The 57,671-nt window shown below is 72.8% G+C and carries 39 protein-coding genes (1 of these 39 cut by a window edge); 18 read left to right on the plus strand and 21 right to left on the minus strand.

Annotated features, from left to right (window positions below; all coding sequences use genetic code 11):
• Positions 1 to 236 carry the beginning of a cell division ATP-binding protein FtsE gene (gene ftsE / locus AB0898_RS26810; protein WP_018549716.1) on the minus strand. Its footprint begins 454 nt before the window's first position, so 236 of the gene's 690 nt are visible here — the first part of the coding sequence; it begins with the start codon at positions 234 to 236; the stop codon falls past the left edge of the window.
• A 233-nt stretch (positions 237 to 469) separates the two neighbouring features.
• Here ftsE and AB0898_RS26815 point away from each other — a divergent pair, with 233 nt between their 5' ends.
• The gene (locus tag AB0898_RS26815; RefSeq protein WP_366805553.1) at positions 470 to 664 is read left to right on the plus strand and encodes a hypothetical protein; all 195 of its coding nucleotides are present in this window, start codon (positions 470 to 472) and stop codon (positions 662 to 664) included.
• Positions 665 to 777: 113 nt separating this feature from the next.
• On the opposite strand, the gene AB0898_RS26820 is transcribed toward AB0898_RS26815, so the two are convergent.
• The 4 genes from AB0898_RS26820 to AB0898_RS26835 all read right to left on the minus strand — a co-directional run bounded on the left by AB0898_RS26820 (position 778) and on the right by AB0898_RS26835 (position 6,864).
• Positions 778 to 1,581 (minus strand): hypothetical protein, encoded by an 804-nt coding sequence (locus AB0898_RS26820; protein WP_366805554.1) that lies wholly within the window; start codon positions 1,579 to 1,581, stop codon positions 778 to 780.
• A gap of 324 nt (positions 1,582 to 1,905) precedes the next feature.
• Positions 1,906 to 3,012, minus strand: a complete 1,107-nt coding sequence (prfB, locus tag AB0898_RS26825; RefSeq protein WP_366805555.1) for a peptide chain release factor 2 — start codon at positions 3,010 to 3,012, stop codon at positions 1,906 to 1,908.
• Between the two features lie 682 nt (positions 3,013 to 3,694).
• Entirely contained in the window at positions 3,695 to 4,915 is a 1,221-nt protein-coding gene (locus AB0898_RS26830) for a serine/threonine-protein kinase (RefSeq protein ID WP_366805556.1), read from the minus strand.
• A 242-nt stretch (positions 4,916 to 5,157) separates the two neighbouring features.
• Complete coding sequence (locus AB0898_RS26835; protein WP_366805557.1) at positions 5,158 to 6,864, minus strand: serine/threonine-protein kinase; 1,707 nt, start codon at positions 6,862 to 6,864, stop codon at positions 5,158 to 5,160.
• A gap of 378 nt (positions 6,865 to 7,242) precedes the next feature.
• On the opposite strand from AB0898_RS26835, the gene AB0898_RS26840 reads away from it, so the two are divergent.
• From AB0898_RS26840 to AB0898_RS26870, 7 genes are all read left to right on the plus strand, one after another.
• Positions 7,243 to 10,488 carry an FtsK/SpoIIIE domain-containing protein gene (locus AB0898_RS26840; RefSeq protein ID WP_366805558.1) on the plus strand — a complete coding sequence of 1,082 codons (3,246 nt, stop codon included), beginning with the start codon at positions 7,243 to 7,245 and terminating at the stop codon, positions 10,486 to 10,488.
• A gap of 182 nt (positions 10,489 to 10,670) precedes the next feature.
• Positions 10,671 to 12,107 carry an ABC transporter substrate-binding protein gene (locus AB0898_RS26845; RefSeq protein ID WP_366805559.1) on the plus strand — a complete coding sequence of 479 codons (1,437 nt, stop codon included), beginning with the start codon at positions 10,671 to 10,673 and terminating at the stop codon, positions 12,105 to 12,107.
• A 6-nt stretch (positions 12,108 to 12,113) separates the two neighbouring features.
• Positions 12,114 to 13,487 (plus strand): sugar ABC transporter permease, encoded by a 1,374-nt coding sequence (locus tag AB0898_RS26850; protein ID WP_366805560.1) that lies wholly within the window; start codon positions 12,114 to 12,116, stop codon positions 13,485 to 13,487.
• Positions 13,484 to 14,383 (plus strand): carbohydrate ABC transporter permease, encoded by a 900-nt coding sequence (locus AB0898_RS26855; RefSeq protein ID WP_366805561.1) that lies wholly within the window; start codon positions 13,484 to 13,486, stop codon positions 14,381 to 14,383. Before AB0898_RS26850 ends, AB0898_RS26855 begins: the two co-directional genes overlap by 4 nt.
• A 150-nt stretch (positions 14,384 to 14,533) precedes the next feature.
• Positions 14,534 to 16,741, plus strand: a complete 2,208-nt coding sequence (locus AB0898_RS26860) for a CDP-glycerol glycerophosphotransferase family protein (RefSeq protein ID WP_366805562.1) — start codon at positions 14,534 to 14,536, stop codon at positions 16,739 to 16,741.
• Positions 16,742 to 16,866: 125 nt separating this feature from the next.
• On the plus strand, positions 16,867 to 19,068 hold the full coding sequence (locus AB0898_RS26865) for a CDP-glycerol glycerophosphotransferase family protein (protein WP_366805563.1): 2,202 nt from the start codon (positions 16,867 to 16,869) through the stop codon (positions 19,066 to 19,068).
• A 6-nt stretch (positions 19,069 to 19,074) separates the two neighbouring features.
• Positions 19,075 to 21,294, plus strand: coding sequence for a bifunctional glycosyltransferase family 2 protein/CDP-glycerol:glycerophosphate glycerophosphotransferase (locus AB0898_RS26870; RefSeq protein ID WP_366805564.1), 2,220 nt, complete (start codon positions 19,075 to 19,077; stop codon positions 21,292 to 21,294).
• Between the two features lie 9 nt (positions 21,295 to 21,303).
• On the opposite strand, the gene AB0898_RS26875 is transcribed toward AB0898_RS26870, so the two are convergent.
• A complete protein-coding gene (locus AB0898_RS26875) occupies positions 21,304 to 21,717 on the minus strand; it encodes an organic hydroperoxide resistance protein (RefSeq protein ID WP_366805565.1) in 414 nt (137 codons plus the stop codon).
• A gap of 119 nt (positions 21,718 to 21,836) precedes the next feature.
• Here AB0898_RS26875 and AB0898_RS26880 point away from each other — a divergent pair, with 119 nt between their 5' ends.
• Positions 21,837 to 22,367, plus strand: a complete 531-nt coding sequence (locus AB0898_RS26880; RefSeq protein WP_366805566.1) for a MarR family transcriptional regulator — start codon at positions 21,837 to 21,839, stop codon at positions 22,365 to 22,367.
• Here AB0898_RS26880 and AB0898_RS26885 read toward each other — a convergent pair.
• Positions 22,309 to 23,949, minus strand: coding sequence for a glycosyltransferase family 39 protein (locus AB0898_RS26885; protein ID WP_366805567.1), 1,641 nt, complete (start codon positions 23,947 to 23,949; stop codon positions 22,309 to 22,311). The two genes, AB0898_RS26880 and AB0898_RS26885, sit on opposite strands and share 59 nt — an antisense overlap.
• A 92-nt stretch (positions 23,950 to 24,041) precedes the next feature.
• On the opposite strand from AB0898_RS26885, the gene AB0898_RS26890 reads away from it, so the two are divergent.
• Together AB0898_RS26890 and AB0898_RS26895 are read left to right on the plus strand one after the other, a co-directional pair.
• Positions 24,042 to 25,340 carry a glycosyltransferase family 87 protein gene (locus AB0898_RS26890; protein ID WP_366805568.1) on the plus strand — a complete coding sequence of 433 codons (1,299 nt, stop codon included), beginning with the start codon at positions 24,042 to 24,044 and terminating at the stop codon, positions 25,338 to 25,340.
• 46 nt (positions 25,341 to 25,386) lie between these two features.
• Positions 25,387 to 27,006 (plus strand): glycosyltransferase, encoded by a 1,620-nt coding sequence (locus tag AB0898_RS26895; RefSeq protein WP_366805569.1) that lies wholly within the window; start codon positions 25,387 to 25,389, stop codon positions 27,004 to 27,006.
• A 100-nt stretch (positions 27,007 to 27,106) separates the two neighbouring features.
• Here the strand turns inward: AB0898_RS26895 and AB0898_RS26900 are convergent, their stop codons facing one another.
• Positions 27,107 to 27,733, minus strand: a complete 627-nt coding sequence (locus AB0898_RS26900; protein WP_366805571.1) for a TetR/AcrR family transcriptional regulator — start codon at positions 27,731 to 27,733, stop codon at positions 27,107 to 27,109.
• A 192-nt stretch (positions 27,734 to 27,925) separates the two neighbouring features.
• On the opposite strand from AB0898_RS26900, the gene AB0898_RS26905 reads away from it, so the two are divergent.
• The 4 genes from AB0898_RS26905 to AB0898_RS26920 all read left to right on the plus strand — a co-directional run bounded on the left by AB0898_RS26905 (position 27,926) and on the right by AB0898_RS26920 (position 33,709).
• Complete coding sequence (locus AB0898_RS26905) at positions 27,926 to 28,843, plus strand: ABC transporter permease (RefSeq protein ID WP_366805572.1); 918 nt, start codon at positions 27,926 to 27,928, stop codon at positions 28,841 to 28,843.
• Positions 28,836 to 29,699 (plus strand): ABC transporter ATP-binding protein, encoded by an 864-nt coding sequence (locus AB0898_RS26910; protein ID WP_366805573.1) that lies wholly within the window; start codon positions 28,836 to 28,838, stop codon positions 29,697 to 29,699. The genes AB0898_RS26905 and AB0898_RS26910 overlap by 8 nt, the downstream gene beginning before the upstream one ends.
• Positions 29,700 to 29,849: 150 nt before the next feature.
• Positions 29,850 to 32,054 carry a CDP-glycerol glycerophosphotransferase family protein gene (locus AB0898_RS26915; protein WP_366805574.1) on the plus strand — a complete coding sequence of 735 codons (2,205 nt, stop codon included), beginning with the start codon at positions 29,850 to 29,852 and terminating at the stop codon, positions 32,052 to 32,054.
• Positions 32,051 to 33,709, plus strand: coding sequence for a glycosyltransferase family 2 protein (locus tag AB0898_RS26920; protein ID WP_366805575.1), 1,659 nt, complete (start codon positions 32,051 to 32,053; stop codon positions 33,707 to 33,709). Before AB0898_RS26915 ends, AB0898_RS26920 begins: the two co-directional genes overlap by 4 nt.
• Before the next feature lie 125 nt (positions 33,710 to 33,834).
• Here AB0898_RS26920 and AB0898_RS26925 read toward each other — a convergent pair whose 3' ends face one another.
• From AB0898_RS26925 to AB0898_RS26940, 4 genes are all read right to left on the minus strand, one after another.
• On the minus strand, positions 33,835 to 35,310 hold the full coding sequence (locus AB0898_RS26925) for a hypothetical protein (protein WP_366805576.1): 1,476 nt from the start codon (positions 35,308 to 35,310) through the stop codon (positions 33,835 to 33,837).
• 192 nt (positions 35,311 to 35,502) lie between these two features.
• Positions 35,503 to 40,443 (minus strand): NAD-glutamate dehydrogenase, encoded by a 4,941-nt coding sequence (locus tag AB0898_RS26930; RefSeq protein ID WP_366805577.1) that lies wholly within the window; start codon positions 40,441 to 40,443, stop codon positions 35,503 to 35,505.
• A 448-nt stretch (positions 40,444 to 40,891) separates the two neighbouring features.
• Positions 40,892 to 41,560: an HAD family hydrolase gene (locus AB0898_RS26935; protein ID WP_366805578.1), complete on the minus strand. Its 669-nt coding sequence runs from the start codon at positions 41,558 to 41,560 to the stop codon at positions 40,892 to 40,894.
• A 246-nt stretch (positions 41,561 to 41,806) separates the two neighbouring features.
• A complete protein-coding gene (locus tag AB0898_RS26940; protein ID WP_366805579.1) occupies positions 41,807 to 42,319 on the minus strand; it encodes a DUF6912 family protein in 513 nt (170 codons plus the stop codon).
• A gap of 840 nt (positions 42,320 to 43,159) precedes the next feature.
• Between AB0898_RS26940 and AB0898_RS26945 the strand changes: the two genes are divergently transcribed.
• Entirely contained in the window at positions 43,160 to 43,570 is a 411-nt protein-coding gene (locus tag AB0898_RS26945) for an Rv3235 family protein (RefSeq protein WP_366805580.1), read from the plus strand.
• Between the two features lie 101 nt (positions 43,571 to 43,671).
• Here the strand turns inward: AB0898_RS26945 and secA are convergent, their stop codons facing one another.
• A complete protein-coding gene (secA, locus tag AB0898_RS26950) occupies positions 43,672 to 46,485 on the minus strand; it encodes a preprotein translocase subunit SecA (RefSeq protein WP_366805581.1) in 2,814 nt (937 codons plus the stop codon).
• Positions 46,486 to 46,740: 255 nt separating this feature from the next.
• On the opposite strand from secA, the gene AB0898_RS26955 reads away from it, so the two are divergent.
• Both AB0898_RS26955 and AB0898_RS26960 read left to right on the plus strand, forming a co-directional pair.
• The gene (locus AB0898_RS26955) at positions 46,741 to 47,325 is read left to right on the plus strand and encodes a GNAT family N-acetyltransferase (protein ID WP_366805582.1); all 585 of its coding nucleotides are present in this window, start codon (positions 46,741 to 46,743) and stop codon (positions 47,323 to 47,325) included.
• Positions 47,326 to 47,384: 59 nt separating this feature from the next.
• Entirely contained in the window at positions 47,385 to 48,560 is a 1,176-nt protein-coding gene (locus AB0898_RS26960; RefSeq protein WP_366805583.1) for a DNA glycosylase AlkZ-like family protein, read from the plus strand.
• 24 nt (positions 48,561 to 48,584) lie between these two features.
• On the opposite strand, the gene AB0898_RS26965 is transcribed toward AB0898_RS26960, so the two are convergent.
• From AB0898_RS26965 to AB0898_RS27000, 8 genes are all read right to left on the minus strand, one after another.
• A complete protein-coding gene (locus AB0898_RS26965) occupies positions 48,585 to 49,331 on the minus strand; it encodes a response regulator transcription factor (protein WP_366805584.1) in 747 nt (248 codons plus the stop codon).
• Between the two features lie 200 nt (positions 49,332 to 49,531).
• A complete protein-coding gene (hpf, locus tag AB0898_RS26970) occupies positions 49,532 to 50,227 on the minus strand; it encodes a ribosome hibernation-promoting factor, HPF/YfiA family (RefSeq protein ID WP_366805601.1) in 696 nt (231 codons plus the stop codon).
• A gap of 315 nt (positions 50,228 to 50,542) precedes the next feature.
• The gene (locus tag AB0898_RS31920) at positions 50,543 to 51,478 is read right to left on the minus strand and encodes a ComF family protein (RefSeq protein WP_407078413.1); all 936 of its coding nucleotides are present in this window, start codon (positions 51,476 to 51,478) and stop codon (positions 50,543 to 50,545) included.
• A gap of 193 nt (positions 51,479 to 51,671) precedes the next feature.
• Positions 51,672 to 53,507 carry an LpqB family beta-propeller domain-containing protein gene (locus AB0898_RS26980; RefSeq protein ID WP_366805586.1) on the minus strand — a complete coding sequence of 612 codons (1,836 nt, stop codon included), beginning with the start codon at positions 53,505 to 53,507 and terminating at the stop codon, positions 51,672 to 51,674.
• Entirely contained in the window at positions 53,497 to 55,545 is a 2,049-nt protein-coding gene (gene mtrB / locus AB0898_RS26985; RefSeq protein ID WP_366805587.1) for an MtrAB system histidine kinase MtrB, read from the minus strand. Before mtrB ends, AB0898_RS26980 begins: the two co-directional genes overlap by 11 nt.
• Position 55,546: 1 nt before the next feature.
• Positions 55,547 to 56,236, minus strand: coding sequence for a two-component system response regulator MtrA (gene mtrA / locus AB0898_RS26990; protein ID WP_199210776.1), 690 nt, complete (start codon positions 56,234 to 56,236; stop codon positions 55,547 to 55,549).
• 104 nt (positions 56,237 to 56,340) lie between these two features.
• Positions 56,341 to 56,868, minus strand: coding sequence for a hypothetical protein (locus AB0898_RS26995; RefSeq protein ID WP_366805588.1), 528 nt, complete (start codon positions 56,866 to 56,868; stop codon positions 56,341 to 56,343).
• Positions 56,865 to 57,587, minus strand: coding sequence for a hypothetical protein (locus AB0898_RS27000; RefSeq protein WP_366805589.1), 723 nt, complete (start codon positions 57,585 to 57,587; stop codon positions 56,865 to 56,867). The genes AB0898_RS26995 and AB0898_RS27000 overlap by 4 nt, the downstream gene beginning before the upstream one ends.
• Positions 57,588 to 57,671 lie beyond the last annotated feature (84 nt).

Below are 57,671 nucleotides of genomic sequence, written 5' to 3' on the forward strand. Positions count from 1 at the left end.
CGCATCTGCGGCACCTTCCAGTTGGACAGCCGGGCGAGGTCCTTGCCCAGGACGTGCACCTGGCCGTGGCTGCACCGCTCCTCGCGCAGCAGCAGCCGCAGGAAGGTGGACTTGCCGGAGCCGGAGGACCCCACGAGGAAGACGAACTCGCCCTTCTCCACTTCCAGGGAGACGTCCCTGAGGGCCGGCCGGGTCTGCTTGGGGTAGACCTTGGAGACACTGTCGAATCGGATCACGGATGCACCACGGGTCGCCGGGGGTAGATGAGCGTGACCATACGCGAACCGGCCGCGCCTACGCAGGGCCCGGTCGCGTTGGGCGACACTTGTGCGTTTTTGTACGGGCCGCCGGGCAGGCTTTCCCGGGCGCACGCGCTCTTTCGGGGGGAACCTGGCAGAGTGGAGGGGGGAACGTTCTGGTTCCCCATGACGTTGTACGGGGTGAGGGCCTGCACGAGGAGGGCGAGCGCATGACGTACGACCGGTTGGTGTGCGCGAACTGCGCGGCTCCCGTGAGCGAGGGCCGGTGCCCGGTGTGCCGGGCCAGCCGGGAGCGGCTCCAGCAGCAGAACTTCCTCGCGGGGCTGAACCCGGTGGCGCTGATCGCGCTGCTCGCGGTGCTGATCGCCGCGGTGGCACTGCTGGCGCACCAGACGGGGCTGTAGCGGGCGGCGCGGGAGCGCGCGGCCCGGCGGCCGCACAGGACGCCGGAAGGGCCCGGAGCATGTGGATCATGCTCCGGGCCCTTCGCGTCATGTCAGGGGGCTGCCGTGACCGCTCAGGCGGCCGTGCCGCCCCGGCCGCCCGCGAGGCGCGGCAGGAAGCGGAAGGCGACGCCGCCCGCGATCATCGTGGCCGCGCCGGCCAGCAGGAACATGGTCTCGCCCGCACCGGTCTCGGCCAGCTCCTTGTCGTCGCCGCCCTGCGGGGCGGCGTCGGAGCCGGTGTCGGTGAGCGCGGAGGTGCCCGCCTCCTGGGCGGCGTTGTCGTTGCCGCCGCCGTCGGGGGTGTTGTCGTTGCCGCCGGTGGCGGAACCGCCGCCGGTGGAGCCGCCGTTGCCGCCGGTGCCGCCACCGTTGCCGCCGGAGGTGTCGCCGCCCGTGGAGGAGGTGCCGCCGGTGGTCGTGGTGGAGCCGCCGCCGTTGCCGCCGGTGGTCGTGGAACCGCCGTCGGTGCCGCCGGTCGTGGTGGTGGAGCCGCCGTCGGTGCCACCCGTGGTGGTCGTGGAGCCACCGTCGGTGCCGCCGGTCGTGGTGGTCGTGCCACCGTCGGTGCCGCCGTCGCCGCCGCCGATGATGCCGCCGAGGACACCGCCGTCGGTGGTGGCGCCGCCGTCCGTCGTCTCGCCGGTGGTGCCACCGTCGGTGGTCTCACCGGTGGTGCCGCCGTCGGTCGTCTCGCCGGTCGTGCCGCCGCTCGTGCCCGGGTCCGGGCAGTTCGGGTCGACGCCGACGGTGCAGGTCGGGTCCGGGGTCGGACCGGGGTCGGCCGTCGCCACACCCGTGATCATCAGGGACGCCCCGGCCGCCACCACGGCACCGGCGGCGATCCGCGCGACGCGTATCCGCGTCTTCTTCGTCATTGGTTGCTACCCCCAGTAGCTGAATCGTCCATGAGGCCGCGCGTGGGACTGGCCGTGCTCGACGGAGGCAGCGGAAGGCCCCGGAACCGACGTACGCGTACGTGCCGTTCCCGGGCCATCTCATTCCCCCGGTTCACATGCGCCCCAACGGATGCGCATACCGCGATTCACCATTCCCATTTTTCAAAGCAACGTCAAGGCCGTTGCGAGCGCAATGTCCGATGGGGGGGTGTATGCCGGGAGTTGAGGGACTCAACTGTGACGTAAAACGCCGGACATAAGACAACTGCCGCCCTCAGGACGGCAGTTGTCTTATCGACAAACTTACTTCTCCTGCTGCTTGCGCCAGCGAATTCCGGCCTCCAGGAAGCCGTCGATCTCGCCGTCGAGCACGGACTGCGGGTTGCCGACCTCGAACTCGGTGCGCAGGTCCTTGACCATCTGGTACGGGTGCAGGACGTACGAACGCATCTGGTTGCCCCACGAGCTGCCGCCGTCGCCCTTGAGGGCGTCCATCCTGGCGCGCTCCTCCTGGCGCTGGCGCTCAAGGAGCTTGGCCTGGAGGACGTTCATGGCCGTGGCCTTGTTCTGGATCTGCGAGCGCTCGTTCTGGCAGGAGACGACGATGCCGGTGGGGAGGTGGGTCAGACGGACGGCGGAGTCCGTCGTGTTCACGCCCTGGCCGCCGGGGCCCGAGGAACGGTAGACGTCGACGCGCAGGTCCGACTCGTCGATCTCGACGTGGTCGGTCTGCTCCACCACCGGGAGCACCTCGACGCCCGCGAAGGACGTCTGGCGGCGGCCCTGGTTGTCGAACGGCGAGATGCGCACCAGGCGGTGCGTGCCCTGCTCGACGGAGAGCGTGCCGTAGGCGTACGGGACCTGGACGGCGAAGGTGGTCGACTTGATGCCGGCCTCTTCGGCGTACGACGTCTCGTAGATCTCGGTCTTGTAGCCGTGGCGCTCGGCCCAGCGCAGGTACATGCGCTGCAGCTGCTCGGCGAAGTCGGCGGCGTCGACGCCGCCGGCCTCGGCGCGGATGTTGACCAGCGCCTCACGGGCGTCGTACTCGCCGGACAGGAGGGTACGGACCTCCATCTCGTCCAGCGCCTTCTTCACCGCGGTCAGCTCGGACTCGGCCTCGGCGCGGGTGTCCGGGTCGTCCTCCTCCTCCGCCATCTCGAAGAGGACGGAGAGATCGTCGATCCGGCCGCGCAGCGCTTCCGCCTTCCGCACCTCGGCCTGGAGGTGGGAGAGCTTGCTGGTGATCTTCTGCGCCTCGTCCGGGTTGTCCCAGAGGGACGGCGCCGCCGCCTGCTCCTCTAGCACGGCGATGTCTGCCCTCAGCTTGTCGAGGTCCAGGACGGCCTCGATCGACTCCATGGTCGAGGAGAGGGACTTCAGCTCTTCGGATACATCGACGACTGCCACGCTCCCAGCGTAACGGCTCCGCCGGGTGCGGAGGTCCGGTGGCTGAGGGTGCGCTCTTGGTGCGGGGTGTCGCGGCGACCGTCCTGGGGGCTGCCGCCCCCAGCCCCCCGCTTCGGCCCTGAAGGGGCCTCGTCCTCAAACGCCGGACGGGCTGGGTGGTGCCGAGCTTGGCTGGGAAGCGAGGGCAGGACGGCGCGCCGGTCGCCGTGCCAGCCGCTCGCCCGGCCACTCGAAAGCCCGCCTGGCGCCTGGGCGGCACCGGCCACCCGACACCTTGAGCGGCCGCCTCCCCACCCACCGAGACAGACCAGGCGATGCGAGCCCCCTCCCCCGCCTTGAGCAGTCACCACTCCACCCGCCAAAACGGCCACGCGCCACCGGACACCCACGCCTTGGCAGTCACCACCCGACCTTGAGCCGTCACCCGCCCGCCCACCGAGACAGCCGGGCGGCACCAGACGCCCCACCACCTTGAGCAACCGCCTCCCCGCCGGAACGGCCGTTCGTCCGCCGCGCCCTCCTCGCCCGCCTCCGCCGCGACCGCCTGGCGCCGGGTGCGCCACAGCTGCCCACACAGAGACGACCGGCACTGCCAAGCGCCCCACGCCTGATGCCTCGCGTTTCTGCCGACCGAGACGGGTGGGTGGGTGGGAAACGGGGTCTGGGGCGGAGCCCCAGGGGGTCAGGGGGTCGACGTCGTCTGGGTGTCCTGGGGTGGGGTGTCGGCCGTGGAGGTGGACCAGATTCCGTAGCCGACCGCGGCGACGAGGAGCGTGCCCGCGATCGTCAGAGTCAACTTGCGGCGGCGGGCGGCGGCGCGGTGGCGGGCTGAGCCGGGGCGGGGGGCGCCGGAGGGGCGGGGGGCCCGGGCGGTGCCGTGGGCGCCGCCGGCCAGTTCGTCGGGGGCGGGGACGCGCATGGAGGTGTGGGTGTCGCGGTTGGAGTCGGGGCGGGAGCCGGGGACGAGGGAGACGGCGCCGCGGCGGCGGGCCGGGGTGCCCGGGGCCGTGGGGAGCGGGTCGTCCGCGAGGGCCTCCGCCGTCTCCGAGTCCGGCTCGTCCACCTCCAGCGGGGGCAGGCCCGCCAGGGAGGGGAGCTGTTCACGCAGGCGGGTGGCCAGTTCCGAGGCGCGCAGGCGGGAGGCGGGGCCCTTGGCGAGGCACTGGACGATCAGCTGCCACAGCTCCTCGGGGATGCCGGGCAGCGGGACGACCGTCTCGGTGACATGGCGCCGCAGGACCGCGCCGGGGTGGCCGCCGCCGAACGGGGTGAAGCCCGCGAGGAGTTCGTACAGGACGGTCGCCAGGGCGTAGATGTCCACGGCGGCGCGGGGCGGGAGGCCCTCGACGATCTCGGGGGCGAGATAGTCCGGCGTGCCGATGATCTTCGTGGCGCGGGTCCGCTTCGGGGTGTCGATGAGCTTGGCCACGCCGAAGTCGGTGAGCAGCGCGGGGTGGGCGCCGCCGGGGCCGAGGGGGCCGCGCATGTCGAGGAGGATGTTCTCCGGCTTGACGTCGCGGTGGACGACGCCGGCGGCGTGCGCGGCCGCGAGGCCGTCCGCCACGTCGGCGACGATCGCGACGGCGGCCTCGGGCGAGAGGCGCCGCTCGCGCTCCAGACGGGTGCGCAGGTCGGTGCCCCGGACGAGGTCCATGACCAGGGCGAGGTCGTTGCCGTCGACCACCAGGTCGCGCACGGTGACGATGTGCGGGTGCTCCAGGCCGAGCAGTGCCGTGCGCTCCTGGACGAAGCGTCCGACCAGCTCCTGGTCGGACGCGAGGTCCTCGCGCAGCAGCTTGACCGCGACGGGTCCGTCCGGCCCCTCGCCCAGCCACACCGTTCCTGCGCTGCCCCGCCCCAGGATCTGGTTCGCGGTGTACCGGCTGCCGATCTTCCGTGCCAAGACTGCTCCTACAGACGCGCGTTGCCGCCGCCGCGGCATGCCGGGACGCGGGGCACGCCGCGGCCCCGCCCCGGGCCCCCGGACGACACACGAGGACTCCAGGGCGACAAAACTACGCGTCCGGCGGGGTCACCTTCACCGTGGAGCCGGAAATCACCCGCTGGATGTCGACAAGTCCCCAGAGCCGCGTGGCCGGAGTCACGCGGCCGGGGTCATGTGAACGGGGGCCACGTACGGACGGCTCAGCCGCCCGACGAACCGTCCGAGGAGCTCCCGAGGCCGCTCACCCAGTCGTACGCCTTGCCCACCCAGTCGCTCAGCTGGTGCCAGTAGCCCTGGCCCTGTCCGACCCAGGTGTGCAGCGGGGTCAGGTCCCAGATGAGCCAGCCGGCGACGAAGAGGATCACCAGCGTGAACAGGCACCCCTTCAGACAGCCGAGGCCGGGGATCTTCATGGGGTTGGCGCCGCGCTGCCGGGGTGCCCGGGGTTCGGGCGCGGGCCGCTGCGGCGCGGGGGGCGCGTAGCGCTGCTGGGGCTGGGGCGGCGGGGCGTACTGCTGCGGCTGCGGGGTCTGGCGGCGCTGCTGCGGCTGCTGCGGACGCGCCTGCGGCGCCGGGTGGGGCTGGTGCTGGGGGCGGGCGACCTGCCGCTGGGGGCGGCGGCGCAGCGGGTCCTCGTCCGGGTCGACGTACTGGACCTGGGTCTGGTCGTTGCGGTCGCGGGCCGCGCGCAGCTGGGTCTGCCAGGGGTGCGGCAGGTCGGGCGGCCCCTGCTGGTCCTGGCCGGGACCGCCGTACGGGCCGTACTGGCCGGGCTGGTTCTGCGGCACCGGGGGCATGACGGCCGTCGGGTCGGCCGCGCCGGCGCCGCTGCTGGGCAGCACCGTGGTGGCGTCGCCGGAGCCGGGGAAGCCGGTGTTGGGCAGGACGCTGGTGGCCGCGTTCGGGTCGTAGGCGCCGAACGGGCCCTGCCCCGCGTTGGTCGGCAGCACCTGGGTCGGGTCGGCGGAGCCGGGCACGCCCGGTACGGCGGCCGGGTCGGGGTCCGGGGCGAGCAGCGCGCCCACGCCCTCGGCGGCGGCGATCTGCGCGGGGTTGGCGTGCACGCCCACGCCCTCGGCGACGACGCGCAGCGCGCGGGCCAGGTTCTCGGCGCTGGGCCGCTCGGCCGGGTTCTTGCGCAGGCAGCGCTCTATGACCGTCCACAGCGGGTCCGGCACGGTGGAGGGGCGGCGCGGCTCGGCGCTCAGGTGCTGGTGGAGCACCTCCAGGGCGGTGGCGCCGGAGAACGGCGGGCGGCCGGTGAGCAGCTCGTAGAGCAGGATGCCCGCGCCGTAGATGTCGACGGCGGAGGTCTGCGGGCGGCCCTCGGCGGACTCGGGCGCGACGTAGGCGGGGGTGCCGACGAACTCGTGGGTGCGGGTCAGGCCCGGGGAGTCGGCGAGGCGGGCGATGCCGAAGTCGGTCAGCATCGGGTGCATCTGCCGGTCGTACTGGCGCAGCAGCACGTTGGCGGGCTTGAGGTCGCGGTGGACCACCCCGTCGGCGTGGCTCGCGGCGAGCGCGTCGGCCACCTGCGCGGTGAGCAGGGAGGCGGCGACGGGCGAGAAGGGGCCGTTCTCGCGCAGGTAGCGGTGCAGGTCGGGGCCGTCCACCAGGTCCATGACGAGGGCGAGCAGATCGCCCTCGACGACCAGGTCGCGGACCTGGACGATGTTGGGGTGGGTGAGCCGGAGCAGGACGGAGCGCTCGCGCAGGAAGCGCATCACGATGTCCGGGTCGCTCGCCAGCTCCTCCTTGAGGACCTTGATGGCGACGGTCTCGCCGGGCGCGCCCGGTACGGCCGCCTCGGCGCCCGCGGTCTCCCTCTGCCGGGCACGCCAGACCGTGCCCGTGGCGCCGCGCCCGAGCGGCTCCTCAAGCAGGTATTTACTGCCGACTGGCCGCACGTCACGCGCTCCCTGCTGCTTGCTGACTGCTTGCTGGCTTTGCTTGCTGGCTTTGCTTGCGCGCCGGTTCTCCCGGCGTTCCGACCCACTGTAGTGGGGCCCTCTGGGCAGTACGTGAGCGTTCCCGCCCATGTTCGGGGGAAAGACGCTCACCTCGGTCCCGCGGTTGCCCGCTCTTGGACGTGACCGATCTCAAGTGATCAACGAGGCGTTCCTGGTCAGGCACTTTTGGGGGCAGAGCTGACCAATCAAGATCACTTGGCGCCGGAGCGTGGGCGCGTTCCCGGCGACAGGTGCGAGGATGCCTCCAGTACTGGCCGAAGTGCCCGTGCGGGGGTGGGGGCGCCCGCGACGGGGCAGAAGGGACCGCTGACGGCGATGCAGATCCGGCTGACCGTCGTAGATCCGCTCGGCGCGTCCTCCCGGCGCGGCCGCGCCGCGAGCCGGGACGTGCTGGTCACGGCGCCCGTGGGCACCGACCTGGGCGCGGTCGCGCCCGCGCTGGCCGTGGCGGTCACCGGCGAGAGCGGCGCGGGCCGCGACACCGGCGGCGCCCCGGTGGTGCTGTACGCCGGCGCCGAGCGCCTGGACACCCGGCGCCACACCCTGGGCGAACCCCCGCTGGTGGACGGCGCCGTGCTGTCCCTGGGCGCCCCGGCGGCCACCGAGCCCGGCCCCGAGCCGGACGGCGCCCCGACCCAGCTGCACGTGGTCGCGGGCCCGGACGCGGGCGGGGTCCATCTGCTGCACGGCGGCCGGATAACGGTCGGCCGCTCCGCCGACGCCGACGTGCCCCTGGACGACCCGGACGTCTCCCGGCTGCACTGCGCGGTCACCGTCGCCGCCGACGGCCGGGTCTCGGTGACCGACCTCGGCTCCACCAACGGCACCACCCTGGACGGCACCCGGGTCACCGACCGGCCCCTGCGCTTCTCCGAGGGCGCCTTCCTGCGCATCGGCGAGTCCGCCCTGCGCCTGGCTCCCTCCACCGGTGCCGCCCGCATACCGACGGTGCCGGACGGCGAGGGATGCGTGCGGGTGCCGCTGGGGGCCGCGCGGGGGTCGAGCATCCCGGGCACGGGGTACGACGGCACGGAGGCGCCCGGCACCCGGTACGGCACGGACACCGCCCACGGCACGGGCGGCGCCCGGCTCACGGAGGCCGCGCACGACGCGCCGCACGGCCCCACCGAGCACACCTACGGCCTCGGCGCCCCCGGGCCCCGGCGTCCCGAGCGCACCGTGCCGGAGCAGGCCGGCGCCCCCCGCATCGAGAGCCGGGACGAGGACCACCGCACCCACTACGCCACCGGACGGGCGGCGCCCGAGGGACCGTACGCGGACCCGGGCCCGCACACCGGCACGCCGTACGCCGGCGACCCCTACGACGACGGTCCCTACGACGACGGCCCCACCCGCAAGAACACCCCCCTGCGCGGCACCGACCTCCCCCAGGGCGCCCGGCGCCGGGGCGGGCTCGGCGCCTGGGCGCGCAAGCTGACCGGTGGCCGCCCCGAGGAGCAGCCGGCCGAGGAGACCCGTACCGACCTCCGCACGCTCGTCGAGGACACCCGCCGCCCCGAGACCTGGCCCGACCCCGCCGCGCTGCTGCTGACCGCGCTGGGCCCCGGGCCCCGGCTGTGGGAGCGCGGCCCCGGACACCCCGAGGCGCTGACCGTGCGGCTCGGCACGGCCGACCGGCCCGCGCCGGACGGTGCGGGCCGGCTGCCCGCCGTACCGGTGACCGCCGCGCTGCGCGAGGCGGGCGCGCTCGGCCTCGCCGGACCCCGCCCCCGGCTCGCGGGGCTCGCGCGCGCGGTGCTGGCGCAGCTCGCCGCGCTGCACTCCCCCGAGCTGCTGGAGATCGTGCTCGTCAGCGCGGACCACTCGCGCCCGCTGGAGGAGCGGCTCGCGGAGTGGTCGTGGCTGGGCTGGCTGCCGCATGTCCGCCCCGGCCACGGGCAGGACTGCCGGCTGCTCCTCGCCTACGACCGCGAGCAGGCGGCGGCCCGTACGGAGGAGCTGCTGCGCCGGGTCGAGGACCCGGCGGCGCCCGGTTCCGCCGCGCACCCCGGCCCGTACACGGTGGTCGTGGTGGACGGCGACCCCGGCGGGGCGGCGCTGCGCGAGGCGGTGGCGCGGCTGGCCGTGGCCGGGCCACGCGCCGGTATCCATGTGGTGTGCCTGGCGGAGACGGCGGCCTGTTCGCCCGCCTCGCCGGTGGCGGGGACGTACGACGACGCGTGCGCGGTCACGCCGACCTTCCGGCACTGCGGCGCGGTGGCGCTGCTCAGCGGTGATGTGGCGAGCGCGCTGCGGCTGATGCGGGTGGCGCCGACCGGTCCGGTGGGTCCGGGCGCGGTGGCGGCCGTGGACGCGGTGTCGGCGGCGTGGGCGGAGCGGTTCGCGCGAGCGCTGGCACCGCTGCGGCCGCAGGGCCCGGTGGGCGGTCCGCAGGCGCCGGTGGCGGTGCCGCTGCCCCGCTCGGCCCGGCTGCTGGACGAACTGGGCCTGGCCCGCGCGACCCCGGCCTCGCTGATGGCGCGCTGGGCGGACGCGGCCGACGACACCGAGTCGCTGGGCGGCCGGGCGCGCGCGGTGCTCGGTGCCGGTCCGCACGGTCCGGTCGCCGTGGACCTGGTGGCCGAGGGGCCGCATCTGCTGATCGAGGGGCCGCCCGGCAGTGGCCGTACCGAGCTGCTGCGGGCGGTGGTGGCCTCGCTGGCCGCCGCCGAACGGCCCGACCGGCTCGGCCTGGTGCTGATCGACGGCCGGGACGGCGTGGGCACCGGCGCGGGGCTCGGGGACGGGCTGCGGGTGTGCACCGACATCCCGCATGTGACGACCCATCTGCTCGCCAACGACCCTGTACGGATGCGGGAGTTCGCGCAGTCGCTGAGCGCGGAGCTGAAGCGGCGGGCCGAGCTGGTGGGGATGACGGACTTCGCGCACTGGCACGCGGGCCGCGCGGTGTCGGACCGGATGGTGGCCCAGCGCACCCATGGCGGGCGCCCCGGTGACCTGGACTCCCTGCCGAGCACCACGCTGCGGCTGCGGCCCGGCGCGGCGGCCCGGCAGCAGACCGAGGCGGCGCCCGCGCTGCCCCGGCTCGTGGTGGTCGTGGACGACCTGGACGCGCTGGTCTCCCCCGCGCTCGGCTCACCGGGGCGCCCCGCCGCCGGCTCGGTGCTGCGCGCCCTGGAGGCGGTGGCCCGCGACGGCGAGCGGCTCGGCGTGCACCTGGTGGCGGCGACCGGCACCGACGGCCGTACGGCGCAGACGGAACCGGTCCGCCGGGCGGCCCTGCGGGCGGTCCTCGACGCGCCGCCCTCCGAGCGGAGCGGCGACGCCGGCGGTGAACCGGCGCCGGGGCGCGGCAGGCTGGCGTACCGCGACGGACGCGCGACCGGCTTCCAGGGCGGCCGCGTGACGGGCCGTATCCCGCGCACCGCGACCCAGCGGCCGACCGTGCTGCCGCTGGAGTGGCAGCGGATGGGCGACCCGCCCGCCCGCCGCCCGGTGCGCGAGCTGGGCAACGGCCCCACCGACCTGGCCCTCCTCGCGAGCGCGGTGGAGCGGGCGGCCCGGCAGGTGTCGGCCGAACAGGTGCCCTCGCTGCTGTAGCCGCGATCCGCGGGCATACCCCCACCGTCACGAGCCGGTCACGATGCGCGGCCGTACGGCGCAGGCGCTCTTGCCGCCGCCGTACGGCCCGGCGTACACCGGAGCCGACGGGACCGTGCGCACGCGCGCACCGCGCGTGACGGCGGTCCGGCGTTCAACGGAGAACGACGAACGGGGAAGTGATGCGCCGCACGAGCGACACCAGCCGGACGAACCGGGCCGCGAAGAGGACCGCGAACAGGGCCGTGAACCGAGCCGCGAAGCGCACCGCGCGCAGGACCGCCACCACGCTCGCCGCACTGCTCGCGGGAGCCCTGACGCTCACCGCTTGCTCCGGCGGCGGCGGTGACAAGGACAAGGGGGAGAAGAGCGGCGGCTCCACCGGCTCCACCGTGACCCTGCCGAAGCTGGACGGCGCGCACCTGGAGGTCGCCGCCGTCTGGACCGGCACCGAGCAGAAGAACTTCAAGAAGGTCCTCGCGGAGTTCGAGAAGCGCACCGGCGCGAAGGTGACGTTCGTGCCCGCGCAGGACCCGATCATCAACTTCCTCGGCTCGAAGATCGCGGGCGGCCAGCCCCCGGACGTGGCCCTGCTGCCGCAGCCGGGCGCGATCAAGCAGGCGGTGGACAAGAAGTGGGCCAAGCCACTGGGCCCCGAGGCCCTGAAGGAGCTGTCGGAGAACTACTCCCCGGGCTGGCAGGACATCGGCAAGGTCGGCGGCAAGAGCTACGGCGTCTACTACAAGGCCGCCAACAAGTCCCTGATCTGGTACAACGCGGCGGTCTTCGACAACGCGGGCGCCAAGGTGCCGGGCACCTGGCCGGAGCTGCTGACCACCGCGCGGGCGGTCTACGACTCCGGGGTGACCCCGTTCTCGGTCGGCGGCGCGGACGGCTGGACGCTGACGGACTGGTTCGAGAACGTCTACCTCTCCCAGGCGGGCCCGGAGAAGTACGACCAGCTGGCCAAACACGAGATCAAGTGGACCGACCCCTCGGTGAAGAAGGCGCTCACCACGCTCGCGGAGGTCTGGGGCAAGAAGGACTACGTGGCGGGCGGCGCGGACGGCGCCCTCCAGACGGAGTTCCCGGCCTCGGTCACCCAGACCTTCACCGGCGGCGACCAGCCGAAGGCCGCGATGGTCTACGAGGGCGACTTCGCGCAGGTCAACATCGGTGAGACCAAGGCGAAGGTGGGCGAGGGCGCCAAGGTGTTCCCATTCCCGAAGGTCGGCGCCACCGCACCGGTGGTCTCCGGCGGCGACGCGGCCGTGATCCTGAAGGACTCCAAGGCGGCGCAGGCGCTGGCCACCTTCCTGGCCTCCCCGGACGCGGCGACCATCCAGGCGAAGCTGGGCGGCTATCTCTCCCCGAACAAGAACGTGCCGGACTCGGCCTACCCGAACCAGGTCCAGCGCACGATCGCCAAGGCGCTGATCGCGTCCGGCGACGACTTCCGCTTCGACATGTCCGACCAGGCCCCGCAGGCGTTCGGCGGCACCCCGGGCAAGGGCGAATGGAAGGACCTCCAGGACTTCCTGAAGAACCCCAAGGACGTGGCGGGCACCCAGCGGCAGCTGGAGAAGGACGCGGCGGCCGCGTACGGGAACGGGAGCTGACCGGTGATGACACCGGAAGCGGCGGCCGGGGTCCCGCCGGGCCCGGCCGTGTCGAAGAAGCCGAAGGAGAACAGCGGTCCGCGCGGCAGCCGCCGGAGCGTCACCGGCACCCGCCGGTCCGTCGCCGCCCTCTTCCTGCTCCCCGCCCTGGTGCTGCTCGGCGCGCTCGTGGTCTACCCCATCGGATACTCGCTGGTCCGCAGCTTCTACGACGCCTCCGGCGACCACGCGGCCGGGTTCGACAACTACAAGGCGATCTTCACGGACGACGGCATCCGCACCGCCCTGAAGAACAACATCATCTGGGTGGTGTTCGCGCCCACCGTCTCCACCGCGCTCGGTCTCGTCTTCGCGGTGCTGACCGAAAGAGTGCGCTGGGGAACGGCGTTCAAGCTGGTCGTCTTCATGCCGATGGCGATCTCGATGCTGGCCGCCGGGATCATCTTCCGCCTGGTGTACGACCAGGACCCGGACAAGGGGGTCGCCAACGCGGTCTGGGTCGGGGTGCACGACACCTTCGCGCAGTCCTCGGCGTTCCCGAAGGCACACCCGGGCCGCGAGTCGCCGCTGGTCGCGCAGGGCGGGGGCTTCGTCACCAGGGACCCGGTGCGCGCGGGCACCCCGGTCGCGCTGCCGCTCGTCGGGGTGGCCCCGGACCAGTTGCCGGACGACGTGCGGCCGGCCGTCGCCGCGCGCCCGGAGTCCGGCCGGGTCACCGGCACGACCTGGCAGGACTTCACCCGGGGCAAGGGCGTCGGAAGACTCGGCGCCCCGGACCCCTCGGAGGTGGGGTACGCCGGGATGCGGATCGAGGCGGTGAAGGACGGCCGGGTGGTGGCGTCCACGAAGGCGGCCCCCGACGGCACCTTCAGCCTCCCCGCAGCCGCCGACGGAGCTCAACTCAGGCTTCCGGCGGCCAACTTCAAGGAGGCTTACAACGGCGTCGACTGGCTGGGCCCGGCCCTGGTCACCCCCGCGATCATCGGCTCTTACGTATGGATGTGGGCGGGCTTCGCGATGGTGCTCATCGCGGCCGGGCTGGCCGGTGTCCCGCGTGAACTGCTCGAAGCCGCCCGGGTGGACGGGGCGAGCGAGTGGCAGGTGTTCCGCAAGGTCACCGTGCCGCTGCTCGCACCGGTCCTCGCGGTGGTCACGGTCACCCTGATGATCAACGTGCTCAAGGTGTTCGACCTCGTCTACATCATCGCGCCGGGCTCCTCCCAGGACGACGCCGACGTGCTGGCCCTGGAGCTGTACCGCAAGGGCTTCGCGGAGGGGCAGCCGGGCGTCGCGAGCGCCATCGCGGTGTTCCTGCTGCTGCTGGTGATCCCGGTGATGCTGTTCAACATCCGGCGGCTGCGGCGGGAGGAGCGGCGATGACGACGATCACCGAGAACGTCGGCGGGAAGTCCGCCGCGCCGGCCCGGACCCCGCTCGGAGCCCGGCTCACCGCGCGCCTCGGTGGCTCTCTGGTGCGGGCGTTCCTGCTGGTCGTGGGCCTGTTCTGGCTGGTGCCGACCATCGGGCTGCTCATCTCCTCGCTGCGCTCGCCGGAGGACATGAGCGCGAGCGGCTGGTGGCAGGTGTTCGCCAAGCCCTCCCAGCTCACCGTGGACAGCTACCGCAGGCTGCTGGAGAACGGCGACATCACGCACTCGCTGGTCAACACCGTGCTGATCACGGTCCCGGCGACGGTCCTGGTGGTGCTGATCGGGGCGCTCGCCGGGTACGCGTTCGCGTGGATGGAGTTCCCGGGGCGGGACTGGTGGTTCCTCGCGGTGGTGAGCCTGCTGGTGGTACCGGTGCAGGTGGCGCTGATCCCGATCGCCGAACTCTTCGGGAAAGTAGGCCTGTTCGGGTCGATCCTCGGGGTGATCCTGTTCCACGTCGGCTTCGGGCTGCCGTTCGCGGTGTTCCTGCTGCGGAACTTCTTCGCGGAGATCCCGCGCGAACTCCTGGAGGCCGCGCGGCTGGACGGCGCGGGTGAACTCCGGCTGTTCGCACGGGTGGTGCTGCCACTGGGCGGTCCGGCGATCGCGAGCCTCGGCATCTTCCAGTTCCTGTGGGTGTGGAACGACATGCTGGTGGCGCTGGTGTTCACCAAGTCCGGCTCGCAGCCGATCACGGTCGCGCTCCAGACGCAGGTGCGGCAGTTCGGCAACAACATCGACGTGCTCGCGCCCGGCGCGTTCCTGTCGATGGTGATCCCGCTGGCCGTGTTCTTCGCGTTCCAGCGGCAGTTCGTGTCCGGAGTGATGGCGGGCGCGGTCAAGTAGCCGCGAACAGAACGTTTTTGCGGAGCGGGGGCGGCCTGGACGGGCCGCCCCCGTGACATGTCCCCCGTATGCCGTAGGAACCCGTAACCAAGTCACCCGGACGGCCGTTGCCGGGCAGAAGGCCCGCGCCGAGCGACCCATGGATGTCCCTTGCCCAGGTTCAGCGTCATCGTCCCCGCGTACGAGGTCCAGGCGTATCTGTCCGAGTGCCTGGACTCGGTGCTCTCGCAGTCGTACGCCGATCTCGAACTGATCGCCGTGGACGACGGATCGCCGGACGCGTGCGGCACGATCATCGACGAGTACGCGGGCCGCGACGCCCGGGTGCGCCCGCTGCACCTCACGGCCAACCAGGGGCTCGGACCGGCCCGCAACGCGGGGATGGCCGGGGCGACCGGCGACTATCTGCTCTTCCTGGACGGCGACGACACCCTCACCCCGCACACCCTGCGCGCGGTCGCGGACCGGATCAGGGAGACCGGCGACCCGGACGTGCTGGTCTTCGACTACGCGCGCACCTACGGCGACGGCCGCGAGGTCCGCAACCGGGAGGCCGGCCGGCTGGCCGAGCACGGTCCGGTCCCCTTCCGTCTGCGCGACCGCCCCGGGCTGCTGCGGCTGCTGATGGTGGCCTGGAACAAGGCCTACCGGCGGGAGTTCGTGGAGCACGGCGAGCTGGCCTTCCCGCCGGGCTACTACGAGGACACCCCCTGGACCTTCCCGGTGCTGATGACGGCGGACACCATCGCCACCCTGGACCGGGTGTGCGTGCACTACCGCCAGCGCCACACGGGCTCCATCCTGCGCACCACCAGCGACCGCCACTTCGACGTCCTCGACCAGTACGAGCGGGTCTTCGCCTACGTCGACGCCCGGCCCGAACTGGACTGCTGGCGCCCCGAGTTGTTCAACAAGATGGTCGAGCACTACGCGGCCGTCTTCAGCCGCCCCGACCGGCTGCCGCGCCGCAGCCGCCCCCGCTTCCTGCGCCGGGCCCGCGCCCACCACCGCCGCTACCGGGTGGCCGACGCCCCCCGGCCCTCCCGGCGCGCCCGGGTCCGGCACGCGCTGATCCGCTTCGGACTGCACCGCACCTACCGCGCCCTGCTGCTGGCCGGCGCGGTGCGCCGCCGCACCCGCGCGTTCGCCGCCGGGCGGGTACGGGCGCTGCGGGCGGCCGCGCTGCGGCTGCACTACCGGGTCCAGCTGCGGCTGCCGCTGCGCGAGGACGACGCGGTCTTCGCCGACTGCGGGCACACGGCCGGCCACGGGAACCCCGGCGGCGACCCGGCGGCGCTCGCCGAGGCGCTGCGCGTCCACGCCCCGCACATCCGCACCGCGTGGATCACGCACCCCGGCGGGCCCTGTCCCGGCGGCGCGCGACCGCTGCGGGCCGGCTCGGCGGCCTGCTGGAGCGCGCTGGCCCGCTCCAAGTACCTGATCAGCAACGGGGTGTTCGCGCCCGGCGTCCGCAAGCGCCCGGGGCAGGTCTTCCTCCAGACCGGCGACCCGGCCCCGCGCCCCGGCACCGCTCCGGAGACCCGCCCGCAGCCCCTGTGGGACTACACCCTCGCCCCCGGCCCGCACACCGCCCCGGCCGCCGAGCGGACGACCCCGGGCCGGTGCACGGCACTGGCGTACGGCCGGCCGCGCAACGACGTGCTCCAGCGGGCCACTCCGGCCGACGTGACCCGGCTGCGCACGGCACTGGGCATCCCCGAGGGCACGGTGGCGATCCTGTACGCACCGGCCCGCCGCGACCATCCGTACACCCGGCGGCCCGTCCTCGACCTGGAGCGGCTGGCCCGCGAACTGGGCCCGCGTTTCGTCGTGCTGGTCCGCGCCGGGCGGGCGCCGGTGCTCTGGCGCCGGGAGATCCGGGGCGTCCTGGACGTGTCGGCGCATCCGAGCGCGGCGGAACTGTGCCTGGCCTCGGACGTGCTGCTCACCGACGGGGCGCCGCTGATGTTCGACTACGCGGGCCTGGACCGGCCGATCGTCGTGCACGCCGGGGACGGCTCCACCGAGGCCCCCCATGCCTCCGACGACTCCGCCGCACCTGGTGAGGTCGCCCGGGGCGAGGACGAGGTGATCGGTCTGTTCGTCTCCGGGCGCTGGCGCGACTCCGGCGCGGAGGGGGCGCGGGCCGCGTTCCGGGAGCGGTTCTGTCCGCTGGACGACGGCCGGGCCGCCGAGCGGATCGTGCGGCACGTGATGCTCGGCCGGGCGGACGGCCTGCCCGAGGTGATCCCGGTCGTGGACCGGCGCCCGGTGCCCTCCGCCGCCGTGCTCGCCCTCGCGCCGCCGGCCCCGGTGCCGCAGGCCCCCGGGCCGCGCACCGTCACCGAGGGCCGCTGAACACCGTTGGATCTTCCGGGAGTTCCCATGCCCCGCTCCACGACGCGGCCCACCCCGAGCCGGCCGCCCACCTGGCGCCCCGCAGGCCGCCCCGGCCGCGTCCGCAAGACGACAGAGAGAACAGAATGCCCCGCTTCAGCATCATCGTCCCCTCGCACGGGGTCCAGGGCCGGCTGTCCCAGGCCCTGGACTCGGTCCTCGCGCAGTCCTTCGGCGACCTGGAGCTGATCCCGGTCTGCGACGACGCCGAGGCCCCGGCCGCCCACGTCGCGGCCGAGTACGCCCGGCGCGATCCCCGGGTGCGCCCGGTGTACTCGCCGCCGTCCGCCGGGCTGAGCGGGGCCCGCAACACCGGGACGCGGGCGGCGGCCGGGGCGTACGTGCTGTTCCTGGACGGCGACGACCTGCTGCTGCCCGGCGCGCTCGCGGCGGTGGACGCCCGCCTCACCGAGACCGCCGGGGTGGACGTGCTGCACTGCGCGTACGAGCGCGTCCCCTGGTGGGAGGGCGAGCCGGCCAACCCGGCGGCCCCGCTGCTGGCCAAGGCGCCGAAGGGGGCCTTCGACCCCGCGATGGTGGCCGAGCCGTTCGGTTCGCGGCTGCCCTCCTGGAGTGCGGTGTACCGCCGCTCCTTCCTCACCGAGCACGAACTCGCCTTCCCCGAGGGCCACTTCACCGACCTCGGCTGGGCCGGACTGGTCGCGGTGGCCGCGCGCAGGGCCGCCGTGCTGCACCGCCCGCTCGTCCGGCACCGGGCCCGCCGCCAGGGCAGCCGGCTGAACCTCCCGGGCGCGCACCAGCACACCCTGCTGGACCAGGTGGAGCTGGTCCTGACCCGCGCGGCCGGGGCGGGACTGCCGGGGGCGCGGCTGCGGGCGCTCTTCGACCAGCTCTTCACCGAGGTGCTGAAGACGGCGTCCCGTCCGCGGCGGCTCCCCTCGGGGCACCGGAGGTTCTTCCGCCGGGCCGCCCGCCTCTACCGCCGCCACCGCCCGGCCGGACACCGCTTCCCGGCCGGCAGCCTCGGGGTGCAGCACCGGCTGCTCGCGGTGGGCGCGTACAGCGCGTTCCGGGCGCTGCGCGGCGCCAACCGGGCCGCCGCCGGAGTCCTCGCCCGGCTGCCGCGCCCCCGCATGCTGCGCACCCGGCTGCGCTACGCCCGCGCGCTGCGCCGCCCGCTCGACCCCAACCTCGCGGTGTACTGCGCCTATTGGGGCCGGGGCTACACCTGCAACCCGGCCGCGATCCACGCCAGGGCCCGTGAACTCGCCCCGCACATCAGGTCGGTGTTCCTGGTGGAGCCCGGCCGGGAGCACACCGTGCCGAAGGGGATCGACCACGCGGTGATCGGCTCGCACCGCTCCTGGGAGCTGCTGGCCCGCGCCACGTACCTGGTGAACAACGCCAACTTCGCCGAGGGCGTCGTCAAGCGCCCCGGCAGCGTCCACCTCCAGACCCAGCACGGCACCCCGCTGAAGACGATGGGCGTGGACCAGTCGACGTACCCGGTGGTGGCCTCGCGGTCCGGGAGTTTCACCAAGCTCCTCGGCCGGGTGGACCGCTGGGACTTCAACCTGTCCTCCAACCGCCACTCCACCCAGATGTGGGAGCGCGCCTTCCCGGGCTCCTACGAGCAGCTGGAGTACGGCTATCCGCGCAACGACGTGTACTGCACGGCGACTTCCGAGGACGTGGCCCGGATCCGCCGCGAGTTGGGCGTGCCCGAGGGCCGTACCGCCGTGCTGTACGCGCCGACCCACCGCGACTGGGCCGACGGCTTCGAAACCGGCCTGGATCTGGAGGAGTTCTGCCGCGCGGCCGGTGACGACGTGGTGGTGCTGCTGCGCGCCCACTACTTCTACGACCGTGGCACGGCGAGGAGTTCGGACCGGATCATCGACGTGACCGCGCACGGCTCGGCCGAGGACGTGTGCCTGGCGGCGGACGCGCTGATCACGGACTACTCCTCGATCATGTTCGACTACGCCAACCTGGACCGCCCGGTCGTGATCTACGCCGACGACTGGGACGTCTACCGCGAGACCCGGGGCGTCTACTTCGACCTGATGGCCGCCCCGCCCGGCCCGGTGGCCCGTACGCCCGAGGAGCTGGCCCGGATCTTCCGCGAGGGCGAGTACGCGGGCCCGGAGTCCCGGGAGCTGCGGGCCGCATTCCGGGAGCGGTTCTGCCAGTTCGACGACGGGCGCGCCGCCGAGCGCGTCGTACGCCGGGTGCTGCTCGGGGAGCCGCCCGAGGCGCTTCCGCCGGTGGTGCCGCTCGCGGAGCGTGTCCCCGCCCCCGCCGCCGCGACCCTCGTGAGGAGCTGACCCGCCGTGCCCCGCTTCAGTGTGATCGTGCCCTGCTTCAAGGTGCAGGGCTTCCTGCGCGAGTGTCTGGACTCGGTGCTCGGCCAGTCGTACGCCGACCTGGAGGTCATCGCCGTCGACGACCGCTCCCCCGACGGCTGCGGCGCGATCCTGGACGAGTACGCCGAGCGCGACTCCCGCGTCACCGTGCTGCACCTGCCGGAGAACGTGGGCCTGGGCCGCGCCCGCAACGCCGGGATGCCGCACGCCACCGGCGACTACCTCCTCTTCCTGGACAGCGACGACACGCTGACCCCGGGCGCGCTCAAGGCCGTCGCCGACCGCCTGGACGAGACCGCGGACCCGGACGTGCTGGTCTTCGACTACGCGCGCACCTACTGGTGGGGCGGCACCCGGCGCAACGTCCTCGCCCACGTCCTCACGGAGTCCGGCCCCGGCACCTTCACGGCGGCCCAGCGGCCGGAGATCCTCGACCTGCTGATGGTGGTGTGGAACAAGGTCTACCGGCGCGACTTCGTCACCGAGCACGGCTTCGCGTTCCCGCCCGGCTACTACGAGGACACCCCCTGGACCTTCCCGGTGCTGCTGAGCGCCGGGCGGATCGCGGCCCTGGACCGGATCTGCGTGCACTACCGGCAGCGGCGGCAGGGCAACATCCTGTCCACCACGAGCCGTAAGCACTTCGACGTCCACGACCAGTACGAGCGGGTCTTCGCGTTCGTGGAGGCGCACCCGGAGCTGTGGGTGTGGCGGCCGTATCTGCACCGCAAGATGGGCGAACACTGCCTGGACATCCTGTCCAAGCCGGACCGGCTGCCGCCCGCCGACAAGGCGGAGTTCTTCCGGCGCACGGCCGAACTGTTCCGTACCCACCGGCCCGAGGGCGCCGAGGTGACGGGCGAGAGCGCGCTGCTGACCGGGAGCTACGCGGCGTACCGGCTGCGCCGGCAGACGGCACGGGCGGCCCGGGAGGCCCGGCGGCGCGCGGGCCGGCTGCGCGGGGCGGCGGCCGCGCGGGCCCGGCGCGGCTGGACGGCTCTGCACGCGCTGCGCCCGCTCGACGAGGACCTGGTCCTCTACTCGGCGTCCTCGCACCGGGGGATGCTGGGCGACCCGGCGGCGGTGTACCGCGCGGCCGGGCTGATCGCGCCCCGGCTGCGCGGGGTGTGGGTGGTCCGGGACGAGGAGACGGCGGCGGGGCTGCCGGAGGGCACCGAGTACGCGGTAGTCGGCTCGCGGCGCTACGGCGAGGTGACCGCGCGCGCCAAGTTCTTCGTCAACGACGTCAACTGGCCCGGCGATCTGGCCAAGCGCCCCGGCGCCGTGCACATCCACACCCACCAGTGCACCCCGCTGAAGCTCCTGGGCGCCGATCTGCTGGACCGGCCGGGGGCGCGGCTCGGCTTCGACGTGCCGAGGATGCTGCGCCGGGCCGACCGCTGGGACCACAGCCTGGTCGCGAGCCGGTACGCGGAGCTGGTGTGGGAGCGGGCCTACCCCTGCCACTTCACCTCCGCGCGCACGGGCAGCCCGCGCAACGACGTGCTGGTGCGCTCGGGCGCGCTGCGCGGCGCGGACTTCCGGCTGCGGCACGGCATCCCCGAGGACCACACGGTGGTGCTGTACGCCCCGACCCGGCGCGACCACCAGCGCAGCGGTCATGTGGACCGGCTCGACCTGGCCCGGTTCGCGGCCGGTCTGGGCGCGGGGCACACCCTCGTGGTCCGGCTGCATCCGACGCTCGCGGCCGGTCCGGCGCGCGGGGCGGGGCTCACGGAGCTGGCCCGGCGCGGGGTCGTGGTGGACGCCACCGACGAGCCGGACACGGCGGAGGTGCTGCTCGCGGCGGACGCGCTGGTGACGGACTACTCGTCGATCATGTTCGACTACGCCAACCTGGACCGCCCGGTCGTGCTGCTCGCGGACGACCACGCCACCTTCGCGGCGAGCCGGGGCACCTACTTCGACGTGACGGCGGAGCCGCCGGGGCATGTGGCGTACACGGAACGCGACGTGATCCGGCTGTTCGCGTCCGGCTCGTGGCGGGACGCGGACGCGGCGGCGCTGCGGGCCGCCTTCCGGGCGCGGTTCTGCGCGTACGAGGACGGCAGGGCCGCCGAGCGCGTGGTGCGCACGCTGCTGCTCGGCGAGCCGATGCCCGAGGCCCCGGCGGCGCGGGTCCCCCGTCCGGCGATGGGCGACGGAGTGCTCACGCCGTCCCCCTGAGGCCGGTGCCTATTCGACGACGAGGTCGACCTCGATGTTGCCGCGGGTGGCGTTGGAGTACGGGCAGACCTGGTGGGCGGTCTCGACCAGCTTGCGGCCGGTCTCCTGGTCCACGGTGTCGGGCAGCTCGACGCGCAGCGTCACCTTCAGGCCGAAGCCCTCGCCCTGCTTGCCGATGCCGACCTCGGCGGTGACGGCGGCGTCGCTGACGTCCACCTTGGCCTGCTTGCCGACCAGGCCGAGGGCGCTGCCGAAGCAGGCCGCGTACCCGGCGGCGAAGAGCTGTTCGGGGTTGGTGCCCTGGCCGTCGCCGCCCAGCTCCGCCGGCATGGCCAGGGCCAGGTCGATGCGGCCGTCGGAGGAGACGGCGCGGCCCTCGCGGCCGTGGGTGGCGGTGGCGACGGCGGTGTAGATCGCGTCCATGGGGACCATCCCTCTCAGAAGTCGGGTGCGGCGGGGTTCCGCCGCTCTCACGACTCCGAGTAGAGCACGCAATTAAATTGTGCGCAACCAAATGACGTCTGCTTGGCTATCCTGGTCCCATGACCGCCTCGCCCACCCCGCCCGCGGGCACCGCTCCGGCCACCGACAGCGCGCTGTCCGCCGCCGAGGCCGACTGGCTCCGGCTCGACCGGCAGATCTGCTTCTCCCTGCACGCCGCCACCCGCGCGTTCAACGGCGTCTACCGGGTCCTGCTGAAGGACCTCGGGCTCACCTACCCGCAGTACCTGGTGATGCTCGTGCTGTGGGAGCACGGGGACCTGCCGGTCAAGGCGCTCGGGGAGCATCTGCGGCTCGACTCGGGCACGCTGTCCCCGCTGGTCAAGCGGCTGGAGACGGCCGGTCTGGTCCGCCGGGAGCGCAGCGCGCTGGACGAGCGCTCGGTGCGGGTGCGGCTGACCGACGAGGGCGCGGCGCTGCGCGGACGGGCCCTTGAGGTGCCCCGCCGCATCGCGGCCGCGACCGGCGCCGACCCGGCGGAGATCGGCGAGCTGCGCGCCCGCCTCGATCAGCTCACCTCCGCGCTGGACGCGGCGGTACGGGACCTGGAGGCGCCCCCGGAGCCCCGCTGACGCCGGCCCTCCGCACGTACAGCCGCACGCTCGCGTCGGGGCTCAGGGACTCCTCCACGGGCGTGAACTCCTCGGCCAGCAAAGCCATCTTGGCCTTCTCGCCGGCGCCCGTCGGGCTCCACCGCCCCTCCACGAGATCCCGGTCGGCCACCACCCACACCCGGTCGAGCCCCGCCAGCCGGGCCCGCAGCAGCGCCGGACCCGCCTCCTGGCCGTACAGCGTCCCGGAGCCGGTGACCGGTGACAGCAGCGCCACGTCCCGGACGCCCCGGAAGGCGTCCGGGTAGGCGAGGGCGGTGTTCCGCGCCTGCGCGGGCAGGAACAGCACCGGCTGCCCGGGCCGCATCTCGCGCTGTGCGACCCGGGCGACCGCGGCGAGGTCGTCCGGCCGGTTCGCCGGGTCGCGGTCGGCGCGCAGCAGCGGGAGCTGGCAGACGAAACCGAGTCCGAGCAGGGCGACGCCGCACAGGGCGGCCACGGGCGGAAGCCGCCGCGCGCCCCCCACGGGCAGCCGGACCAGCCGCACCACCATGTCCGCCCCCGCCGCCACCAGCAACGGCGCCCCCGACAGGGCGTACAGCACATACCGGTCGACGTACAGCGGGGACAGCTGGGAGGCCAGCATCAGGGCGGCGGGCGGCACCACGGTCAGGGGCAGACACAGGCGCGCGAGGGTCAGCCGCCCGCGCGGGGCGGCCAGACCGGCCAGGCCGAGCAGGGCGAGCGGGAGGCAGGTCCAGTACAGCGGGTCGCTCTCGCCGAGGAAGGCGCGCAGCAGGCCCCGGGCCGTGTGCCAGGTCGGCGGGCCGAGCCAGGCCAGCTGGGCCGACTGGGCGTGCGAGACCAGGGCCATCGGCAGCAGGGCGAGGACGACCGCGCCCGCCGCGCGCCCCCAGCCCCGCCACACCCGTCTCTCGGCACCGGCCAGCGCCAGCGACACCGCGTGGGCGAGCAGCAGCAGGACCGCGAACTCGTGCAGCCAGCAGGTGAGTCCGAGCAGCAGGCCGTAGGCACGCCAGGAGCCGGTGCGCACCGCCCGGGTGAGGAGCAGGGTGGCGCCGGTGGCCCCGGCGGCGACGAGGGCGTAGGAGCGGCCCTCCTGGGCGTAGTGCCCGGCCATCGGGGTGATCGCGTACAGCAGTCCGGCCCACAGGCCGACGCGCGGGCCCGCGAGCCGGGCGCCGAGCGCGCCGACCAGGGCGGCGGTCGCCGTCGCCGCGCACACCGAGGGCAGCCGGAGGAGGACCTCGTCGGGGCGGACGGCGAGGACGGCGTGCATGAGCAGGTAGTAGAGGCCGTGCACGGCGTCCACGCTGTGCAGCAGCCGCCAGATGCCGGGCACCCCGCGCCGCGCGACCTGGAGGGTGACGGCCTCGTCCCGCCACATCCCGCCCCGGTCCACGCCCCACAGCCCGAGCGCGAGCATCACGGCCGCGGGCACGAGCGCGGCGGCGGTCCGCGCACGGCGCCCCGGCGCCCGGCCGGCCGTCCCGTCCGGCGCCGCCGCCCGTACGGGTACGGCGGCCGCTTCTCCAGCCGCCCCGGACGGCTGCGGTTCCACAAGAGGCCCGACGTTCACCACGGCCCGATCTTTTGCGATGAGACAACCTTTTATGACCATTGACGGCGTATCGGCATGGATACACCATCCGCGCGGATTACGCTCCCCCCTCGATGAAGCGCCTTGGTGTCACCCCCGGACCGTTCCTCGCCCTCGCCGCGGCCTGGCTCGCCACCCGCGCCCTGATGCTGTGGCTGCTGGCCCACTCCGCCGCGCCCCTGCTGGGCGGGGGCTCGGTGACGCGGGAGGTGTCGCGGCTGTACTTCCACTGGTACGGCGTGCTGTCCAACGGCGCGTTCCCCACCCAGGACACGATGTGGCAGTACCCGCCGGGCGCCGGTCCGGTACTGCTGGCCCCGGGCGCGCTGCCCGGACTGGACTACCTCCAGGCGTTCGTGACGCTGACTCTGGTCACGGACGCGCTGATCACGGCGCTGCTGACGGCGGTGGGCCGGCGGCCGGGGCGCAGCCTCATGGGCGCGGCCCTGTGGACCGGCGGGGTGCCGCTGCTGCTGCACATCCCGCTGGCCCGCTACGACGTCCAGGTCACCGCGCTCGCCGTGCTCTGTCTGCTGACGCTGGGCCGTTCCCCGCGCCTGGGCGGGGTGTTCGGGGCGCTGGGCGCGCTGGTGAAGGTGTGGCCCGCGCTCGCGCTGCTCGGCACACCGAGGGGGCGGGCGACCCGGACGGCGTGGGCGTGGTCGGTGGGCGCAGGATGCGCGGCCCTCGCCCTGCTCGCGGTCCTCTTCAGCGACCCGCTCTCCTTCCTGGGCGAGCAGAGCGGCCGGGGTGTGCAGATCGAGTCGCTCGGCGGCACCCTGCTGAACCTGGCCCGGCACGCGGGCTGGCCGGGCCGGGTCCGCTACCAGTACGGCGCGACGGAGCTGGTCGGCCCCGGGGTGCGGACCGTCGCCGGTGTGTCGCTGGCGCTCACGGCGGCCGCGTTCGCCCTGCTGGTGCTGTGGCGGTGCAAGGCTCGGCGCTGGAACCCGGCGACGCCGTACGACACCGCGCTCGCGGCCGTGCTGCTGTTCACCGTGACCAGCCGGGTGATCAGCCCGCAGTATCTGGTCTGGCTGCTCGGTCTCGCCGCCGTCTGTCTGACCTCCCGGCACACCTCCCAGCGCCCGGTGGCGGTGCTGGTCCTCGCGGCGACCGCGCTGAGCAGCCTGGTCTTCCCGGTCTTCTACGGCGAGGTGACCGGCGGCGGCTGGGCGGGCGGTCTGCTGGCGCTGGCCCGCGTCGTACTGCTGGCGGTGGCGGCGGTGTGGTCCTTCGTCCGGCTGTGGCACTCGACGGGTCCGGCGCCGGGTCCGGCCGTGCCGACGTCCGCCGCCGGGACGGCTTCGGCCATGCTTCGGCAACTGCGGAACCGCGAGCCGGTTCCGGCCGTCTTCCGGGACGACTGCTGAGCATCTCTTAATACGGTATTACTGAAAATTCCCATACTCCCGGCTCATGGACCTCATGCATCCAGCACCGCAGGACCCGCATCCCGCGCCCCGGGTCGCCGTCGTCGTCATCGGGTACGACGACGCCGCCCATGTGGCCGACGCCGTGCGTTCGGCGCTCCGTCAGGGGCCCGCCGTCGGCGAGGTGATCGCCGTGGACGACTGCTCCACGGACGGCAGCGCCGGCCTGCTGGAGCGGCTGGCCGGGCACGACCCCCGGCTGCGCGTCATCCGCCGGAGCGAGAACAGCGGCGGCTGCGGCACCCCGCGCAACACCGGGATCGACGCGGTGACACTGCCGTACGTGATGTTCCTGGACAGCGACGACGTGCTGCCGGCCGGCGCGGTGGACGCGCTGCTGCGGGCGGCCACCGAGGCGGGCGCCGAGGTGGCGTCGGGGCTGTGCGTGCGCCGCGAGCTGCCCTCGGGGCGCGAACAGCCGTGGCAGCCGGCGCTCTACGCGGCACCCGCCGTGCTCGCCCGCCCCGCCGACCGGCCCCGGCTGGTCGAGGACACGCTGTGCGTCAACAAGCTGTATCTGACCTCGTTCCTGCGCGAGCACGGCATCCGCTTCCCCGAAGGCCCGTTCCTCTACGAGGACTTCGTCTTCACCGCGCGGGTCCTGGCCGCCGCGCCGCGCGTCGCGCTCGTCCCGGACCGGGTCTACACGTGGAACGTGCGCCGTTCCGCCGGCCGACTCTCGCTCTCCCTGGACCGGGACGGCATCGGCAACTGGCGCTCCCGCACCCGGGCCTGCGCCCAGGCGCACGACATCCTGCTGGGCGCGGGCCAGAAGGTGCTGGCGCAGGCCGCCCGGGTGAAGTTCCTCGACCACGAACTGCGCATGTACGTCCGTGAGCTGGGCCTGCGGAGCGCGGAGTACCGGCGTGCCTGGTGGGAGCACACCCGGGAGTACCTCGGGCACTACGGCGCCGCCGACTGGGAGCCGGACACCGCGTCGCCGAGCCGGCTGATCGGGCGCGTGATCATGGCGTGCCCGGAGCCGGCCGACCTGCCCCGGCTGCGGGAGCTGGCCGCGCGTCCGGCCCGCCTCCTGCCGCCGTACGCCCGCGCCGCCGACGGCACGCCCGTCTGGTCGGACGCGCTGCCGCAGGTGGACCTGAGCCCGCTGCTGACCCGCCCGGTGCACGCGCTCCCCCTCACGGTGGACGCCGAACTCATGGTCCGCGCCCGCACGTCCCGGCTGCGGCTGCGCCTGCACGAGCTGTACGGCAGGGTCGCCGGGGCGGAGCCGCTGGCGGTGACCGCGGAGTGGCGCTTCCGCGCGACGGGCCGCACCGCGCGGCGCGTCACGATCCCGCTCGCCCCCACGGCGTCCGGTCTGTGGACCGCCGAGACCCCGGTGGACCTCACGGCCCTGGGCGCGGGCGTCTGGGACCTCTGGCTCATCCTGCGCTTCAAGGACGGCACCACCCGCGAGGCCACCGCCCACGCCCGCCACGACTCCCCCCACCTCCGCCGCCACGCCCTCCCCAACCTCCGCCACCTCCTCCTCCTGGCCCACCCCTACCCCACCCATTCCGGCGCACTGGCACTCCGCGTGGCCGTGGGCCCGGGGGGCGCGGCACGGGTGGCGCGGGGGAGGCTGCGCCGGATATTGCGCTGAGGGACGGGGGCCTGGGCAGGGGCGGGGGGCTGGGCCGGAACGAACCCCGCCCGCGTGGCACACATGCCCCAGGTCGGCTCGACGCCCTACAGTCGCGCCCTCAGAGTGCCTTGAGCGCTCCGGCCGTGGCCCGGGCCAGGTTCCCCAGGTACCCCTTCGGCGGTTTCGGGGTGCGGATGACCACCGCACGCCAGTACAGGGGGCCGGAGATCAGGTCCAGGGCCAGGTCGGGGTCGATGCCCGGGGCGACCTCGCCGCGCTCCTCCGCCGCCGCGAGGATCTTGCTGGCGACGCTCTCCTGGCCGTCCCGCAGGGCCTTCTGGAAGGCGTCGGCCATCTCGGGGTTGCGGGCCGCCTCGGCCTGGAGGTCGGGGATGATCTGCGAGACCACGGGGTGGCGCAGCGCGCGCGAGGTGACCTCGTACAGGAGCCGGAGGTCGCCCTCCAGGGAGCCGGTGTCGGGAGCCGGGAGCCCCAGGACGGCCATCGCGGAGACCACGTCGAGCACGAGGTGCAGCTTGGAGCGCCAGCGGCGGTAGACGGCCGTCTTGCCGACCCCGGCCCGGCGGGCGATGCCCTCGATGGACATGCGCGCGTACCCGACGGACGCCAGTTCCTCGAAGACGGCCGCGCGGATGGCCTCGGTCACGTCCTCCCGGAGCACCGCGGCCCCGGCCGGAGCCCGGCGGCGCGGCCGCGCCGGGGGTTCGTCGGCGTTGGTCGTCATGCGCCCAGCATAGGGCGTGACGACGAAACGGTTGCGTTGCGACGTGAATTGGCCCTACTCTCGCGTTGCGACGATACGGTCCCGTTCCGACGTAAGAGAACGTGAAGAGAAACGTAGGGAAACGCCGGGCGACGACCACGCCCGGCACGGGCCGGGCGAGCGCACCCCCTCCCCCGAGCGAAAGCAGCGGATGTGAGCCAGGTTCTCGACACACCGCCCCCGACCCGGTCCCCGGCCGACGGCACCGACCTCGCGGCCCTGGCCGCCCGGCACGGCCTCACGGTCAGCGGCGCCCGCCCCTCCCTCCCGGCGTACGTCCGCCACTTGTGGGCCCGGCGCCACTTCATCACCGCGTTCGCCACCGCCAAGCTCACCGCCCAGTACAGCCAGGCGAAGCTCGGCCAGGTCTGGCAGGTGATGAACCCGCTGCTGAACGCGGCGGTCTACTACTTCATCTTCGGCGTGCTGATCGGCACCAAGCACGGCGTCCCGGACTACATCCCGTTCCTGGTCACCGGCGTGTTCGTGTGGACGTTCACGCAGAGCTCGATCATGGCGGGCACCCGGGCCATCTCCGGCAACCTCGGCCTGGTCCGCGCCCTGCACTTCCCGCGCGCCGCCCTGCCGATCTCGTTCTGCCTCCAGCAGCTGCAGCAGCTGATGTTCTCCATGGCCGCGCTGCTCGTCATCCTGCTGTGCGTGGGCGTGCCGGTGTCGCTGTCCTGGCTGCTCGCGATCCCCGCGCTGTGCCTGCAGTCCATGTTCAACGCGGGCATGGCGATGATCGTGGCCCGGCTCGGCGCGAAGACCCCGGACATCGCCCAGCTGATGCCGTTCTTGCTGCGCACCTGGATGTACGTCTCCGGCGTGATGTGGAGCATCGGCAAGCTCACCAAGGACAAGGGCCTGCCGCACTGGCTCATCGTCGCGCTGGAGACCAACCCGTCCGCCGTCTACATCGACCTCATGCGGTTCGCCCTGATCGACAGCTTCCACGCGAACCAGCTCCCGCCGCACGTGTGGGCGGCCGCCGCCGGCTGGGCCGCCCTCGCCGGGATCGGCGGCTTCATCTACTTCTGGAAGGCTGAGGAGACCTACGGCCGTGGCTGAACAGACCGTCGCGCACGAGCGGACCGCGCACAGCGAGCAGATCCCCACCGTCGTCGCCGACCGGGTGGACATCGTCTACCGGGTCAACGGCACCGGCGCGGGGCGTGGCTCGGCGACCGCCGCCCTCAACCGCATCCTGCGCCGTAAGCAGGCCGAGAAGGCCGCCGGCGTGCGCCGCGTCCACGCGGTCAAGAAGGTGTCCTTCGTCGCGTACAAGGGCGAGGCCATCGGCCTGATCGGCACCAACGGCTCGGGCAAGTCCACCCTGCTCAAGGCGGTGGCGGGCCTGCTCCCGGTGGAGAGCGGCCACATCTACACCGGCGGCCAGCCCTCCCTGCTCGGCGTCAACGCGGCCCTGATGAACGACCTGACCGGCGAGCGCAACGTGCACCTCGGCGGCCTGGCGATGGGCATGTCCCGCGAGCAGGTCCGCGAGCGCTACCAGGACATCGTCGACTTCTCCGGGATCAACGAGAAGGGCGACTTCATCACGCTGCCGATGCGGACGTACTCCTCCGGCATGGCCGCCCGGCTGCGGTTCTCCATCGCCGCCGCCAAGGACCACGACGTCCTGCTGATCGACGAGGCGCTGGCCACCGGCGACCGCTCCTTCCAGAAGCGCTCCGAGGCCCGCATCCGCGAGCTGCGCAAGCACGCGGGCACGGTCTTCCTGGTCAGCCACAACAACAAGTCCATCCGCGACACCTGCGAACGGGTGCTCTGGCTGGAACGCGGCGAGCTTCGTATGGACGGGCCCACCGAGGAGGTACTCAAGGAGTACGAGGCCTTCACCGGTGACAAGGGGGACAAGAAAACGAAAAAGCCCGCGGCCAAGCCGGCTCCGGCGAAACCATAGGCACCGGGAAGCCGTCTTCCGGGGTAAGAGGGGGGTGGAGACGTCTCGTCTCCGTTGACCCTGGCCGTAATTATCCCTTTCATCGCTCTAATGACAGTATGTTATGAAAGGTGCCCTCTCTGAGACGACGAGCCGAAGGAGTCCTCCCCGATGCCTCACCTCAGCCTGATCGTCTACGGGCCGAACACCCAGGGGCATCTGACGGAGCTGCTCGACTCGCTGGCGACCCATCCGCTCCCGGACGCCGAGGTGATCGTCGCCGCCGTCGGTGACTGGGCCCGGGAGACCGCCGAGGGCCACACGCCCGAGACGGTCACCGTGCCGCTCCCCGAGGGCACCACCGACGCGGCGGCCCGGGCGGCGGGCGCCGCGCGGGCCCGGGGCCGCTGGCTGCACTTCGTGCACGCCAAGGACGGCGTACCCGCCGGAACGCCCCGCCTGGTCGCCGAGCGGACCGCCGAACTCGACCGGGGCGACGAGCACGCGGACGTCCTCCTCCTCGACCACGTCACCACCACCTGGCGCACCACCGGCGCCCCCTCCCGCGACGGCCGCGTCCTGGCCGCCGCGGGCCGCTCCGTCCTCACCCTGGACGAGAACCCGGCCCTGCTGCGCCTAGCCCCCCTGCTCGGCACCCGCGTGCTGAGCACCGCGTTCTGGCGGGCCCACGAGGACGCCCTCGCCAACGACGACGAGGCCCACGCCGCCCACACGGCCCTGCTCCGCGCGGACCGCGTCGCCTGCCTCAACCAGGTGGCGTACGAGAACCGGGAGCTGCGCCCGGAGAGCCTGCCCCCGCGCACCCCCGCCTCCCGGCTCGCGCTGATCGACCGCTACGAGTCGCTGCTCCCGCTCACCGAGGGCCGCCCCGCCGCCCGCGCGGTGCTCTACGAGCTGATGGTCACCGACCTGCTGCGCACCTTCGCCCGCGAGGACATGCCCGACCCCATCGCGCGCGCCTTCTTCGCCCGCGCCTCCCGGGCCGCCGTCCGCTGGCGCCCCGAGGGCCACCGGCGCCCGGGCGGCCTGGAGGGCGTACGGCACGCGCTGCTCGAAGAGGGCGCCTACACCCGCTACCGCGCCTTCCAGGCGGCCAACCGCACCCGCCGCTCCGCCAAGAAGGCCGTACGCGCCCGTAAGCGCCAGGCGGGCGCCAAGCTCCGCGACCACTACTACCGCAGGGCGCTCGCCCGCCCGGTGGACCCCGACCTGGCCGTCTTCTCGGCCTATTGGGACCGGGGCGTCGCCTGCAACCCGGCCGCGATCGCCGCCAAGCTCGCCGAACTCGCCCCGCACATCCGCCCGGTGTGGGTGGTGAGCAAGGAGAACGCGGCCCTGCTGCCCGCCGGCACCGACCACGTGCTCCCCGGCACCCGCCGCTACTGGGAGACGCTGGCCACCGCCAAGTACCTGGTCAACAACGTCAACTTCCCCAACGCGGTGGTCAAACGGCCCGACGCGATCCACCTCCAGACCCACCACGGCACCCCGCTCAAGCGCATGGGCCTGGACCAGCGCGACCACCCGGCCGCCGCCCAGGGCCTGGACTTCGCCGCCCTGCTCGCCCGGATCGACCGCTGGGACTACAGCGTCAGCGCCAACAGCCACTCCACCCGCATGTGGGAGCGCGCCTACCCGGCCCGCTACACCTCGCTGGACCACGGCTATCCGCGCAACGACGTCTTCTACACCGCCGGCGCCGACGACGTGCGCGCCGCCCGCGAGCGCCTCGGCATCCCGCCCGGCCGCACCGCCGTCCTCTACGCCCCCACCCACCGCGACTACGAGGCCGGGTTCACCCCCCGCCTCGACCTCGCCACCCTCGCCGACCGGCTCGGCGACGACACCGTCCTGCTGGTGCGCGCCCACTACTTCTACGGCGGCGCCGCCTCCCCGCTCAGCGGACTGCGCCGCTCGGGCCGCATCATCGACGTCTCCTCCTACGACCCGGTCGAGGAGCTGTGCCTCGCGGCGGACGCGCTGGTCACCGACTACTCCTCCATCATGTTCGACTACGCCAACCTGGACCGCCCGGTCGTCGTCTACGCCGACGACTGGGAGACCTACCGCACCACGCGCGGCGTCTACTTCGACCTGATGGCCGAGGCGCCCGGACACGTCGCCCGCACCCAGGAGGAGCTGACCGAGATCCTCACCTCCGGCGCCTGGCGCGACGAGAACGCGGCCAAGGCACGGACCGCCTTCCGGCGCCGGTTCTGCGAGTTCGACGACGGCCGCGCCGCCGAACGGGTCGTACGCCGGGTGTTCCTCGGGGAGCCCGAGGAGGCGCTGCCGCCCGTCCTCCCGCCGGAGGAACGCACCCCCGCACCGACCCCCGAGGAGGCCCAGGGATGACGACTCCCGACGTCACGGTCACCGTCATCGGCTACAACGACGCGGCCCGGCTGCCCCGCGCGGTGGCCTCCCTGCGCGCCCAGACCCACGCGAACATCGAGATCGTCATCAGCGACGACCACTCCACCGACGACACCCCCGAGGTGGCCCGCCGGCTCGCGGCCGAGGACCCCCGCATCCGCTATCTGCGGCTGCCCGAGAACAGCGGCGGGTGCAGCGCCCCGCGCAACCGGGCCATCGCCATCGCCCGCGCCCCGTATCTGATGTTCCTCGACAGCGACGACGAACTCCCGCCCCGCGCGGTCGAGTTGCTGCTCGCCGCGCACCGGGAGCGCGAGGTCGACTTCACCATGGGCGCGGTGACCCGGGTCCGCGTGGACAGCGGCCGGCGCTCCGCCTGGATGCCCCATCTGGTGAGCGAGCGCCGCACCCTGGACGGCATCGCCGCCGACCCCCGGCTGCTCTTCGAGCACCTGTCGACCAGCAAGATGTACGCCCGCGCGTTCCTCGACCGGCACCACCTGCGCTTCCCCGAGGGCATCCACTACGAGGACCAGCTCTTCTCCGCGCAGGCGTACTGCCTGGCCGAGGCGTTCACGATCATCCCGGACCCGGTCTACACCTGGTACATCGAGCCGTACGCGGCCGCCGCCTCCGCCTCCATCTCCAACCAGCGGCACAAGATCTCCAACGTGGCCGACCGGGTGCACGTCCAGCGCCTGATCGACGACTTCCTGGTGGAGAGCGGGCACGCGGGGCTGCGTGAGGACAAGGACTACAAGTTCCTCAAGCACGACTTCCGGATGTACGCGGGCGACCTGCCCTACCGCGACACCGAGTGGCTGTCCGCGTTCGCCGAGATCATGAACCCGTACCTGGACACCCTCGCCGACGGCGCCTTCGTCCGGCTCCCCCGGCCCGAGCGGGTCGTCCTGGAGCTGCTGCGCGAGGGGCGCCTGGACGACCTGCGGCCCGCCGCGCGCGGGCTGGGCCAGCCGGTGGCGCCGAGGGAGGTCACCACCGACGACACCGGCACCTACTGGGGCGGCGCTGTGCCGTCCTCCGCGCGGGGGCGGCGCGAGCTGGACGTGTCCGACCTGGACCTGGAGACCCGGCCGTTCCCCAGCGCGTACTTCCGCCACGAGATCACCGAGCTGACGCCGGGACCCGGAGCGACGCTCACCCTCACCGTGCGCACCTACGACCCCGGACTGCGGCTCCCCGTCGGACCGCAGCGGGCGGGGCTGCTGCTGACGCCGGGCAAGCGGCGGATGACGGTGCCGTTCCGGCTCGACCCGGTCCGGCCCGGGGTCTTCGAGGGCCGGGTACGGGTGGATCTGAGCGAGGCCCGGCTGCCGGTGCAGGGGTTCGCGGGGACGCGGCATCCGCTGGTCCGGCTCCAGCAACAGGGGCTGGCGAACGAGGGGCTGCTGCTGGCCCCGCTGTCGTTCCCCGCGCTGACGGCCCGGGTGGAGTACCGGTCGGGTACGGCGCCGCACGAGGTCGTCGTGGAGCCGGAGGGGCGGGGGGCGGGGCGGTTGCAGGTGCGGTGGCGTCCGGTCGGGGCGGCGTTGCTTTTGCGGCGGGTTGTGCGGCGGGTTGATCATCCCCGGGTGCGGGGGGCTGCGCGGCTTTTGTCGAGTGTGCTGCGGTGAGTTTTCGGGTGCGGGGCGCTGCGCGGCTTGTGCCTGGTGTGCTGCGGTGAGTTGTCGGGCGCGGGTGCGTTGTGGCTGGTCGCGCAGTTCCCCGCGCCCCTAAAAGCTCACAACTCACCCTCGTATCACGGCTCGACCTTGTAGAGGACCTGGTCCCCCGGTCCTCTCGTCACCTCTTTCAGCCATGGTTCCGCCGTGTCCGTCGAGCCGAGTACCCAGCGGACTCCGTACCGGCGGGCTATGGCGCGGCGGCTCGCGGAGTCGGTGGTGGGGGCGTAGTAGCGGGTGACCGCTTCGTCGCGGCCCGTCTCGTCCGGGAGGAAGAAGTCGGGGTAGCCGGGGGCGACGGTGTAGGGGCCGTAGGCGGGGATCTGGCGGGACGGGGTGGGGCGGGCCATCACCACGTCGCCGTAGCGGACCCAGGGGGTGATCCAGTGGTAACCGACCCACGGGGTGCGGTACATGGCGGCGACGGGGGCCGGGAGGTCGTCGCGGTCGATCACATAGCCGAGCGTGCCCGCCTGGGCCCACGCGCCCACCGCGAGGGCGACGCCCAGCAGGCAGGCCCACGCCACCCGGACCCCCCTGCGTGACGCGGTGACGGTCTCCAGCGCGGCCGCGAGCTGGGCCGGGATCAGGGCGGCGGGCAGGGCGCGGCCCCAGGAGTAGTGGCCGGTGAGACCGCCGGCCGTGACGAGCAGCGCGCCGAGGACGAAGAAGACGACCAGGACGTCCCGGTGGTCCCGGCGCCACCGGAACACCAGGGCCACCACCCCGAGCAGGACCAGGCCGAAGCGGCCGAGGAGGTCGTCGTAGAGGGGGCGGTGGATCTCCTCCAGGCCGGCGCCCGCCGAGAACAGGGCGAAGAAGTCGTAGTACGGCCAGAGCGCGAGCAGCAGGACGCCCGTCACCAGGGCCGCGGCGAGGCGGAGCAGGGTCGCGCGGGCGGGGCGGGCCGCGACGACCACGGCGAGGGCGCCGAGGGAGGCGACCACGCCGGAGAACTGGTGGCACAGCAGGATCAGCGCCCACAGGAGGCCGAGCCCCGCCCAGCCGGCCCACCCGGTGCCGGCGCGCAGCGCCCGTGTGAGCCACGCCCAGAAGTGGAAGGAGAGCCCGAGCGCGAGCACGCTGGGGTACGACACCGTCAGGGCCAGGGAGTTGAGGCCGAGGAAGCCGCTCCAGTTGAAGAGGTCCGGGCCCCACAGGAAGACCACGCACAGGAGCGCGAGCGCGGGGGCGGCGCGGTGGGCGCTCAGGGTGCGGACGTAGGACCAGACGCCGGTGAAGAGCAGCGCGAGCGCGGTGAGGGCGCCGATCCGCAGCACCACGAAGACCGAGAGGCCGGTGACGCGGGCCAGCAGGCCGAGCAGCAGCATCCACGGCGAGTAGTAGGGGCTCGGGGTGTCGGCGTCGACCAGCGGGTTGCCCGGGTTGAGCAGGCTGTGCCGCAGCCGCTGCACGGTCGCCGCGTGCATCCCGAGGTCCCCGGCCCAGGGCAGCCGGACGATCACCAGGAGCATCAGCACGAGGACGAGCGCGGCGGCGGCCCAGGGCAGGGCGCGGCCGGCGCTCGCCGGGCTAGGCGGGGCGGCGCGCATCGGGCCGGGCCTCGGTGCGGTTCAAGGTCACAGGCACAGGCACAGGCCAGACCCTATCCGAAAGGGACCGATGAGCAGGAAACGGTAAATTCGCCACAGGTTTTTCCCTAGACGGAGGCAAGAAAACGGGTGCCCCGGAACCGTTTCTCCGGTCCCGGGGCACCCTATGCCTTCTCGCTGTGCGTCCTCGCGTCAGGAGTGCGTGCGCAGCAGCGTGCGCATCGTCCGCATCGCCACCGACAGGTTCGCGAGGTCGAACGCGTCCGAGCCGCGGATCTCCTCCAGGGTGGAGCGCGCCCGGCTCAGGATCGGCGCGTTCTTCTCCTCCCAGGCCTTGAAGCGCTGCTCGGGCGTCGAGGTGCCGTTGCCCACCGCGAGCACGTCCGCCGTGAGCGCGGCGTGGGCCGCGTAGAGGTCCTCACGGATGGAGGCGCGGGCCATGGACTGCCAGCGGTCGGCGCGGGGCAGCTCGATGATGCGGTCCATGAGCTGCGTGATGTGCAGCCGGTCCGCGAGGTCGTAGTAGACCTCGGCCACGTCGAGCGGCTCCTTGCCCATGCGGTCGGCCACCGAGACGATGTCCAGCGCCGGGAAGGCGGAGGAGAACCCGGCCACGCGCGTGGCGATCTCGTCCGGGACACCGGCCGCGGACAGCTCGTCGTACACGTGCTGGTACCACTCCAGGTCCGCGCCGCGCAGCAGCTTCGGCAGCTGCTGCCAGACCTGCTCGACGCGGGCCGCGAAGAACTCGACGGTCTCGGCGAGCTGGAGCGGCTGCGGCCGGTTGTTGAGCAGCCAGCGGGTGCCGCGCTCGACCAGCCGGCGCGAGTGCAGCCGGATGCGGGTCTGGACGGCCGCGTCGACCCTGTTGTCCAGCTCCTCCACCGCGTCCCACACCGGCGCCGAGGAGAAGATCGCGCGGGCCGCGGTCTGGGCGCGGACGATCTCCTCCAGGGAGGCCCCGGTCTCCTCGCGCAGACGGTGCAGATAGGTCGTGCCGCCCGTGTTCACCGTGTCGTTGACCAGCACCGTCGTGGTGATCTCGCGGCGCAGCGGGTGGCTGTCGATGGACTCCGCGAACCGCTCGCGCAGCGCCGACGGGAAGTAGGCGTGCAGCAGGGTGCGCAGGTAGGGGTCGTCGGGCAGCGAGGTGCGCAGCAGCTCCTCGGCGACCGTGATCTTGGTGTACGCCAGCAGGACGGCGGTCTCGGGGCTGGTGAGGCCCTGGCCCTGGGCGAGGCGCTCGCGGATCTGGCGGTCGGTGGGCAGGAATTCCAGCGCCCGGTCGAGGTGGCCCTCGCGCACCAGGTGGCGGATGAAGCGGGCCTGCGCGTGCAGCATGTCCTTGGACTGCGCGAGGGCGTTGGCCAGCGCGGTGTTCTGCGCGTAGTTGTTGCGCAGGACCAGGGCGCCGACCTCGTCCGTCATCTCCGCGAGCAGCTTGTTGCGCTGCTTGACGGTCATGTCGCCGTCGGTGACCAGGCCGTTGAGCAGGATCTTGATGTTCACCTCGTGGTCGGAGGTGTCCACGCCGGCGCTGTTGTCGATCGCGTCGGTGTTGATCCGGCCGCCCTGGAGCGCGAACTCGATGCGGCCGAGCTGGGTCAGACCCAGGTTGCCGCCCTCGCCGACGACCTTGACGCGCAGGTCGGCGCCGTCGACACGGATGGCGTCGTTGGCCTTGTCGCCGACGTCCGCGTTCGACTCCGCCGACGACTTCACGTACGTGCCGATGCCGCCGTTCCACAGCAGGTCGACCGGCGCCTGGAGGATGGCCTTCATCAGGTCGGCCGGGGTCATCTTGGAGACCTTCTCCTCGATGCCCAGCGCCTCGCGGATGTGGCCGTTGAGCGGGATCGCCTTGGCGCTGCGCGGGAAGATCCCGCCGCCCGCCGACAGCAGCGAGGTGTCGTAGTCGGCCCAGCTGGAGCGGGGCAGCTCGAACAGGCGGCGGCGCTCGGCGTATCCGGTGGCCGCGTCCGGGTTCGGGTCGATGAAGATGTGCCGGTGGTCGAAGGCGGCGACCAGACGGATGTGCTCGGAGAGCAGCATGCCGTTGCCGAACACGTCACCGGACATGTCACCGATGCCGACGACCGTGAAGTCCTCCGACTGCGTGTCCACGCCCAGCTCGCGGAAGTGCCGCTTCACGGACTCCCAGGCGCCGCGCGCGGTGATGCCCATGCCCTTGTGGTCGTAGCCGGCCGAGCCGCCGGAGGCGAAGGCGTCCCCGAGCCAGAAGTCGTACTCCCCGGCGACGCCGTTGGCGATGTCGGAGAACGTCGCGGTGCCCTTGTCGGCCGCGACGACCAGGTAGGTGTCCTCGCCGTCGTGACGGACCACGTCCTGCGGCGGGACGACCTCGCCGGCCACCATGTTGTCGGTGATGTCGAGCAGCGCCGAGATGAACGTCTTGTAGCTGGCGATGCCCTCGGCGAGCCACGCGTCCCGGTCCACGCTCGGGTCGGGCAGCTGCTTGGCGACGAAACCGCCCTTGGCGCCGACCGGCACGATGACGGTGTTCTTCACCATCTGCGCCTTGACCAGGCCCAGGATCTCGGTACGGAAGTCCTCGCGCCGGTCCGACCAGCGCAGACCACCGCGCGCGACCTTCCCGAAGCGCAGGTGCACGCCCTCGACGCGCGGCGAGTACACCCAGATCTCGTACGCCGGGCGCGGCGCGGGCAGGTCCGGGATGGCGCGCGGGTCGAACTTCATGGAGACGTAGTCGTGCGGCTTGCCGCCCTCGGTCTCCTGGAAGAAGTTGGTGCGCAGGGTCGCCTTGATGACGGTCAGGAAGGAGCGCAGGATGCGGTCCTCGTCCAGGCTCGCGACCTGGTCGAGCGCGGCGTCCAGCTCCTCCAGGAGCGCGTCGGTGATCTCCAGACCGGCGGTCTGCCGGTCCGGGGACATCCGCGCCTCGAAGAGGGAGACGAGCAGCCGGGTGGTGTGGACGTTGTTGCGGAGGGTGTCCTCCATGTAGTCCTGGCTGAAGGTGGAGCCCGCCTGGCGCAGGTACTTCGCGTAGGCGCGCAGCACCATCGCCTGCCGCCAGGTCAGCCCGGCGCTCAGGACGAGGGAGTTGAAGCCGTCGTTCTCCGCCTGGCCGGTCCAGGTCGCGGCGAACGCCTCCTGGAACCGCTCGCGGCCGTCCTCGCCGAGGTGGTCGCCGCCGCCCGCGGGCTTCGGCATCCGCAGGCCGAAGTCGTAGACCCAGGCGGTGGTGCGGTCGGCGCGGCGCAGCTCGTAGGGGCGCTCGTCGACGACCTCCACGCCGAGCCGGCTGAGGACCGGCAGCACGGCGGAGAGGGAGACCGCGTCGCCCGTGCGGTAGATCTTGAAGCGGCGCTCACCGGGGGCGGCGCCCACCGGCTCGTACAGGCTCAGCGCGAAGTCGTTGCCGTCCTCGCGGCTCAGCCGCTCCAGGTGGACGAGGTCGGCGACGGCCGCGCGCGGGGTGTGGTCGGCCTTGTAGCCCTCGGGGAAGGCGTTGCCGTGCTGGTAGCGGCGCAGCAGCTCGGCGGCGCGCTCCTCGCCGCACTCGGCGGTCAGCGCCTCGGTGAAGCCGTCCGCCCAGGATCGGGTGGCCTCGACCAGACGGGCCTCGATGCGCTCCTTGTCGGCGTCGGAGAGCTGGGTCAGCTCGGTGCCCTGCGGGACGCGGACGACGAAGTGCAGCCGGGAGAGGATCGACTCGGTGTTCCAGGCGGTGAAGTCGACGCTGGTGCCGCCGAGCTCCTCCTTGAGGATGTCGATGATCCGCAGCCGGACGCCGGTGGTGTAGCGGTCGCGCGGGAGGTAGACGAGGGCCGAGTAGTAGCGGCCGTACTCGTCCTGGCGCAGGTACAGGCGCAGCCGGCGGCGCTCCTGGAGGTAGAGCACGCTGGTCGCGATGGACTGCAGCTCGTCGGCCGGGGTCTGGAACAGCTCGTCGCGCGGGTAGGTCTCCAGGATCTGGAGCAGGTCGCGGCCGTCGTGGCTGTTGGGCGAGAACCCGGCGCGCTCGAGGACCTCCTCGACCTTGCGGCGGATGACCGGCACCCGGCGCACCGACTCGGTGTACGCGGCGGAGGAGAACAGGCCGAGGAAGCGGCGCTCGCCCACCACGTTGCCCTGGGCGTCGAACTTCTTGACGCCGATGTAGTCCAGGTAGGACGGGCGGTGCACGGTGGCGCGGCTGTTGGCCTTGGTCAGCACGAGCAGGCGGTGCTCGCGGGCCTTGGCGCGGGCGTCGGCGGGGAGCCGCTCGAAGGAGGGGCTGACCGGGTGCTCGTCCTGCTCGGAGTGGTGCGGGTCGGAGCGCAGGATGCCGAGTCCGGTGCCGGGCACGGCGCTCAGCGAGTCGTCGCCGCGCAGCTGGTACTCGCGGTAGCCGAGGAAGGTGAAGTGGTCGGCGGCGAGCCAGCGCAGCAGCTCGCGGGCCTCCTCGGCCTCGGGTCCGGGCAGGTCGGCGGGGCGGGGCTCGCCCTCCAGGCCGTCCGCGATCCGGACCGCGGTCTCGCGCATCTTCTCCCAGTCCTCGACGGCCTCACGGACGTCGGAGAGGACGCGGAGCAGGTCGGCGGAGATCTGCTTGAGGTCGGCGCGGTCGGTCTCGCGGTCGATCTCGACGTGGATCCAGGACTCGACGTGCGCGTCGTGCGGGAGCTCTTCGCCGGGGGCCGGCTTGGGCAGCACCTCGATGAGCTTGCCGGTCACGTCCCGGCGCACGACGAACTGCGGGTGGATCACGACGTGGATGCCGCGGCCCTGACGGGTCAGCTCGTTGGTGACCGAGTCGACCAGGAAGGGCATGTCGTCGGTGACGACCTCCACCACGGTGTGGCTGCACGTCCACCCGTTCTCTTCCACGGTCGGGGTGTGCACCCGCACGCTGGCGGTGCCCTGGGGGCGGTTCTCGGCGAGCCGGTAGTGGGAGACAGCGGCACCGAAGGCGTCGACCGGGTCGCGGTCGGTGAGGTCTTCCGGGGCCGTGTGCAGGTAGTAGCGCTGGAGGAACGCGAGCACGGACTCGCTGTCGGGGGCCTCGCTCGTGGTCCCGGTCGGTAGGTGCCCCCCGACCGGACTGTTCTCAGCTACCCGGGCCGCCCGATCGAGCAGCTCGGCCTTGGCTTCGTCCAGCTTGGTCTGCATTGTCCTCTGGCTCCTGTCGCGCGCCGTTGCGTGACGTAGAAGGAAGTACGGTCTCTTTCCCTCCGGTATGACGCCACGGCCCGGGGTGTCCGGTCCGTTCCGACGCTATGCCGCGAGGTGAGATGGGCGGGAGGAATTCGGCCAATGTCGACACGTCTGTCGGGTGCGACGCTGCGCCCAGTGCCGACGTGTCCCGTGCCGTTCCCGGCGTCCTGGAGGCGTTGGCGCCCCTGTCGCGCCCGCGAGGACCAGCGACCACCGCCCGGTCACGGAGGTGCTCCGTGCGAACCGGGCGCAGGGCAGGGGCGGTGGCGCCCCCGCGAGATATCGCGCTGATCACGCCACCAGGCTATCGCTCCTCACCCCGGGCCCGTCATGAGCCGTATGTGTACAAAACCGGGGGGTGAAGTTTGACGTTCTGCACAGCGCCGTAAGGGCCGGGGGCGGGCTATGCCGCTATTCGGTGGGCCTCTTCGACCGCCTCGGCGAGGGTGTCCACCACCGGCACTCCGGCCGCGCGGAGGCTGGCCGGACCGTGGGAGCCGCCGGTGTAGAGCACGGCCCGCGCGCCCACGTGACGGGCCGCCAGGGCGTCGTCCGCCGCGTCGCCGATGACGACGGTGCGCTCGGGGGCCACCAGCTCCTCCAGCGACCTCAGGTGGCGCACCATGTGCTCGGCCTTGGAGCCGCCGGAGGGGCCCGTGCGCCCGTCGATCCGCAGGAAGTGGGCCTCGATGCCGAAGCCGCGCACCAGCGGCAGCAGCTCCTCGTGGCCGTACATGCTCAGCAGGGACTGGCTGTTGCCCGCCGACCGCCAGCCGGCGAGCAGGTCGGCAGCGCCCTCGGTCAGGCCGCAGCGCGTCCGCCACTCGGTGTAGTGCCGGTGGAAGGCGCCGTCCATCACGTCCCACTCGGCCTCGGTCGGCATCCGGCCGAGCAGCCGCTCGTAGAACTTCGGCACCGGGACGCAGTACAGCGCCCGGTACGTCTCCAGCGTGATCGGCTCCAGGCCCAGCTCGGCGAAAGCCGCGTTCGTCGCCCCGATGATCGCGTCGATGTCGTGGAACAGAGTGCCGTTCCAGTCCCAGACGATGTGCGCGTTCCCCTGCTTCCCCATGTCCGAAACCGTACCCACTCCCACTGACAATGGGCCATGGGCGGATGATCGCCGCAGGTCAGGAGGGGGTCGGGGGCGTTCCGGGCGGGGGGCGGGCGGGGCGGTGGGTCAGGGCCGGTCCGGGCGGGTGGTCAAGGCCGGGCAGGACGGTGGGTCAGGGCCGGTCCGGGCGGGTGGTCAAGGCCGGGCAGGACGGTGGGACAGGGCCGGTCCGGGCGGGTGGTCAAGGCCGGGCAGGGCGGTGGGTCAGGGCCGGCGGAGCAGGCTGGGGATCTCCTGCGTGGCGTACCAGAGCAGCTCGTGGCGGTCGGCGGTCTCCACCGCGGCCAGGTCGTGGTCGTCCCCGGCGTCCGCCTCCGCCAGCGCCGCCGCGGCGGCGGCCACGTCCGGCTCGGCGTCCTCGGCGTCGGCGTGCACCGCGGCCGCCTTGGCGAGCGGCACCTCGGCGGTGACCATGACCTCGCCCAGCTCGGCCGGCTCCTCGTCGCGGTACGGGCCCGGCGCGACGGCACGGTCCGGTACGTCGGCGGCGACCACGACCCGGCGCGGGGCGGCCGACTCGTCGGCGGCGAGCAGCCGCAGCGAGGCGAGGGCCGCCTGGCCGAGCGCCGCGTACTCCAGCTCCTCCAGGTCCTCCGAGCCGCACCACTGGCGCAGGTCGGGTGTGACGGCGTAGGCGACGAAGGAGCCGGTGCCCAGCACCCCCGTGCGGTACGCCTCGGCGAGCCCGGGCAGGGTCAGGGGTACGTAGACGCGCATTCCGGCCGCTCTTTTCCTGGTCAGGGGCTCAGCTGAGGCTCACGGGAAGGCCCGTTCGGCCGCCCCCGGAGCGCCTCCAGAATACGTGCGCCCGTCCCCTTTCGGGCGCCCGCCCGCACCCCGCCGGGCGTCCACCCCACGCCGCGCTGTCACCCGGCCCCTCCCCGAACTCCCGGGCTTTCCACCCCTCCCCGTCACCCGGATAAGTGAACATTCCGGCCCCCGCGCCACGGCTCCCGCGTTCCTTGCCGACGCGACTCCGGCCCCCGTACAAGGTCCCCACCGAGTTACCGCCCGGTATCACCGGCTTCCTCCCGAACGGGGACCCCCATGAACAAGGTCATGAGCCGTAAACCCCACCCCCGCCACCGTCCCCCGAGCCGCCACGACCCCCGCCACCCGGGCACGCCCCCGCCCCGCACTCCGTCGAGGCCCCGCCCGGAGGCGAGGACGGCCCGGGACGCGACGGACGCCCTGGAGCCCCTGACGACCCCGCACACGGCCCAGGAGGCGGCGGCCCACCTGGGCGCCACGGCACCCGGCACGACGGCGCACGCGGGCGCCTCGACGCCGGGCACAGCGCCCTACCCGGCCCCCTCGGCCCCGGCCACGGCAGCACGCCCACTCACCACAACCCCCGGCACGGCAGCACGCCCACTCACCGCAGCCCCCGGCAAGGTGACCGGCCCCCGCGCCACGCCCCCCGCCGGAGCGGCCGAACCGCGCCCGACAGCCCGCCGGGGCGCGTCGGCTCCCGGCACCGGCACCCCGCCCCACCCGCCTCGGCCAGCTCACACCCCGGCACAGCGGCCAGGCGCCCAGACCCCGCCCACGAGGCCCGTGCCGGCGGTCCAGCCTCCCCGGGCGTCCCGGCCGGACGCGGCGGCGCCCGGCATCACCCCGCGCTCCCGGCCCCGCCCCACCGACCTCTTCGCCGACCGTCTCGTCGCCGTCCTCAGCGGTCAGCGCCCCGTGCACTGGATGCTGCGGCACACCGCGGGCCAGGCGTACGACGATCTGGCGCGGCTCGCCGAGCGGAACCCGCTGCGCGCCCCCGGTGTGCGCCCCGTCGTCAGCGACCTCGGGTACTTCGTGCCCCGGGACGGCGCGCTGGAGGTGTTCGCGCGGGTCGCGGCCGGGGACCGGCTGCGGGCGCTCGCCTTCCGGCTGGAGCGGGGACGGGATCTGCGCTGGCGCTGCACGGCCGTGGAGCTGGCGGGCCCCCGGCTCCCGCGCGAGGACGCCGGCTGAGCCCGGACACGGCGAAGGGCCGGACCCCTCGTGAGGAGGGACCCGGCCCTTGAAGTCACCGGCTCAGGCGGTCAGCCGCCCGAGCCGCCGGCGGGCGAACGTCACTTCTTGCGGCGGCCGCGGGCCTTCGCCTGCTTGCGCCGCTCCGCGCGCGTGAGGCCGTCGGCCTCCGAGCGCACCGGCTCGTCGTCCTCCAGGTCGCGCTCGACCACACCGCCCTCGCCGTCCACCGTGGGCGCGGAGAAGTGCAGATCGCGGCGCTGCGGAACATCCAGCCCCTTGGCCCGGATCTCCGGCCGCGCGCCCGCGGGAACCTGCGCGGGCACGATGTCCTGGACGCCGCCGACCGGCTCGGTGGCCTGGACCTCGACCTCCTCGACCTGCTGCTCGACCTGGACCTCCAGGTTGAACAGGTAGCCGACGGACTCCTCCTTGATGCCCTCCATCATGGCGGTGAACATGTCGAAGCCCTCGCGCTGGTACTCGACCAGCGGGTCCTTCTGCGCCATCGCGCGCAGGCCGATGCCCTCCTGGAGGTAGTCCATCTCGTAGAGGTGCTCGCGCCACTTGCGGTCCAGGACCGACAGGACGACCCGCCGCTCCAGCTCCCGCATGATCTCGGAGCCGAGCTGCTCCTCACGCGCCTGGTACTGCGCGTGGATGTCGTCCTTGATGGAGTCGGAGATGAACTCGGCGGTCAGGCCGGCCCGGTCGCCCGCCTCGTCCTCCAGCTCCTCGATGGTGACCTTCACCGGGTAGAGCTGCCGGAAGGCGCCCCACAGCCGGTCCAGGTCCCAGTCCTCGGGGAAGCCGTCGGCGGTCTCGGCGGCGACGTACGCGTCGATCGTGTCGTCCATGAAGTGCTGCACCTGCTCCTGGAGGTCCTCGCCCTCCAGGACGCGGCGGCGCTCGCCGTAGATGACCTCGCGCTGCCGGTTGAGCACCTCGTCGTACTTCAGGACGTTCTTACGGGTCTCGAAGTTCTGCTGCTCGACCTGGGACTGCGCGGAGGCGATGGCGCGGGTCACCATCTTGTTCTCGATCGGCACGTCGTCCGGGACGTTCGCCATCGCCATGACGCGCTCGACCATGGCGGCCTTGAACAGGCGCATCAGGTCGTCACCGAGGGAGAGGTAGAACCGGGACTCGCCCGGGTCGCCCTGACGGCCGGAACGGCCGCGCAGCTGGTTGTCGATACGGCGCGACTCGTGCCGCTCGGTGCCGAGCACGTAGAGGCCGCCGCTGCGCTCGACCTCCTCCTTCTCGGCCTTGACCGCCTGCTCGGCGCGGGCCAGCGCGGCGGGCAGCGCGGCCGCCCACTCCTCGATGTGCTCCTCGGGGTCCAGGCCGATCTGGCGCAGCTCCGCCTCGGCGAGGTCCTCGGGGTTGCCGCCGAGCTTGATGTCCGTACCGCGGCCCGCCATGTTCGTGGCGACCGTGACGGCGCCCTTGCGGCCCGCCTGGGCGACGATCGACGCCTCACGCTCGTGGTGCTTGGCGTTCAGCACCTCGTGCTGGATGCCGCGCTTGCTGAGCTGCTGGGAGAGGTACTCCGACTTCTCGACGGACGTGGTGCCGACGAGGATCGGCTGGCCCTTCTCGTGCTTCTCGGCGATGTCGTCGACGACCGCCTCGAACTTGGCCACCTCGGTGCGGTAGATCAGGTCGGACTGGTCCTTGCGGACGAGCTCGCGGTTGGTCGGGATGGGGACCACGCCGAGCTTGTAGATCTGGTGGAACTCGGCGGCCTCGGTCATCGCCGTACCGGTCATGCCGGAGAGCTTGTTGTAGAGGCGGAAGAAGTTCTGCAGGGTGATCGTGGCGAGGGTCTGGTTCTCGTCCTTGATGTCCACCCCTTCCTTCGCCTCGATCGCCTGGTGCATGCCCTCGTTGTAGCGGCGGCCGGCGAGGATACGGCCGGTGTGCTCGTCGACGATCATGACCTCGCCGTCGATGACGACGTAGTCCTTGTCCTTCTTGAACAGTTCCTTCGCCTTGATGGCGTTGTTCAGGTAGCCGACGAGGGGGGTGTTCACCGACTCGTAGAGGTTGTCGATGCCGAGCCAGTCCTCGACCTTGGAGACACCGGACTCGTGGATGGCGACGGTGCGCTTCTTCTCGTCGACGTCGTAGTCGCCGGTCTCCTCGACGCCCTTGAGCGGGTTGCCGGGCTCGCCGCGCTTGAGGCGGGTGACCAGCTTGGCGAAGTCGCCGTACCACTTGGTGGCCTGGTCGGCCGGGCCGGAGATGATCAGCGGCGTACGCGCCTCGTCGATGAGGATGGAGTCCACCTCGTCGACGATGGCGAAGTTGTGGCCGCGCTGCACCAGCTCGTCCTGCGCCCACGCCATGTTGTCGCGCAGGTAGTCGAAGCCGAACTCGTTGTTCGTGCCGTAGGTGATGTCGCACGCGTACTGCTCACGGCGCTGGGCCGGGGTCATGTTGGCGAGGATGCAGCCGACCTCGAGACCCAGGAAGCGGTGGACGCGGCCCATCATCTCGGAGTCGCGCTCGGCCAGATAGTCGTTGACCGTGATGAGGTGGACGCCGTCTCCGGAGAGCGCGTTCAGATAAGCGGGCAAGGTGCCGACGAGGGTCTTGCCCTCACCGGTCTTCATCTCGGCCACGTAACCGAGGTGGAGCGCGGCGCCGCCCATCATCTGGACGTCGTAGTGCCGCTGGCCGAGGACGCGCTTGGCGGCCTCGCGGACGGTGGCGAACGCCTCGGGGAGCAGGTCGTCCAGGCTCTCACCGTCGGCGTACCGCTGCTTGTACTCGTCGGTGAGGGCCCGCAGCTCGGCGTCGGAGAGGTCCACGAAGTCCTCTTCGATGGAGTTGACCTGGTCCGCGATGCGGTGCAGCTTGCGCAGGATCTTGCCTTCGCCTGCACGCATGATCTTCGAGAGGACGGACACGGGGGGTGGTCTCCTTGCCGGTCGGGCCTGGGACGGTCTGTTTTCCATGTGACTTGCTGAGCAACGGCCATCGTATGCGAGGACCCCGGCGCGCCGGGAGGGCCTGGCGACCCGGTGCGCGCCTCACTGTGGACAACGCGCGGGCGCGGCGGATAGTGCCGCGCCGGATCAGGGATTTGCGCGAATCGTGACCCCGCGCTCACCCACCGCGAAAAGCCGTGGCGGCGACGGGGCGAAGCCGCACAGAATCGGGCGATGGACCCCGTCACCTTGACCACCGACCGCCTCCGCATGCGCGCCGCCGGACCGGCCGACGCCGAGGCGGTGTACGCCGCCGCGCAGGACCCCGCGACCCAGCGCTGGATCTCTTCTTTTCCCTCTCCTTACCTGCGCGAGCACGCCGACGCGTTCATCGGCGTGGTGGCCCGGGGCTGGGCGGACGACTCGGAGTACCACTTCGGTCTGTTCCTGCCCGACGGCGCGCTGGCGGGCGTACTGGGCGTCATGCGGCGCGGTCCCGGCGCCGCCGAGGTCGGCTTCTGGGCGGCCCGCGAGCACCGCGGCCGGGGGTACGTCACCGAGGCCGTCCTCGCCGCGGCCCGCTGGGCCTTCACCGAACTGTCCGTGGACCGCCTGGAGTGGCGCGCCGAGGTGGGCAACCTGCCCTCCCGCGCGGTGGCCGAACGCGTCGGCTTCACCATGGAGGGCACGCTGCGCGCGGCCGTCGAACACCGGGGCATACGGCGCGACTCCTGGGTCGGCTCGCTGCTCCCCTCCGACCTCGGGCTGGTCCCGGCCGCCCCGTATCTGGCCGCGCCCGCTCCCGCTGTGACCACCTGACCTGCGGGAAGTCCCGGCTGGGCGGCCGCTGTCAGTGCCACCCTCTATCGTCGGCGACCATGACGACCCTGCCGCGCCCCGCCACCACGCTCACCGCGGACGACGCCCGCCGTCTCGCCCTGCGGGCCCAGGGCCTGCTGGGCGCGCCCGACCGGCGGGCGGGGGTGCGCGGGGTGCTGCGGCATCTGGGCGCGGTCCAGCTCGACACCATCTCGGTGCTGGCCCGCTCCCATGAACTGGTGCCCTACGCCCGCCTCGGCGCCGTCGGCCGCCAGGCCGTGGAGTCGGCCTACTGGCAGGACACCCGCGCCTTCGAGTACTGGTCGCACGCCGCCTGCGTCCTGCCCGTCGAGGAGTGGCCCCACTTCGCCTTCCGCCGCCGCGCCTACCGCTCCCGCCCGCACTGGAACCACCAGCTGCCCGAGGGCGCCTACGAGCAGGTGATCAAGCAGCTCCGCGCCGAAGGCCCGCTCACGGCCACCGAGTTGGGCGGCGCGAAGCGGACCAGCGAGTGGTGGGACTGGTCCGGCACCAAGGTCGCCGTCGAACGCGCGCTGATGTACGGCGAGGTGGTCTGCGTCGAGCGGCGCGGCTGGAAGCGGGTGTACGACCTCGCCGAGCGCGCCATCCCGGAGGCCCTGCTGCACGACGAACTGGACGATGCCGAGTGCCTGCGCCGTCTGGTCCGGCTGGCCGGCGAGTCGCTGGGCGTCGGCACGCGCGCGGACATCGCGGACTACCACCGCCTCAAGGGCGAGCAGGTGGACGCGGTGATCGCCGACTCGGGTCTGGTGCCGGTCGAGGTCGAGGGCTGGTCCAAGCCGGCCTGGGCGGACCCGGCGGCCCTGGCCACCGCGCCGCGCGGCCGCCACCGTACGACGCTGCTCTCCCCGTTCGACTCCCTGATCTGGGAACGGGCCCGTACGGAGCGCCTGTTCGGCTTCACCCACCGCCTGGAGGCGTACGTCCCCAAGCAGAAGCGGGTCCACGGCTACTTCGCGATGCCGGTGCTCTCCGGCGGCCGGCTGGTCGGCCGGGTGGACCCGGCGCGCGAGGGGCGCACGCTGGTGGCCCGGCAGGTCACGCTGGACGGCCCGAAGGCCGTGGTGGCGGTCGCCGACGCGCTGATCGAGGCGGCGAGCTGGGTGGGCTGCACGGACGTCCGCGTGGAGCGCGTGACGGAGCCCGAGCTACGGGCACCGCTGGCCGCCGTACTGGCCCGCGCGCTGGCCTGAGCGCCGGCGGACGCCGGTCCGGGGTCAGCGGATTTCGAGGATCTTCTCCCGCATCGCGTAGACCACGGCCTCCATCCTGGAGTGCAGCTGAAGCTTCTCCAGGATGTTGCGCACGTGGTTCTTCACGGTGTTCTCGGAGATGAACAGCTCCTTGGCGATGTCCCGGTTGTTCATCCCCGTGGCCACCAGCTTGAGGACCTCCAGCTCCCGGTCGGTCAGCCGGGGCGCGGGTACCAGCCGGCGTTCGTCGGTGCGCTGGATCATCGACTTGAACTCGGTGAGCAGCTTGGACGCCATGGACGGGCTGATCTGCGACTGCCCGTCGGCCACCGCGCGAATGGCCGTGGCCACCTCGTCCGTGGAGATCTCCTTGAGGAGGTACCCGGTCGCGCCCGCCTTGATCGCGTCGTAGAGGTCGGCCTCCTCGTCGCTGATCGTCAGCATGATGATCTTGGCGCTGGGGGCGACCTCCTTGATGGAGGTGCACGCCTCGATCCCGCCGCGCCGGGGCATCCGCACGTCCATCAGCACGATGTCCGGCAGCAGGTCGGCCGCCTTGTCCACGGCCTCGGCCCCGTCGCCCGCCTCGCCGACGACCTGGATGTCCTCCTCGGCGGCGAGCACGATCTCCAGGCCCCGGCGGAAGAGGGCGTGATCGTCCACGACCAGCACTCTGATCGGCTCCGCGCGCGGGGCACCCGCATCCGGCTCCCGGCCGAGGTCACCGTGGTCGGCGTCCGGGTCACGCATGGGTCCGAAGGTGTCCGCCATCGTTCCTCCCCCTGAAGGCTGTGGCCTGTGGTCCTGCCATCGCCAACCCAAGGCAGCGGCCCACCGGTTGGGCCGTGCGGTCATGATTTCATGCCCGGGGGCCGCCGCGGTGCCGTGCGGGGCGTGAAGTGGTCGCACACCGGTGCCCCTGGGGGCGCACACGCGCTCCAGGGGCACCCGCTCCGCTTCACCGGGCCGGATCAGCCGCCCAGCGTGCCGCCCGCCGCGGGCGGCGCCACCTCCGCCACCATCGGGTCCGTGCTGAGGTGGATGACGCCGTAGTCGTAGGCGTGTCGCCGGTAGACGACGCTCGGCTCCTTGGTCTCGGAGTCGACGAACAGGTAGAAGTCGTGGCCGACCAGTTCCATCTCGTAGAGAGCCTGGTCAAGGGTCATCGGAGAGGCGACGTGGGTCTTCTCGCGGACGACGAGCGGGCCGTCGCCCGTGACCTCCAGCGAGCCAATCCTCTTGGTCGGCACGCCGCCGTCGGACTCGGCGGGCGGGACGGGAACGCCGTCGGGGTAGAGCGTCGCCACACCCGGCACCACGTCGGGCACCTCGGCCGCGGGGATACGCCGTGCGCCCCGGCGCACGACGCGCTTGTCGTGCTGCTTGCGCAGCCTCGCCTCCAGCTTCTCCGCGGCCATGTCGAGGGCCGCGTACGGGTCGCTGGCGGACGCTTCCGCCCTGATCACCGGACCGCGGGAGCGGAGCGTGATCTCCACTCGGTCACAGCGGTCGGCCTGGCGGGGGTTCGGCTCCTTGGACACCTCGACGTCGAGGCTCATCACCTTGCCGTCGAGCTTCTGGATCTTCTCCAGCTTCAGCTTCTCGGCCACGTGCTTGCGGAACCGCTCGGGCACCTCGGTCTTGCGGCCCTTGACGACGATGTCCACGCAGAACTCCGTTCCCGGATAGCCCCGCAGCAGCGGCGGAGCATCTCCCTTTTGCACCAGGTCCCGGTGGGCCCCGGAACCTTCGGACTCGGTGACGTCCACCTCCTCCTCCCCCGTGGGCGAGATCTCCATCCCGCCGGCGCGGGTGATTGCGGAAATCACGCGGCGCGGCATTCGGATATGCGAGGTCTGGCCTGCGCCTTTCCTCACAACCGAACATATCTCGCCCGGACGTATGTCGTCACCCTCTACTGCGGCGTACCTCCGTTCAGGTGATTTTCCGCTCTTGCTACCAGCAACGACGCAGGTAGAAGGTCAGTTCCTGGCTATTTCGAAAGAATCCGGGGGCGCGGCGATCACCGCCGCCCGGAGTGCCACTCCCGTGGCCTTCGGTGCCCTCTTTTCCCGTGCACCCTGCACCGAGTTTTCGCTCTCCGATCGTGCCCCTGTCTCTCGTTTCCACCTTCCTTCCCGAGTTCCGCCGGGGTACACGGACGTTCTCTCTCCGCGATGCGAACCGGCCGCCTCCCGCACGGCCCGCGCCGCCTCCGCGAGGGTCGCGCCCGTCGTCATCAGGTCGTCCACGAGCACGACCCGGCCCGCGCCGAGCAGCCGCGCCCCGCCCGCCGTCACCTCCAGGGCACCGGCCAGGTTCGCCCGGCGCTCCCGCACGTCCAGCCCCGCCTGGTCGAGCACCGGCCGCCGCTGCCGCAGCACCGACACCACCCGGGCCGGCGTGCCACCGCGCCGCAGCCGCCCGGCGGCGACGAGGGCCATCCGCCGCACCGGATCGTGCCCCCGCGCCCGCACCGCCGCCCGCGCGGAGGGCAACGGGACGAGGATCACCGGGCCCGGTGGTCCGTGGGCCCCGTACGGCGGCCCGAGGCGCGATGGTCCCTGGACTCCGCGCAACGGCCCGAGATGCGATGCGCCCCGCTCCGCCCGTACCGGAACCCTGGCCGGAAGTCCCGCGCGCACGGCCTCCGCCAAGGCCGCGCCCAGAGCTCCCGTCAGCGCCAGCGCCCCTCTTTCCTTGTGCGCGAGGAGAAGCGACCGCACCTCCCGGGCGTACGGCGCCACCGCGTGCACCACCGGCAGCCCGGCCGGCTCGGGCGACGGCCGCACCCGGCGCGGTGCCGCACCGCCCAGTGCTCTCCGGCACCGTGGGCACAGCACCGTGCGCGGCGCCTCGCAGCCCTCACAGTCGGCCGGAAGCACCAGGTCCGTGAGGTCCTGCCACCATCCCCGCATGGCTCCACTGTGCCGAGGCTCCGCCCTCCCGGCCACCCCTGTGGACAACGCCCTGTGGACAACCGACCCCCAGGCCCGACGGCCCTCACCCGTACGAGTGAGAGGCGACGCGAAGCGGCCCGGACTCCCCAGATGTGAAGCGGCCCGGACTCCCCAAGGGAAACCGGGCCGCTTCACACCCACGGGTCCGGCCTCACCCCGGATAGACCGGCGCCGTCCCGTCCTTGTCGACCTTCTGCCACTGCGCCCCCGAGGGCAGCCGCACGATCCCGTCCTCCGAGGACGCGACCAGCGGCATCCGCTCGTCCTCGGCGGCGGCGATCGCCGTCACCCGGGAGAGCGCGGCGGGCGCCGGGCCCTCCAGCGTGGAGCCGTCGACCTGTACGTACCGCATCTGGTGCACGCCGCCCTGCTCGCGGCCGACCACGACCAGCCGGCTGTCACCGGCCCAGGACATCGCCGTGACCAGCTCCATGTCGGGGGCGGCCGGACGGGCGCCGACGACCGCCGGGGTGCCGCCCTCCTCGTCCCCGCGCTCGATCCGGCCGATGAGCAGCGACTGCTTGTCGTCCTTCGAGGCCACGACCAGCGCGACCCGCACCCCGTCCGCGGCCACCCGCACATCCGTGATCCGGCCGTGCGACGCGGGCAGCGTCACGGCCACCGGCTTTCCGGTGCCCTGCTTCACGACGTAGAGCCGCGGCTTGGCCGGGTTCAGGTCGGCCACCCACAGATCGCCCCGCGCGTCCCAGCTCGGCTGGGTCAGCCGCTCGTCCTCGGCCGCCCCCTGGCTGGTCACCACGGGCTCCCCGAGCGCGCCCTCGGCGGCCAGCGGGGTGACGTACAGCGCCCGGCCGTCGGCACTGACCCCGGAGACCATGTGCTCGTCCCGGGAGACGGCCACCGAGCGCAGCGTCTTGGTGCCCTCGCCGAACACGCCCGGCACCGGTGTGGCGCCGGACCCGCCCACTCCCGCCGGCATCCGCACCAGCCGGTGCTTGCCGTCGAGGAAGTACAGGTACTGCGGGCTCTGCTCCAAGGCGCGCCAGGCGACGCTCTCCGACTGCTCCTCCCCCAGCTCGCACAGCCGCCGCTCGCCGGGCCCCTCCAGCTCGACCTTCTCCAGCGTCGGAGCCAGGTCCCGCAGGGTGGAAAGCAACTGGTCGGCCATCTCACGGCACCGGGCCCGCCCCACCCGCGCCACCTTCGCGTTGAGCGGCACGACCAGGCGGTTCTGGTCGTCGGGTGCCAGTCCCGTCACCCCGCGCTGCAGGGCCGTACCGGTCGGGAAGCTGGACCTGACCACGGGCTCCAGCCAGTTGGTCGGCCCCTTCAGCAGCGAGCGCACCATCTCGGTCATCGGATCGACCTTGCTGCGCACGAACACCGGGTCGGCCACCGCGACGGGCCGGCCGTTCGCACCGGCCCGGGTGTGGGTCGCGAAGTAGTACTTGTCGACCGAGGTGTAGTTGCGCTGGAAGTCCGACTTGCCCATGACGATCGTCGTGGGCGGCCTGTCGATGCGCCACTGGCCGCTCTTGGGGTCCTTCGACAGATGCACCTTGGCGCGGTAGTCGCCGCCCGCGGGCTCGTACGCGTGGTCCTTGCCGATCAGGGCGACCCTGCTGCCCGTCAGGACGTAGGTCCGCTCGGTGTCCTGTTCCCGCCCGACCGGCCCCGACTCGTCCCGCATGATGCCCGGCCCGTCGGCGAGGACGGTCGCCCGCTCCGGCCGCCAGGCACGCGCGGCCGCGGGCGTCAGATACTTGCGGGCCGTGTCGTACTGCGGATCGTCACTGGTCAGGGCCTCCATGAAGCCCTGCACGATGTCGTCGTCCTGGGCGCCCTCGGCCGGCGGCACCGCGAAGACCCGCACCCCGGTGTCCTGCCGGGGCGTGGACTCGACGTTGCGCAGATCGCCGCTGTCGGGCATCGAGGCGCACCCGGACAGCAGGACGGCCCCGCATACGGCGTACGCCACCGCGCGTCCCGGCCGGCGCCGGGCGCCCCCCTCGCGGTCAGCGACCACTCACTGCCTCCCCTGGCTCGGTCGGGTCCTGCTGTACGGCCGTCCCCGGACGGCCGCCGTCCGCCCCGGGCGCCGGGCCCGGGGCACTGTCGTCGGTGTGCGGGGCGCCGTTCGCGGGCCGGGGCACCACACGGGCGCCGTTGCCGTTGCCGGGCAGCGCGGCCGGGTCGGCCGTGGCGACCGCCTGGCGCGGCGGCAGCGACCGCTGTGCCTCGGTCGCCTGCGCGGGCACGGTGGCCAGCTTCTCCGCACCGCGCTCGCGGCCGGTCTCCCGGTTGCGGCGCGAATCCTTGGGTTCGAGCGGGATCGGTGAGCCGCGCAGCGGTTCGTCGGCGGTCCGGGGCAGCGTCAGCCGGAACTGCGAGCCGCCGCCGGGCTCGCCCCACGCCTGGAGCCAGCCGCCGTGCAGCCGGGCGTCCTCCAGTGCGATGGACAGCCCGAGACCGGTACCTCCGGTGGTACGCGCGCGTGCCGGGTCGGCCCGCCAGAAGCGGCTGAAGACGCGGGTGGCCTCGCCGGGCTTGAGGCCGACGCCGTAGTCGCGCACCGCGACGGCGACCGCGCCGCCCGCCGCGGCCAGCTTGACCACGACGTCCTTGCCCTCGCCGTGCTCGACGGCGTTGACGACCAGGTTGCGCAGCACCCGCTCCACGCGCCGGGCGTCCGCCTCGGCCACCACGGGCTGCTGGTCGCCGACGACGCGTATCCGGGTGCCCTTGCGCTCGGCCAGCGGCTCGGCGCCGCCGACCACGCGCCGTACGACCTCGCGCAGGTCGATCGGCTCGGCCTCCAGCGCGGCCGCTCCGGCGTCGAAGCGGCTGATCTCCAGCAGGTCCGCGAGCAGCGACTCGAAACGGTCCAGCTGGTCGGCGAGCAGCTCGGCGGAGCGCGCGGTCACCGGGTCGAAGTCCACGCGCGCTTCATGGATGACGTCGGCGGCCATACGGACGGTGGTCAGCGGGGTGCGCAGCTCGTGCGAGACGTCGGAGACGAACCGCCGCTGCATCCGCGAGAGGTCCTCCAGCTGCTGGATCTTCAGCTGGAGGTTCTGCGCCATCTTGTTGAAGGCCTCGCCGAGGCGCGCGATGTCGTCCTCGCCGGTGACCTTCATCCGCTCCTGCAGCCGCCCGGCGGACAGCCGCTCCGCGACCCCTGCGGCCATCCGCACGGGCGTGACGACCTGCCGTACGACCAGCCAGGCGATGGCCCCGAGGAGTACGACGACGAAGAGTCCGGCGGTCGCGAGGGTGGTCTTGACCAGGCTCAGGGACTTCTCCTCCTGCGTGAGCGGGAAGAGGTAGTACAGCTCGTAGGGGTGGCCGTTGGGGTCGTTGACCTGCTTGCCGATGACCAGCGCGGGCTGGGGTTCCTTGCCGGTGCTGTAGACGATGCGGGTGTAGCTCTGCGCGGCGGTCGTACTGCTGTTGACCCGGTCGCGCAGGGCCGCGGGCACGCTGTCGGTCGGGCTGACGTACCCCGAACCGCGCGGGCTGCGGCCGCCGCCGGTGTCGTCGCCGACCGGCAGCGTCACCACGTCGAAGGCTCCCGCGCCGCCACTGGACAGCGACTCCACGAGGTCGCTCATCCACTGGATGACGTTCTGCGAGGGCTGACCGTCGGTGCCGGAGACGATGTCGCCGCCGGTACCGGCGCCGGTGGCGCCCGCTGCGGCCTCGTCGGCCTGTTGCCGGGCCACGGCGAAGCCGCCGGTGGCCTGGCTCTGGGAGGCCTTCACCTTCGCCTCCAGCAGGCCGTTGCGCACCTGCCCGATGACGACGAAGCCGAGCAGCAGGACGACGCCCAGCGACATCAGCAGGGTCGTGGCGACGACCCTGAGCTGGATGTTGCGCCGCCACAGCCGCATGACGGGCAGCAGCGGACGGCGCACCCAGCGGATGAACAGGCGCGCGAACGGGCTGCGCTGCAGCCCGCCGCGCAGCAGACGCGCACGGCGCGAACCCGAAGTGTTCCGGCCGGCCGGACGCCCTGGACGGGCGCCGGGCCGGCCGGGAGCCGAAGCGGCGCTGTCCCCGGACACGTCAGCTCGGTCCGGCCTTGTAGCCGACTCCGCGCACGGTCACCACGATCTCGGGCCGCTCCGGGTCCTTCTCGACCTTGGAACGCAGCCGCTGCACATGGACGTTGACCAGACGGGTGTCGGCGGCGTGCCGGTAGCCCCACACCTGCTCGAGGAGCACCTCACGGGTGAACACCTGCCAGGGCTTGCGGGCGAGCGCGACCAGCAGGTCGAACTCCAGCGGGGTCAGCGCGATCGACTGCCCCTCGCGCTTCACCGAGTGCCCGGCCACGTCGATCACCAGGTCACCGATGGTGAGCTGCTCCGGCGCCGGCTCCTCCGACCTCCGCAGCCGCGCCCGGATCCGGGCGACCAGCTCCTTCGGCTTGAACGGCTTGACGATGTAGTCGTCGGCGCCCGATTCGAGCCCCACCACCACATCGACGGTGTCGCTCTTCGCCGTGAGCATCACGATGGGCACCCCGGACTCCGCCCTGATCAGGCGGCACACCTCGATGCCGTCGCGCCCGGGGAGCATCAGATCCAGCAGCACCAGATCCGGCTTGGACTCCCGGAAAGCGGCCAGCGCCTTGTCCCCGTCGGCTACGAAAGACGGCTCAAAACCTTCACCACGCAGCACGATGCCGAGCATCTCGGCAAGTGCGGTGTCGTCGTCGACGACAAGGACTCGTCCCTTCATAAACGACATCATCCCATTCTTGTAACGACGACAGAGGCGCAGGTGAGGCAGCTCACTGGCCTGTGACGATAGTCGTACGGAGCGGTCACTGTCTGCCCCTGTCCGCCACGTTGATGTCACCCGCGGATGTCAGCCCTGACCGTCGGCGAACAGTGATTCCTCCTGGCCCGGCCAAGCGGGGACCACGCCCACTCGCTGGCACAGAGTGATCCATCGGCCTCGGTCGGTTCCCGCTCGACCCACAGGATCGCGGACACTCCTGGTGCGCGCTCACTGAGCTGGTGCTGATAGTCGAGGATCTGGCCAAGCCCTGCGCAGAGCTGACGCGCTTCGTTCGCCCGTGTCCGCGACTTGACCTCGCAGACGGCCAAACGTCCCTTGCCGTCACGCCAAGCGAGATCAAAGTCAGGATCGGAGACGTCGGGAGACAGGGGAGTAAGCCCGCGTTTCTGGGCTTCCTCGGCAAGCTCATTCTGCAAACGTCGGTGCGTTGACAGGTTGCGGCCCATCAGATCCGGGTCGGGAGGGCTGGGTGTAGCAGGTGCCGGCACGACTGTCTCATCAGGAGCTACGTAGCCCTGCCCAATCTCGACCTCTGGCGTGCTGATGGTGACCTTGATCGGAACAAGGTGGAAGCGGATCACCTTGCGAAGCTCGCCCCCCCCGTTGCCGGAGCCTCATCCTCCGAGAACGGCTGATCGGGGTCGAGGGTCCACTCCCCGAGGTAGCGCACTGTTCCGCGGGCGCCATCGGAGAGACGCAACCGCTTGCCGGTCTCACGGTGCTCCAGGATGGCCTTGTTCCCGCGAATCATCTTCTGGTCACCGGTCTCTCCCTCACCGGTGTAGTGGAAGGTCCCGCCTTCGTTCCAGGTGTCGTAGTCACCGTGTTGGTGCCCCGAACTGGCCGGGGTGAAGATCAGGATGTTGTCTGTGGTCCCAGAGGTAGCGATTCCGTTCTGGGAGCTCCCGCCGTACTGGCCGTGAAGATCGACCCTACGGATCTCGTCGCCTGGTTCGAGGTTCCAATCGGGATCTCCGGCTTCCTGTGCCTTGATGGCCTGATGGATGGCTTGCCACTGCTTGTCGGTCAATCGATGAGGGTTGCCCGCGAAAGGCTGTCGAAGGATGGATGCCGCCGCCATGCGGGGATCAGTTGCAAGGCGGGCCTTCGGCACTCGAAGATCCAACCACTCGTCCACCACCAACGGCACGAAGTGCCTGGGGCCCGGGTCTTCCGACCAGTAGCGTGTATCTGGCTGCCCATACTCGGCAGCACCGGGGAAGTGTCCGTGCGCGACCACGCCGGCGTTCGAACCGCCGACCCACAGCACGAACTCGTCGCCGGCCGCTACGTCTTCCACGTGGCGGGCAAGCGTCCAGGACGTCAGGACCTCTCCGTCCCGGCGGTGGCCCTCAAGGTCGAACCTCTTGGGATTGCAGCTCAA

Origin of the sequence: Streptomyces sp. NPDC005435 (assembly GCF_040703155.1) — a bacterium.
Taxonomy (GTDB): Bacteria; Actinomycetota; Actinomycetes; order Streptomycetales; family Streptomycetaceae; genus Streptomyces.

Coding starts and splice junctions, on each gene's coding strand:
- AB0898_RS26895 (WP_366805569.1), top strand. CDS start 25,387: ATGGACCTCATGCATCCAGCACCGCAGGACCCGCATCCCGCGCCCCGG.
- AB0898_RS26930 (WP_366805577.1), bottom strand. CDS start 40,443: ATGCAGACCAAGCTGGACGAAGCCAAGGCCGAGCTGCTCGATCGGGCG.
- AB0898_RS26815 (WP_366805553.1), top strand. CDS start 470: ATGACGTACGACCGGTTGGTGTGCGCGAACTGCGCGGCTCCCGTGAGC.
- AB0898_RS31920 (WP_407078413.1), bottom strand. CDS start 51,478: ATGCGGGGATGGTGGCAGGACCTCACGGACCTGGTGCTTCCGGCCGAC.
- AB0898_RS26875 (WP_366805565.1), bottom strand. CDS start 21,717: ATGGACGCGATCTACACCGCCGTCGCCACCGCCACCCACGGCCGCGAG.
- AB0898_RS26900 (WP_366805571.1), bottom strand. CDS start 27,733: ATGACGACCAACGCCGACGAACCCCCGGCGCGGCCGCGCCGCCGGGCT.
- AB0898_RS26820 (WP_366805554.1), bottom strand. CDS start 1,581: ATGACGAAGAAGACGCGGATACGCGTCGCGCGGATCGCCGCCGGTGCC.
- AB0898_RS26845 (WP_366805559.1), top strand. CDS start 10,671: ATGCGCCGCACGAGCGACACCAGCCGGACGAACCGGGCCGCGAAGAGG.
- AB0898_RS26925 (WP_366805576.1), bottom strand. CDS start 35,310: ATGCGCGCCGCCCCGCCTAGCCCGGCGAGCGCCGGCCGCGCCCTGCCC.
- AB0898_RS26880 (WP_366805566.1), top strand. CDS start 21,837: ATGACCGCCTCGCCCACCCCGCCCGCGGGCACCGCTCCGGCCACCGAC.
- AB0898_RS26965 (WP_366805584.1), bottom strand. CDS start 49,331: ATGGCGGACACCTTCGGACCCATGCGTGACCCGGACGCCGACCACGGT.
- AB0898_RS26940 (WP_366805579.1), bottom strand. CDS start 42,319: ATGCGCGTCTACGTACCCCTGACCCTGCCCGGGCTCGCCGAGGCGTAC.
- AB0898_RS26865 (WP_366805563.1), top strand. CDS start 16,867: ATGCCCCGCTTCAGCATCATCGTCCCCTCGCACGGGGTCCAGGGCCGG.
- mtrA (WP_199210776.1), bottom strand. CDS start 56,236: ATGATGTCGTTTATGAAGGGACGAGTCCTTGTCGTCGACGACGACACC.
- AB0898_RS26935 (WP_366805578.1), bottom strand. CDS start 41,560: ATGGGGAAGCAGGGGAACGCGCACATCGTCTGGGACTGGAACGGCACT.
- AB0898_RS26915 (WP_366805574.1), top strand. CDS start 29,850: ATGCCTCACCTCAGCCTGATCGTCTACGGGCCGAACACCCAGGGGCAT.
- AB0898_RS26920 (WP_366805575.1), top strand. CDS start 32,051: ATGACGACTCCCGACGTCACGGTCACCGTCATCGGCTACAACGACGCG.
- AB0898_RS26840 (WP_366805558.1), top strand. CDS start 7,243: ATGCAGATCCGGCTGACCGTCGTAGATCCGCTCGGCGCGTCCTCCCGG.
- AB0898_RS26890 (WP_366805568.1), top strand. CDS start 24,042: ATGAAGCGCCTTGGTGTCACCCCCGGACCGTTCCTCGCCCTCGCCGCG.
- AB0898_RS26855 (WP_366805561.1), top strand. CDS start 13,484: ATGACGACGATCACCGAGAACGTCGGCGGGAAGTCCGCCGCGCCGGCC.
- AB0898_RS26955 (WP_366805582.1), top strand. CDS start 46,741: ATGGACCCCGTCACCTTGACCACCGACCGCCTCCGCATGCGCGCCGCC.
- AB0898_RS26960 (WP_366805583.1), top strand. CDS start 47,385: ATGACGACCCTGCCGCGCCCCGCCACCACGCTCACCGCGGACGACGCC.
- AB0898_RS26850 (WP_366805560.1), top strand. CDS start 12,114: ATGACACCGGAAGCGGCGGCCGGGGTCCCGCCGGGCCCGGCCGTGTCG.